This is a genomic window from Flavobacterium ardleyense (assembly GCF_033547075.1).
In the GTDB taxonomy this organism is placed as follows: domain Bacteria; phylum Bacteroidota; class Bacteroidia; order Flavobacteriales; family Flavobacteriaceae; genus Flavobacterium; species Flavobacterium ardleyense_A.
Genome location: NZ_CP137891.1, coordinates 1 through 57671 on the forward strand (window position 1 = coordinate 1; position 57671 = coordinate 57671).

At 37.2% G+C, this 57671-nt stretch carries 36 protein-coding genes, 2 tRNA genes and 3 rRNA genes (1 of these 41 running past the window's edge); 16 read left to right on the forward strand and 25 right to left on the reverse strand.

What is annotated here, in order from left to right:
• Window positions 1-100 precede the first annotated feature (100 nt).
• The 3 genes from dnaA to SBO79_RS00015 are packed head-to-tail and all read left to right on the forward strand — an operon-like array spanning window position 101 to window position 2750.
• Complete coding sequence (gene dnaA, locus SBO79_RS00005) at window positions 101-1528, forward strand: chromosomal replication initiator protein DnaA (RefSeq protein ID WP_318641005.1); 1428 nt, start codon at window positions 101-103, stop codon at window positions 1526-1528.
• Between the two features lie 23 nt (window positions 1529-1551).
• A complete protein-coding gene (locus SBO79_RS00010; RefSeq protein ID WP_318641006.1) occupies window positions 1552-2013 on the forward strand; it encodes a low molecular weight protein-tyrosine-phosphatase in 462 nt (153 codons plus the stop codon).
• Between the two features lie 14 nt (window positions 2014-2027).
• The gene (locus tag SBO79_RS00015; RefSeq protein WP_318641007.1) at window positions 2028-2750 is read left to right on the forward strand and encodes an SAM-dependent methyltransferase; all 723 of its coding nucleotides are present in this window, start codon (window positions 2028-2030) and stop codon (window positions 2748-2750) included.
• An 864-nt stretch (window positions 2751-3614) separates the two neighbouring features.
• On the opposite strand, the gene SBO79_RS00020 is transcribed toward SBO79_RS00015, so the two are convergent.
• From SBO79_RS00020 to dapF, 5 genes are all read right to left on the reverse strand, one after another.
• The gene (locus tag SBO79_RS00020; RefSeq protein ID WP_318641008.1) at window positions 3615-4259 is read right to left on the reverse strand and encodes a peptidoglycan-binding protein LysM; all 645 of its coding nucleotides are present in this window, start codon (window positions 4257-4259) and stop codon (window positions 3615-3617) included.
• Window positions 4260-4356: 97 nt separating this feature from the next.
• The gene (locus SBO79_RS00025) at window positions 4357-5265 is read right to left on the reverse strand and encodes a DUF2279 domain-containing protein (protein WP_318641009.1); all 909 of its coding nucleotides are present in this window, start codon (window positions 5263-5265) and stop codon (window positions 4357-4359) included.
• A gap of 4 nt (window positions 5266-5269) precedes the next feature.
• Window positions 5270-6310: an endolytic transglycosylase MltG gene (mltG, locus tag SBO79_RS00030; RefSeq protein WP_318641010.1), complete on the reverse strand. Its 1041-nt coding sequence runs from the start codon at window positions 6308-6310 to the stop codon at window positions 5270-5272.
• Window positions 6311-6322: 12 nt separating this feature from the next.
• A complete protein-coding gene (locus SBO79_RS00035; RefSeq protein ID WP_318641011.1) occupies window positions 6323-6850 on the reverse strand; it encodes a GNAT family N-acetyltransferase in 528 nt (175 codons plus the stop codon).
• Window positions 6850-7641: a diaminopimelate epimerase gene (gene dapF, locus SBO79_RS00040; protein ID WP_318641012.1), complete on the reverse strand. Its 792-nt coding sequence runs from the start codon at window positions 7639-7641 to the stop codon at window positions 6850-6852. Before dapF ends, SBO79_RS00035 begins: the two co-directional genes overlap by 1 nt.
• 139 nt (window positions 7642-7780) lie before the next feature.
• On the opposite strand from dapF, the gene SBO79_RS00045 reads away from it, so the two are divergent.
• The 3 genes from SBO79_RS00045 to SBO79_RS00055 all read left to right on the forward strand — a co-directional run bounded on the left by SBO79_RS00045 (window position 7781) and on the right by SBO79_RS00055 (window position 12325).
• On the forward strand, window positions 7781-9184 hold the full coding sequence (locus SBO79_RS00045) for a trypsin-like peptidase domain-containing protein (RefSeq protein WP_318641013.1): 1404 nt from the start codon (window positions 7781-7783) through the stop codon (window positions 9182-9184).
• A 150-nt stretch (window positions 9185-9334) separates the two neighbouring features.
• Complete coding sequence (locus tag SBO79_RS00050) at window positions 9335-10783, forward strand: glyceraldehyde-3-phosphate dehydrogenase (RefSeq protein ID WP_318641014.1); 1449 nt, start codon at window positions 9335-9337, stop codon at window positions 10781-10783.
• A 366-nt stretch (window positions 10784-11149) separates the two neighbouring features.
• Window positions 11150-12325, forward strand: a complete 1176-nt coding sequence (locus tag SBO79_RS00055) for a dicarboxylate/amino acid:cation symporter (RefSeq protein WP_318643523.1) — start codon at window positions 11150-11152, stop codon at window positions 12323-12325.
• Between the two features lie 169 nt (window positions 12326-12494).
• Here SBO79_RS00055 and SBO79_RS00060 read toward each other — a convergent pair whose 3' ends face one another.
• The 8 genes from SBO79_RS00060 to SBO79_RS00095 all read right to left on the reverse strand — a co-directional run bounded on the left by SBO79_RS00060 (window position 12495) and on the right by SBO79_RS00095 (window position 25177).
• Window positions 12495-13997, reverse strand: a complete 1503-nt coding sequence (locus SBO79_RS00060) for an aldehyde dehydrogenase family protein (RefSeq protein ID WP_318641015.1) — start codon at window positions 13995-13997, stop codon at window positions 12495-12497.
• Window positions 13998-14204: 207 nt separating this feature from the next.
• Entirely contained in the window at window positions 14205-15050 is an 846-nt protein-coding gene (locus SBO79_RS00065) for a helix-turn-helix domain-containing protein (RefSeq protein WP_318641016.1), read from the reverse strand.
• Window positions 15051-15308: 258 nt separating this feature from the next.
• Window positions 15309-16700 carry an alpha/beta hydrolase family protein gene (locus SBO79_RS00070; RefSeq protein WP_318641017.1) on the reverse strand — a complete coding sequence of 464 codons (1392 nt, stop codon included), beginning with the start codon at window positions 16698-16700 and terminating at the stop codon, window positions 15309-15311.
• 351 nt (window positions 16701-17051) lie between these two features.
• Window positions 17052-19313: an aconitate hydratase gene (locus SBO79_RS00075; RefSeq protein WP_318641018.1), complete on the reverse strand. Its 2262-nt coding sequence runs from the start codon at window positions 19311-19313 to the stop codon at window positions 17052-17054.
• A 646-nt stretch (window positions 19314-19959) separates the two neighbouring features.
• Entirely contained in the window at window positions 19960-20913 is a 954-nt protein-coding gene (locus SBO79_RS00080) for an AAA family ATPase (RefSeq protein ID WP_318641019.1), read from the reverse strand.
• Between the two features lie 39 nt (window positions 20914-20952).
• On the reverse strand, window positions 20953-22365 hold the full coding sequence (locus SBO79_RS00085; RefSeq protein ID WP_406600235.1) for a peptidylprolyl isomerase: 1413 nt from the start codon (window positions 22363-22365) through the stop codon (window positions 20953-20955).
• On the reverse strand, window positions 22349-23200 hold the full coding sequence (locus SBO79_RS00090) for a hypothetical protein (RefSeq protein WP_318641020.1): 852 nt from the start codon (window positions 23198-23200) through the stop codon (window positions 22349-22351). The genes SBO79_RS00085 and SBO79_RS00090 overlap by 17 nt, the downstream gene beginning before the upstream one ends.
• Window positions 23201-23206: 6 nt before the next feature.
• On the reverse strand, window positions 23207-25177 hold the full coding sequence (locus SBO79_RS00095) for a peptidylprolyl isomerase (protein ID WP_318641021.1): 1971 nt from the start codon (window positions 25175-25177) through the stop codon (window positions 23207-23209).
• A 325-nt stretch (window positions 25178-25502) separates the two neighbouring features.
• Between SBO79_RS00095 and SBO79_RS00100 the strand changes: the two genes are divergently transcribed.
• Together SBO79_RS00100 and SBO79_RS00105 are read left to right on the forward strand one after the other, a co-directional pair.
• Window positions 25503-27089 carry a peptide chain release factor 3 gene (locus SBO79_RS00100; RefSeq protein WP_318641022.1) on the forward strand — a complete coding sequence of 529 codons (1587 nt, stop codon included), beginning with the start codon at window positions 25503-25505 and terminating at the stop codon, window positions 27087-27089.
• A 604-nt stretch (window positions 27090-27693) separates the two neighbouring features.
• Entirely contained in the window at window positions 27694-27915 is a 222-nt protein-coding gene (locus SBO79_RS00105; protein ID WP_318641023.1) for an Fjoh_0651 family PID-CTERM protein, read from the forward strand.
• Window positions 27916-29173: 1258 nt separating this feature from the next.
• On the opposite strand, the gene rrf is transcribed toward SBO79_RS00105, so the two are convergent.
• The 5 genes from rrf to SBO79_RS00130 form a co-directional block, all read right to left on the reverse strand.
• A 5S ribosomal RNA gene (rrf, locus tag SBO79_RS00110) occupies window positions 29174-29283 on the reverse strand.
• Window positions 29284-29436: 153 nt separating this feature from the next.
• Window positions 29437-32324 (reverse strand): 23S ribosomal RNA (locus SBO79_RS00115).
• Window positions 32325-32509: 185 nt separating this feature from the next.
• Window positions 32510-32583 (reverse strand) — tRNA-Ala (locus tag SBO79_RS00120).
• Between the two features lie 126 nt (window positions 32584-32709).
• Window positions 32710-32783 (reverse strand) — tRNA-Ile (locus tag SBO79_RS00125).
• A gap of 104 nt (window positions 32784-32887) precedes the next feature.
• Window positions 32888-34405 (reverse strand): 16S ribosomal RNA (locus SBO79_RS00130).
• Together the 16S, 23S and 5S rRNA genes with 2 tRNA genes alongside form the textbook arrangement of a ribosomal RNA operon.
• Before the next feature lie 1941 nt (window positions 34406-36346).
• On the opposite strand from SBO79_RS00130, the gene SBO79_RS00135 reads away from it, so the two are divergent.
• The gene (locus SBO79_RS00135; protein ID WP_318641024.1) at window positions 36347-38728 is read left to right on the forward strand and encodes a TonB-dependent receptor; all 2382 of its coding nucleotides are present in this window, start codon (window positions 36347-36349) and stop codon (window positions 38726-38728) included.
• 283 nt (window positions 38729-39011) lie between these two features.
• Here the strand turns inward: SBO79_RS00135 and SBO79_RS00140 are convergent, their stop codons facing one another.
• The 3 genes from SBO79_RS00140 to SBO79_RS00150 form a co-directional block, all read right to left on the reverse strand.
• Window positions 39012-40019 (reverse strand): 3-oxoacyl-ACP synthase III family protein, encoded by a 1008-nt coding sequence (locus SBO79_RS00140; protein ID WP_318641025.1) that lies wholly within the window; start codon window positions 40017-40019, stop codon window positions 39012-39014.
• Window positions 40020-40150: 131 nt separating this feature from the next.
• On the reverse strand, window positions 40151-40846 hold the full coding sequence (locus SBO79_RS00145) for a YiaD family glycine zipper/OmpA-like lipoprotein (RefSeq protein WP_318641026.1): 696 nt from the start codon (window positions 40844-40846) through the stop codon (window positions 40151-40153).
• Between the two features lie 40 nt (window positions 40847-40886).
• Entirely contained in the window at window positions 40887-41366 is a 480-nt protein-coding gene (locus SBO79_RS00150; RefSeq protein WP_318641027.1) for a lipocalin family protein, read from the reverse strand.
• A gap of 171 nt (window positions 41367-41537) precedes the next feature.
• Between SBO79_RS00150 and htpG the strand changes: the two genes are divergently transcribed.
• From htpG to SBO79_RS00185, 7 genes are all read left to right on the forward strand, one after another.
• Window positions 41538-43439, forward strand: coding sequence for a molecular chaperone HtpG (htpG, locus tag SBO79_RS00155; RefSeq protein ID WP_318641028.1), 1902 nt, complete (start codon window positions 41538-41540; stop codon window positions 43437-43439).
• 150 nt (window positions 43440-43589) lie between these two features.
• Window positions 43590-43928: a four-helix bundle copper-binding protein gene (locus SBO79_RS00160; RefSeq protein WP_318641029.1), complete on the forward strand. Its 339-nt coding sequence runs from the start codon at window positions 43590-43592 to the stop codon at window positions 43926-43928.
• Between the two features lie 324 nt (window positions 43929-44252).
• Entirely contained in the window at window positions 44253-44672 is a 420-nt protein-coding gene (locus SBO79_RS00165) for a GreA/GreB family elongation factor (protein ID WP_318641030.1), read from the forward strand.
• 94 nt (window positions 44673-44766) lie between these two features.
• On the forward strand, window positions 44767-45672 hold the full coding sequence (locus tag SBO79_RS00170) for a DMT family transporter (RefSeq protein WP_318643371.1): 906 nt from the start codon (window positions 44767-44769) through the stop codon (window positions 45670-45672).
• Between the two features lie 57 nt (window positions 45673-45729).
• Window positions 45730-46095, forward strand: a complete 366-nt coding sequence (locus SBO79_RS00175; RefSeq protein WP_318641031.1) for a DoxX family protein — start codon at window positions 45730-45732, stop codon at window positions 46093-46095.
• Between the two features lie 182 nt (window positions 46096-46277).
• Entirely contained in the window at window positions 46278-46556 is a 279-nt protein-coding gene (locus SBO79_RS00180) for a TIGR03643 family protein (RefSeq protein ID WP_318641032.1), read from the forward strand.
• Window positions 46557-46724: 168 nt separating this feature from the next.
• Window positions 46725-47450, forward strand: a complete 726-nt coding sequence (locus SBO79_RS00185) for a DUF4369 domain-containing protein (RefSeq protein WP_318641033.1) — start codon at window positions 46725-46727, stop codon at window positions 47448-47450.
• 603 nt (window positions 47451-48053) lie between these two features.
• On the opposite strand, the gene SBO79_RS00190 is transcribed toward SBO79_RS00185, so the two are convergent.
• The 4 genes from SBO79_RS00190 to SBO79_RS00205 all read right to left on the reverse strand — a co-directional run.
• Window positions 48054-50357 carry a RemA C-terminal-like gliding motility protein gene (locus SBO79_RS00190; RefSeq protein ID WP_318641034.1) on the reverse strand — a complete coding sequence of 768 codons (2304 nt, stop codon included), beginning with the start codon at window positions 50355-50357 and terminating at the stop codon, window positions 48054-48056.
• Between the two features lie 77 nt (window positions 50358-50434).
• Window positions 50435-52120: a DUF8694 domain-containing protein gene (locus SBO79_RS00195; RefSeq protein WP_318641035.1), complete on the reverse strand. Its 1686-nt coding sequence runs from the start codon at window positions 52118-52120 to the stop codon at window positions 50435-50437.
• A 41-nt stretch (window positions 52121-52161) separates the two neighbouring features.
• On the reverse strand, window positions 52162-54960 hold the full coding sequence (locus tag SBO79_RS00200) for a RemA C-terminal-like gliding motility protein (RefSeq protein WP_318641036.1): 2799 nt from the start codon (window positions 54958-54960) through the stop codon (window positions 52162-52164).
• Between the two features lie 854 nt (window positions 54961-55814).
• A protein-coding gene (locus SBO79_RS00205; RefSeq protein ID WP_318641037.1) for an Ig-like domain-containing protein crosses the window boundary here: on the reverse strand, window positions 55815-57671 show its 3' portion. It continues 1143 nt past the right edge of the window; the window shows 1857 of its 3000 coding nt (coding positions 1144-3000); the start codon falls outside the window, past its right edge; the stop codon is at window positions 55815-55817.

The window sequence follows — 57671 nt, forward strand, 5'->3', positions numbered from 1 at the left end:
ACGATAATTGTTCACATATTTGTTCTCCCGAAAACATACAATTTTTACTCTTCGTAAAAGTATGAAATCCGCTAACAATATATAAAATTTAAACTGCTTTATGAACAAAACTGCTCAATCAGTATGGGAAAATTGTCTTGCATTTATCAAGGACAACATCCAGGATCAGGCCTATAAAACCTGGTTTGAACCGATTAAGTCAGTAGAACTAACGGATAATGCTTTGTACATTCAAGTGCCAAGTAAATTCTTTTACGAATGGCTTGAGGAGCATTATGTCAAGCTACTTAAAGTAGCTCTTACAAAAGAGCTTGGGAAAAATGCAAAGTTACTCTATAAAATTAAAATGGAGAATACTTATGGCACTAAACAACCCTTTACAGAACAACTTCCATCTGCGCAACGTGGACCAATGAAAACCCAAGAGGTTGACGCACCATTTAAGAATCTTAATCCAGAACTCCGCAACCCTTTTGTAATTCCAGGGATCAGGAACCTAAAAATAGAATCTCAACTTAATGCCAACTATAGTTTTGACAATTTCCTCGAAGGAGATTCAAATCGTCTGGCAAGATCTGCAGGAATGGCGGTTGCCAATAAACCTGGTGGAACTTCTTTTAACCCACTGCTTATTTTTGGTGGTGTTGGATTAGGTAAAACGCACCTTGCTCACGCAATCGGTGTGGAAATAAAAGATAAATATCCAGAAAAAACCGTGCTTTATATCTCTGCCGAAATATTTACGCAGCAGTATATAGAATCTGTACGTAAAAATAACCGAAATGATTTTATTCATTTCTACCAACTGATTGATGTTTTAATTATTGATGATGTTCAGTTTTTCTCAGGAAAATCGGCTACTCAAGATGTGTTTTTCCACATTTTTAATTACTTACACCAAAACGGAAAACAAGTAATCTTGTCTTCTGACAAGGCTCCGGTTGATATGCAAGACATAGAGCAACGCTTGCTTTCTCGTTTTAAATGGGGACTTTCGGCTGAATTGCAGCAACCTGATTACGAAACTAGAGTAGCGATTGTAAATAATATTCTGTATAGAGATGGAGTGCAAATGCCCGATGAAATCGTAGAGTATATTGCGAAAAATATCAAATCAAATGTTCGCGAACTTGAAGGCGCGATCATTTCATTGATTGCACAATCGTCTTTTAATAAGAAAGAAATCAATCTTGAGCTTGCGAAACACGTTGTCGAAAAGTTTGTAAAGAATGTAAAACGCGAAATTTCTATCGATTATATTCAGAAAGTTGTTTCAGAATATTTCCAAGTAGATTTAGATATTTTACAATCCAAAACAAGAAAGCGTCACATTGTTCAGGCAAGACAGCTAGCTATGTTTTTTGCAAAGAAATATACGAAAGCTTCTTTGGCAAACATCGGTTCGCAAATTGGAGATAGAGACCACGCGACAGTATTGCACGCTTGCAAAACTGTAGATAATCTTGTAGCTACTGATAAGCAATTTAAAAAATACGTTGACGATATACAGAAAAAACTGTCTGTCTAATAATCTCTAAAAGCTATTTTAAAATGTCACAGAAAATTCTGATGGTTTGTTTGGGTAATATATGCCGCTCACCGCTCGCAGAAGGCATTTTACAGTCAAAATTGCCCAAAGACAAATTTATAGTAGATTCCGCAGGAACTGGCGAATGGCATGTTGGCAAACAACCTGATTCGAGATCGATAGATATTGCAAGTAAAAAGGGACTAAACATTGCTGGTCAAAAAGGCCGACAATTTTCGCAACAGGATTTCGAAAATTTCGATTATATCTATGTTATGGATGGCAGTAATTATAAAGATGTTATGCGCCTAGCAAAGAATGAGCAACAGAAAAGTAAGGTCAAACTATTACTAAACGAACTTTTTCCTGGCGAAAATGTTGACGTTCCTGATCCTTATTTTGGCCTGCAAAATGGATTTGAGTCGGTTTATGATATGATCGATCAAGCTTGTGACGTTATTGCTGAAAAACTTCTCAAAAAATAAACTACAATATAAAGATGAGCACGACAACGAATTTGGGCAAATTATATTTAATTCCAACAACTTTGGGAGAAAGCGACCCCACAGATGTTTTGCCTCAAAAAGTGAAGCGCATCATCGAACTTTTAGATCATTATATTGTAGAGAACGAAAAAACTGCGCGGAAATCAATTAAAATCGTTGATCCAGAAAAGCAGCAATCCACCTTAAAACTCCGATTACTGAACAAGCATACCGAAGCCAGCGAGCACGCCGAAATGCTTGCTCCATGTTTGCAAGGAATTTCTGTAGGACTTCTGTCTGAAGCCGGCTGTCCAGGTGTGGCAGATCCTGGTGCTGCAATTGTAGAAATCGCACATCAGAAAGGGATTCAAGTCGTGCCTCTTGTCGGTCCTTCTTCGATTTTACTCGCTATTATGGGCTCGGGAATGAATGGACAAAGTTTTGCATTTAACGGTTATTTGCCGATTGATAAAGCCGAAAAAAAGACTGCGATCAAAAATCTTGAGAAGCTTTCTTTTGATAAAGATCAGTCGCAACTTTTTATAGAAACTCCTTACCGAAACAATAAAATCTTCGAAGATTTGCTGGCAATGCTTCAGCCAAGCACCCATCTCTGCGTTGCTTGCGACATTACTTTACCTACAGAATACATCAAAACCTACAAAGTTTCTGAGTGGAAAAAGGTCAAAGTCGACTTGCACAATCGTCCTGCGATTTTCATTATTCACAAGAAATAATTGAATTAATTTCAACCACTTTTTACGATTTTAAAATTAGGGTACTCTAGATTCATAAAAGTTGATTTCTGCTAACACATCATTTTTATTGAGTGCAATATTTACTTTTTGGAGCTTTTTCCAGCTGTTCACTTCAATCTTTTTTGCCAGACTCCGTTTTTGCAAGCCACAAAATGAGCTTCCTTCGGTCGCTATTTTGCAGCAGCAAAAAACTGTCGTCTGCCTAAAAAAGGATTTCCATTACCATCTGGGCTATTGGGATTTGAATTATTAAGAACTTGTCATTGATTTTCATAAATCCTTCAAAGATAAATCACTTCCGATATATCGCACTAAATTCGCTACTGCGACCGTTTTCAGTTGTTCCCGTAATCAAAACAAATTGCTTCTAAGAATTTCAAGATGGTTAGAAACCGATAGGACAATACTGCTTATTACTCCTAAACTTCTTCAAAGTCATCACGATATGCTCGCTAGTGCGAGGGTCCTCGCTCGTTCCCACTATCTACATATTACATTACATTGAAAAAACATTTCAGAAAGAAAACAGATTGCAGCACTTTTTAAATAGAATAATAGGAGAGTATTTTTAAATATTGATCATCCAATATTTTCAGGCTTTAGCCCAAAAATATATTACTAATTTTCTTCAGAAAATTTCTATAATTCACAAACGACATCCACCTACATCAATTGACTTGGATTTTAGCCCATTTTCCAATATTTTTCTCTGCCCATTAACCTCATCACAAATTGCCTTACCACTACCAAAACAAAATCAGCAGCCTCATCTAATAAAAAAAGCTGCAATTTCTCAATTGCAGCTTCTCTCTTTTGTACCTTACTTGGCAAATTACTTCCTTCTTAGCTTCTCATAGAAACTTTTGCATTTTTATCGGCCGCAACACTTGATGTTTCATAACCTGCAAATTTCTTCATATAACTTTCAATTGACGTCCCGTAGCTATCTTTCTTAGCAGTTCGGCCATTAGAGCGGAAATATTTTTTAACTGATCCTACTCCTCCTAAATGAGCCGCGGCAAGTATACCTGATTCAGTAATAAGAATTCCTCCTACTACTTTGCCATCATACTTCTTGATAACATCTCTAAGCTCGTATTTATTTTTGGCAAGAAGTGCAATGAAAGCTCGCTCCTGCATTTTCGGATTGTTCATAAAAGCGTGGTGATCGTAAACCCCAATTGATTGAAGCGTAGATTTTCCAAACTGGTATTTACCCATATACCCAAGTGTATTTACTTTCTTGTATTTACCTTGAGATTCCTTAAAAGCTAGAGCCTCTTTGTAAGCAATAAAGAATTTTCCGGTGAACGGAATATTGTTACTTACATAATCATCTTGATTGATTGAAGGGAAATGAAATAACATTTTGTTATTGTCCTCTGTGTGAAACCAACCTTCTTTTTCGGTCTGAAGCGGTTTGAAACTAAGTGTTATAAAAGTTACAATTCCAGCTAATGACGTGTAATAAATCCATTTCTTAATCATAAAAATAATTTCTCTTATCGCTGTCCCAACAAGAAATTTCTAGTCTGCAAAGATAAGTAAAAAATATAATTACTGATAATCAATACGTTAAACTTTACTAAAAGTAGAAAATATAGCCTTTAACTCTTCCATTATCAGAGAGTTCGAAAGTAGGCGCGGGAATTTTTATGGTATTAAAAACACTGAAAACTGTTTTCAAAAAGTGGCTTTTTGTTTCGATTTTCGTCAGGTCGAGGTCTAAACTGAGGTAAAACTGTCGTTGTCTGTAGAAGTTATTTGCATCTAGTATAACTTCAGGTTGTAGTGCCGAGGTCATTCCATTTGCACCGTAACCAAAAGCTAAATTGATAAATTTTGGAATTGACTCAGATTTGATAAACGAATAAATATTTACCGACAACCAATAGGTCTGTCCATTATAATCTTTCAAGAATTGCTCCTGCAGATTATTACCCAAAAGATTCGGTCTAACGTCAGCATATTTAGTTTTATGAAAAGAATATTTGGGAATAATTCGCTGCTCATGCCAAAGCAATTCCTGCGCAACATATAGTCCAGCACCACTTCCATTTGCAATTATATCTCCCGTGGAAGCACCCCATTCTGCCGAAAAACCATCAAAAACCTCAACTGCACTTAAAACTACAAAACCGGAAACCGCGCCAATTACCGCGCTTCTATCAGATTCCATTCCGCTCCAGCGCAATATTTCTGTGCCTACCCTCGTCAAGTGATATCCTGAATACAAATGTCCCACCTTGTCCATTTGAAGCCAATGTGAATTGTCATTTATGAAATGAAAAGAAGATTTATCATAATCCGAGTACCAAGTAGCTCCTAATCCAATAAAAGAAGCCGTTACCACCGCAGACGATGCGATTGTAACAGCTTTTAATCTTGGAGTACTTAAAGTGTCTGAAGGTGTTAAGAATTTTTCGATACTGCTTTGCGCAAAACAGCTACTATAAAATAGTATAAGGAGAATATTGCAAACAAATTTACTCAACAGATTATCGTTTTATTCCTTGCGCGTTAATCCACTTTACATATTTTTGACGATTAACCTCGTGCTGTGCGCCTGTTACCGCAAACTCGTGGTATCCGAAATTTGTTACACTAGCGCAAAAATAAATATAGTTATGAGTTTCTGGGTTTAAAACGGCATCAATTGCCGAGATATCAGGCATTGCAATCGGTCCTGGAGGAAGTGTTGCATACATATAAGTATTATATGGAGAGACCGTTTCCAAATCTTTATATAAAACACGCTTTATAATAGTGTCAAAATTATTTGTCGATTTCTTAACCGCAAAAATCACGGTCGGATCTGCTTCTAATTTCATGCCTTTTCTAAGACGATTCAAATAGACTCCCGCTACTCTTGGACGTTCATCTTGTTTCACTGTCTCTTTGTGCACAATCGCTGCAAGTGTCGAAACCTCAATTGGAGTTAGATTCTGAGCTTTGGCTTTGGCAATTCGTTCTTCTGTCCAAAATTTACGATATTCCTTAGCCATCTTTTCACGAAATTTATTTGCGCTTGTATTCCAATAAAATTCATAAGAATTTGGAATAAATAGTGCCAAAACATTTTCTTCGGTAAAACCATTATCAGCTAGAAACTTCTTATTGGTAAAAGATGCCATTAACTTGCTACTATCGGCTTCTATCTGCGACCCTATTCGACCCGCCAAATCCTCTAAACGTTCTTGATTATTAAATGCCAGTTTTACTGGAATATTCTGACGCATCGCATTGATTATCTCATTGCTATTCATCCCCTTCTTAAGCAAGAATCTACCAGCCTTTACATTTTCGGCATAGGATTTCTTTTCAGCAACTTTCTCCAAGCGGCTCATACTCTCTATAAAAGGACTCAAAGCTTCCTTTGCATCGTTAAAGTTTGAATTTGTGGGAATGTATACAAACACTTCCTTTTCAGCAAATTTGGTGTTTTTTGCGAAAATTTCTCGATACATCACGTAACCATAAACAATTAAAATTGTTACAATGACGATGGAGATAATTCCAAATAATTTTTTTGTATTCACAGTTATTTTATATTAGTGATTGATAAGTTGCATCATGATTTCGTCTCTATACTGACCTCGAACTATATTCCAGTCCTTTTTAATTCCGATTTTCTCGAAACCAAAAGTAGCAAAAAGACGTAAGCTTGCTTCATTTTTTGTATCTATGTTTGCATAAATTTGATGAAGGTTTAATTTCTGAAATGAATATTTAATCAAAAGCTCCAAAGCTTCTTTCCCGATACCTTTATTTCGATCTTCGGTATTCTTAATCAGAATTCCGATTCCAGCACGGTGATTGCGAGGATCAAATTCAAACAAATCTATCAACCCAACTGATTTTGTACTATTGAGTTCGCAGATGACAAGTCGCAATTGCTTCGCTTCATAAATATCTTGATGCGCATTTGCCAAATATTGCTTAATTAGATATTTGCTATAAGGAGTCTGCGTATTGCTAACCTCCCAGATGCGCTCGTCATTTTCGACTCCATGAATAAAATCTATATCTTCCGGCTCTAAAGCTCTTAAATATATCGCTTTTCCTGTAAGAGTAATCATTAGATATTATTAATTTTTATGCTTCCGCTAAATACAAACTCCGCGGGACCTCCTAAGTAGATGTTTTGATACTTGTCTCCGTCTCGGTCGAAGCGGACCGTTAGAGTTCCACCTTCAACTTCGATTGTGAGTTGGGTATTTTTAGTTTTTCCACTATTATGCATTGCAATTGCTACTGCAGTAGCGCCAGTGCCACATGCAAGAGTTTCATCTTCTACTCCACGCTCGTAAGTTCTAATTGAAAAAGAATCAGCCGAATTTTGTTGAACAAAATTAATATTACTTCCTTCGGCGCCGTACAAATCACTGTATCTAATTTTACTTCCTAAAGTTTTAACATCAACATCCTTAATAGTATTCACTAATTGAATATGATGCGGTGAGCCTGTATTCAAGAAAGAATAATCCTCAGTAACTTCAATTTCATCAACATCGGTCATCTGAAGTACAACAGATTCATCGGCAGAAATTGATGCTTTATGTGGTCCATCGGTAGCAATAAATGACGCTTCGGTTGTAATAATCTTTAATCTTTTGGCGAAAGCCACAATACACCTACCACCGTTGCCACACATTGAACTCTCTCGACCATCAGCGTTATAGTAGACCATCCTAAAATCGTATCCTTCGGCATCTTCCAAAAGTATTAACCCATCGGCACCTATTCCAAAACGACGGTCGCAGAGTTGCTCGATAATTTCGGAAGTGAGATTGCTGTATTCGCTACCGCGATTATCTAATAGTACGAAGTCGTTTCCCGCTCCCTGATACTTAAAAAAGTCAATAGTCATCTGTAAATAATTTGTTTGTCAAAAGTACAACTATTAATGAATAGTTAATCCTTGTTAACTGCTCGTTAAACTAATTTTAAAGGTAGCGATATTGCATTAAATTTGATAGTTGTCATAAAAAACACAATAATCTCTAAATATGAAAAACTTTTCTAGTCTTTTTATCGTGTCTCTACTAAGTGGCGCGACTACACTTGGAGCTTACAAACTGTTTGTAGATCCGGATACTACCATATTAAACGATACTAAAACCTTAATTACTACCGCATCTGACTCTTCCTACAGCCGTCCTGTGGGACTTTCGTCCTCCGTACTAGATTTCACCGAAGCTGCCGAAAAGACAGTACATTCTGTAGTACACGTAAAAAATGTCACGTATCGAACTGTAAATGATCCCGTGCTCCAATATTTTTACGGATATAAAAGTGAGCAACGTCAAACTCAGGTTGGTACCGGTTCGGGAGTGATTATCTCTGAAGATGGTTATATCGTAACTAATAATCACGTAATTAAAGATGCTTCTGACATTGAAATCACTCTCAACAATAACAAAGTTTATAAAGCAAAATTAATCGGTACCGACTCAAAAATGGACGTCGCGCTATTAAAAATCGATGCAGACGAAAAACTTTCGTACTCGGTTTTTGCCGATTCAGATCAAATTAAAGTTGGCGAATGGGTTTTGGCAGTGGGTAACCCGTACAACCTAAACTCAACGGTAACCGCAGGAATTATTTCAGCGAAAGCTAGAAACCTTGACAATAATAGTATTCAATCCTTTATTCAGACCGATGCTGCCGTAAATCCAGGTAATAGTGGTGGCGCACTTGTCAATACTAATGGAGAATTAATCGGAATTAACACTATGATTAGTTCGCAGACAGGATCGTATGTAGGATATTCTTTTGCAGTTCCATCAAATATTTGTCGAAAAATCATCGAAGATATTATGGAGTATGGAAATGTGCAGCGAGCAATTCTAGGTGTCGAAGGTGGAGAATTAAATCTTAAAGCCTCCCAAGAATTAGGAATTGCACAAAGCTCAGGATTTTATATAAATAAAGTAAATAAAAATACTGGTGCCGAAAAAGCAGGACTGCAAAAAGGAGACGTCATCACCAATATTGATAACCAAAAAATTGATTCTTACGCAGATATGGCAAGAGTTATCAATACCAAACGTCCTAATGATCCTGTAAAAGTTGGATATATTAGAGGTAATAAGCAATATGCAGTTTCTGTCATTCTCTCTAAAACCGAAGCTATGACGGCGGCTTTTAAAGGAATTTCACTGGAAAATCTCGATGCTACTGATAAGAAACGTTTTAACACTCCTTTTGGAGTTAAAATTAGCGATATCAACAATCCAAATCTCGCTCCTTATTATGACGAACTAAAAGGGAATGTCATTTTAAAAGTTGACAATCAGAAAGCAACAGATGTAGAAACAGTTTCAAGCATTTTGCAAAACAAAGCTGAAAACCAAAGTATTCGCCTGGAAATGATCAACAAATCAGGACAAATCTTGCGAATTATTATCTAATTGATAATCTAAAAATCAAAAAAATCAACCGACTTACCAAGTCGGTTTTTTTTTACCATAAACTTTGATAGAAAGTTTTAGGAAGACGTTTGAAATCAATACTTTTGCAAAACAAAAATATAACAACACTAACTAATTATTTTTTTGCAAATGAGCAGCACACATTTATACGACAAAGAACTTTCATTGCAAGCCAACAGAAGGCGTGCGGGAGTTGAACTTATCAAGATTATCAGCGATTTATGGTATGACAAAGCGATCGAAATGGTCCTTTTCCGCAACCAATTAATCGACTGCAACGTTAGCGAAATCATCAACTTGCACGAATATGCAGGCGAATTTGCATCTAAACCAATCTCTGTATTTGATTCTGTAGAAATTGCAAAAGCAATATTATCTCTTGATTTACCACCTTCTAAATTGGATATCGGTAAATTAACTTACGAATTTCACCTTGAAAACGAAGAGCATACCAATGCAAAAGCGTTCGTAATCAACAAACTTAAACTTGCAAAAAACACTCAAGAAATTCAACCAAAAGACGTCGTTCTTTACGGTTTTGGACGTATTGGTCGTTTACTAGCTCGTGAATTGATGTCAAAAACTGGTCGTGGAAGCCAGCTAAGACTTCGCGCAATTGTTACACGTGATAAAAATGATGCAGTAAGTCTTGAAAAAAGAGCGTCACTTTTACGTTACGATTCAATCCACGGAGATTTTAACGGATCTGTGGTTGCAGATTTAGAAAACCAAGCACTTATCATCAACGGAACAACTGTGCATATGATTAGCGCGGGAAGTCCAGAAGAAATAGATTACACAAAATACCAAATCGACAACGCTTTGGTAATTGACAATACAGGAGCTTTCACAACTGAGGAAGCGTTAAATCGCCACCTAAGTTCAATTGGAGCAGACAAAGTTTTGCTTACTGCGCCAGGAAAAGGAGTTCCAAACATCGTTCACGGAGTAAATCATAATGAGTATAATCCAGATGATGTGCATATTTTCTCTGCGGCATCTTGCACTACAAATGCAATTACCCCAATCTTGAAGGTTGTTGAAGACAAATTAGGAGTTGTAAAAGGCCACCTAGAAACGATTCACGCATACACGAATGACCAAAATCTTGTAGACAATATGCACAAGAAATACCGTCGTGGTCGTGCTGCTGCTTTGAATATGGTTATCACAGAAACTGGTGCTGGTACTGCTGTAGCAAAGGCTTTGCCGTCTCTTGCAGGCAAATTGACCTCAAATGCAATTCGCGTTCCTGTGCCTAACGGATCTCTTGTGGTGCTAAATCTTGAGGTTAATAAAGCGACTTCTATCGAAGAAGTGAACGAGATTATGAAAACGAGCGCTCTTGAGGGAGATCTTGTTGAGCAAATTAAATATTCACTGAATAATGAACTTGTGTCTTCGGATATTGTTGGAACTTCGGCGCCAGCAATTTTTGATAGTCACGCGACAATCGTATCTGCAGATGGGAAAAATATCGTGCTTTATGTATGGTATGACAACGAATATGGCTACAGTCACCAAGTAATTCGTCTTGCAAAATATATTTCTAAAGTAAGAAGATTCACATACTACTAGTAGTTTTTGAACTCTAATTTAATACAAATCCGCTTCATATTTTATGAGGCGGATTTTTTTTTAAAGCTATTTCCTGCTTTCTGCTGCAATCTGCAACAGCAAAATGACTTGCTCACAATGTGCCGCAAGGAGCTTCCGTTGGTCGCTCTTGCAGCCCAGTGAGCAATGTCGTTTGCAAGTTGCAGGATTTTCACGGCAATCAGGGCTAGGGCATCGTCATTCACAACAATACTATTCTTAAAATATAAAAATACCGCGTTAAAACCACAAAAATTAAACAGCTTTCACACAGAGGTAGTATCTTAGCAAACTTAAAATAATTACCCCCGAGACCTACCAAATTCTCTTTTCAATTTGCCAACTATGATCAAACGCATAACATCAAATCTGTTATTTAAAGTATTTCTTGCCATTGTCTTCGGAATCCTCTTCGGACTTTATTTGCCAGAATCCATCAACCGAATCTTTGCGACTTTCAATGCGTTTTTCGGACAGTTTCTAAATTTCGCAATTCCATTAATTATTCTAGGATTGATTATGCCTGCCATTGCCGATCTAGGCAAAGGTGCTGGAAAATTGCTGCTAATTACTGCAGCCATTGCTTACGGCTCAACTCTTTTTTCTGGCTTTTTGACCTATTTTGCAACTTCGGGAATCTTTCCTAAGCTGCTTGCTTCAAATCTTAATGATGTCGCGCAAATTGGTGATTCGACCGCGACATTATCGCCCTATTTTAGTATCATAATTCCGCCCGCACTCGATGTTATGACTTCATTAGTCTTAGCATTTGTGATCGGTTTAGGACTTTCGTATCAGGAAAATTCGACTTTAAAACTTGTTGTCAATGACTTTCAGAAAATTATTATGCAAGTAATCGAAAATATAATCGTTCCGCTACTTCCTTTATTTATTATGGGAATTTTTATTAGTATGGCTTACAGTGGAGAAGTCTTTTCTATTTTGGAAGTTTTTATTAGCATTATCGGAGTAATTTTTGCCCTTCATATTATACTATTGCTGCTTCAATATACTATTGCTGGAATTTTAACCAAACAAAATCCACTTCGACTTCTAGCCAATATGATGCCTGCTTATTTCACTGCTTTGGGCACTCAGTCTTCGGCGGCAACGATTCCGGTAACTTTGGAACAGTCGCTAAAAAATGGCGTATCAGAAAAGATCGCTGGATTCGTAATTCCGCTTTGCGCTACAATTCACTTATCTGGAAGTATAATGAAAATTACCGCCTGTGCCATGGCTTTAATGATTCTGGAAGGAATGCCTTTTGACATCACACTATTTGCGGGATTCATCTTTATGTTAGGAATAGCAATGATTGCCGCTCCGGGAGTTCCGGGAGGCGCAATCATGGCAGCCGTAGGGATTTTGCAGTCGATGCTAGGTTTTAGCGAAGAAATGATTGGATTAATGATTGCCTTATACATTGCAATGGACAGTTTTGGAACTGCGTGTAATGTTACTGGAGACGGCGCAATCGCTTTGGTAGTTGACAGAATTACCAAAGACAAAATGGTTGTATAAATACATCCAGAAAAGCTGAGATGTTTTTATTGCAAAACGTTATGTAGAGTGGCGAATGTATACATTTGCTAAATCTATTATCGCAAAGTTTCCATTTATAACTCCAAGCGGCATTAAAACAAGAAAACCTCGGCAATGCCGAGGTTTTCTATTTATATACTGGTTTCAATTAAAAGAATCCCATTGGTTTTTTGTCGTAAGAGATCAACATGTTTTTTACAACACGGTAATGATCTAATGCCATTTTATGGTTTTCACGACCAAATCCTGATTCTTTAACACCACCAAACGGAGCGTGTGCAGGATATGTATGATATTGATTTACCCAAACTCTACCAGCTTGGATAGCACGTGGAACTTGGAATAATTCGTGAGCGTCACGTGACCAAACACCAGCTCCTAATCCGTAAGGAGTATCGTTAGCGATAGCGATAGCTTCTTCAGTAGAACTAAATGTAGTTAAGGCTACTACTGGTCCAAAAATTTCTTCTTGGAAAACACGCATGTTGTTTGTTCCTTTTAAAACTGTTGGTTGGATGTAATATCCTTCAGAAATATCTCCTTCGTAGTTACCAGCGTCTCCACCAGCTAATACTAGAGCACCTTCTTCTTTACCAATTTTGATATAGTTAAGAATTTTTTCGTACTGTGGTTTAGAAACTTGTGAACCAATCATTGTTTCAGGATCTAATGGATTACCTGTTTTGATTGCTCCTAAACGTTCTTGCATTCTTGCGATAAAATCATCAGCAATATCTTCGTGAACTAATATACGAGATGGAGCTGTACAAATTTCTCCTTGATTAAGTGCAAACATTAACGCTCCTTCAATAGCTTTGCTATAGAAATCATCGTCTTGATCTGCTACAGATGGGAAGAAAATGTTTGGAGATTTTCCACCTAATTCCATTGTTACTGGAATAATGTTTTCAGCTGCATTGTGTAATACTTTACGTCCTGTTTCTGTTGAACCAGTGAATGAAAGTTTAGCAATACGCTTAGATGTTGCTAAAGCTGCACCTGCTTCTGCACCAAAACCAGTTACGATATTTAATACACCTGGAGGTAGAATATCACCTATAAGTTCCATTAACGCGATAACACTTGTTGGTGTTTGTTCTGCTGGTTTTACAACTGCAGTACAACCTGCTGCTAAAGCTGGAGCAATTTTCCAAGCTAGCATTAACATTGGGAAGTTCCAAGGAATGATTTCTCCAACTACTCCAATTGGTTCGTGCAATACGATACTTACTGTGTTTTTGTCATGCTCAGAGATACTTCCTTCGTCTGCACGGATAACTCCAGCAAAATAACGGAAGTGATCAATACAGTAAGGGATATCAGCTGCACGAGATTCACGGATTGGTTTACCGTTATCAATAGTTTCTAGTGTTGCTAAGTATTCGAAGTTGTCTTCCATTACTTGAGCTATTTTTAATAAAGCATTACTTCTCTCAGTTGCAGATGAAGTACTCCAAGATGGGAATGCTTCGTGTGCTGCGTCTAAAGCAAGATCAATATCTTCTTGTGTAGAACGAGCTGCTTGAGTAAATACTTTTCCATCAACTGGAGATACGTTATCGAAATACTGACCTTTTACAGGAGCTACGAATTTACCGCCAATAAAATTCCCGTATCTTTCTTTGAATACAGGTTTAGTTACATTTGCCATAATTATTTAGTTTATTTTTTAAATTATTTAGATGTAATCTCAAAGAATTGCTTCCTCTTAACTACACTGCAAATTTACGGCAGCGGTTCTCTTATCCTGTTATTGATTCAGTTCAATAACTTATGAAAAAAGTTCAATGTTCAGATTTAGAATTTTATATCATAAAACAGAGTATCTAAAACCTTGTAAAACAAGCGCTTAACGCATTTATTTAAATGCGCTGAGATCCGATGGACTAAAACCAAATTTGTTTTTAAATGCAATACTGAAGTTAGATAAGTTATTATAACCCATATCAAGATAGATATCAGATGCTTTTAACTCACCATATTGTAAAATTTCCTTTGCCTTTTGTAGTCTCTTATCCTGAAGCCACTTACCTGGAGCTTCATTATATTCTGCAGTGAAATTTCGTTTAAACGTTGACAAACTCATATTGCATAAGAAAGCTATTTCCTCTAGTTTCAAATTAGAATACGTATTGCTTTCAACAACATTTTTAAAAGGTGAAACTTCTTTTGAAATTAAAGATTGTAAATAATATTCAAAGTCATTTCCATACTTATTAAGGAGGTATAGCATAATTTCCTCAAATTTTAAAAACAGTAAAGCATCACTATAACTATGATTTGTGTAGGTATTTGTGGATAGCGAATCAATAAAGGAGGCGAGATAAAGATCGTTTTCAATTACGAAATATGGAATTTCTTCTTTCAATGGTTTGACATTATTGGTATATTTTGCCAGAAATTCTGTCAATTTCTTCTCAGAAAAAAAGAATAATTTGCAATAATATATGGCTTCGGTGTCCAATAATTCTGTCCACAACCAATTACCCTTCTTTAATAATAGTGATTGCTGACTATTGACTGCCATCGAAGTATTTGCAAAGTGAACCTGTTTTTTTCCTACTTGCAGAAAACTAAACATATTCATACTCAAATTGACCTTGCTTTTCACCACATCGCTTGTCATCTTAAAGTCATACACAAAAATTTCTTTTGGGCCTTTTACGTCTTTAAAATAAATTTCGGGAATATTTTCTATAGCCATTATTACACTAATCAGGGATTATAATATTTTCTAAATGTACAATTTTTTTAAGGTGGAGCTCGACATGTATTGGGAAATTTAGTTCATAACTGATGGCTCAGATTAGGTAATTTGTGATTAGATAAAGTAAAAAAGTAGAATAAAATGATTAATTGTCAACACTTCTCCAAATAGAATATTCGATGTTTATCATACGAAAAACCCCAATCATAGGATTAGGGTTTATGTGTATAAAAATAGTAAAGCCGAAGAAAACAGTTATTTCACTTGAAGTTTAATCCAAGTAGTCATGTCTTGAAGAACTTCAGGAGAGATAGTTTGTTCTATCTTGAAATATTCGTCAGGGAAACCAGTTTTTGATTCTTGAAATAAGTGGTTAAGATTTGGATATTCTTTAATAGCTACCTTCTTATTTCCGGCAGATGCCAAGGCCTTCTGGATTGCTGGAAGATTCAAATCTGCTTGGACTTGAATATCCTTTCCTCCATTAAGAGCCAAGACCGGAATTTTTACTTTGCTTAAAACTTCTGCCGGGTCATGCTTGATAAAATAACACATCCACGGCGTTGAGATTTCCTGAAGTTGCATTTCGATATATTCTCTTGTGCTCATATCCTGTGCCTCACCACCTTGAAGTGCCACTAATTTTTCTATGTAATCGCTCAAATCCCTGTCAAGATGATTGGACTCAGAAGTTGAAATGATATCAAAAAGCGCTGCTGTTGTAGAGGTTCTTTTTTTAATTTCATCATCATTTAAACCTGAGGCTTTAAAAATTGTACGTTGTTGCGAAAGCAAGATTTCAGAACCTTTAACTCCCGTTCCGGCAAGAAGCACCATAAAAGCTACATCTTTATTACGAATTGACACCATTGGTGCAATCATTCCACCTTCGCTATGTCCAATAAGCCCAATTTGAGATCGGTGAATGTCTTTTCTAGTCTTTAGATATTCGACAGCTGCTTCTACATCATTAGAAAAATCGGCAGAGTTTGCTTCATCAAAATTTCCAGTGGATTGGCCTATTCCACGATCGTCGTAGCGTAATACTGCAATTCCGTTGCGGGTGAGGTAATCGGCAATAACCCAGAATGGTTTGTGACCCATTATTTCCTCATCACGGTTTTGAGGGCCACTTCCTGTAATTAAAACTACGACTGGAAACTTGCCTTTCCCTTCTGGAAGGGTGAGCGTTCCTGCAAGCGTTACTTTATCTTTGGAATTTGTAAATTTCACATCTTCGCTACTGTATGGAAATGGTGCTTTGGGTTCTTGTGGCCTGTGAAGTTCAGCTTTTTTAACTTTAGTGCGATCTAAATTCAGCGAAAATTCTTGTCCTCCCTGACTGAATGTTCCAAAGATTTCTTTTCCCTCTAACGTACCTGTATATTTTAAGGACATTGCGTTAATTTCGAAAATTATCACATTATCGATAAAAGAAGTTTTGGTAACTGGAATTCCGTTTACACCTTGATCGGGACTATCCATAGTAGAAGAATAACCACCTTGAGCATCTTTTACAACATTAAAAACAACCTGAAGTTCATTGCCCGGCAACTTTAAAAAGCCATTCCATTGTCCTACGATTTCTTGAGCACTGCCTTCGACAGCGAAAATCAATATAAGTATTGTGAGTAAAATATTCTTCATAATGGAATAAGTGTTAATTTGTGATTATAGCTATATTCTGAAATCTATGTTAAGGTACGGAATATAAAAAAGTTGCAGTTGATATTTATCATACAATTGAAATTTTCTCTAATAATTTTTTATAATTCAAATTTAATTCCATAAAATCTCCTTTAAAACTAAGCTAAAAACTTCCCAGGAGTGCATTTAAATTTAAGCAACAGATAAAGGCGGGGCGAAGTAAAGCCTCTTTTAGAACGAAAATATCGGGAATTCGAAAACTGCTAAAGATAAATGTCAAAAAAAAGAGCTATATAAAAAAAGGAGCTTCTTTGCAGAAACTCCTTAATTGTAATTTAAAATATAATTTTATTATGATTCTGCAGCGATCAAATTCAGTGCCGAACCTGCAACATACCACCCAATTTGACCAGCATTGTAAGTATGATTCGCCATAATTGTATCTTTTGAACCGTCTTTGTGAACTAGCTCAATTGTGATTTGTTTTCCTTCTGCAAATTGTGCCAGATCTATAAAATTGAAAGTATCATCCTCTTGAATTAAGTTGTAATCTTCCTCATTGGCAAAAGTAAGCCCCAACATACCTTGCTTTTTAAGGTTTGTCTCGTGAATACGTGCGAACGACTTAACCAACACCACTTTTACACCTAAGAAACGAGGCTCCATCGCAGCGTGCTCTCTTGAAGAACCTTCACCGTAATTATGATCACCCACTACAATTGTAGGAATATTAGCCGCTTTATATGCTCTCTGAACTCCAGGAACAGTGTCGTACTCTCCAGTAATTTGATTCTTTACAGAATTCGTTTTTCCGTTAAATTCGTTTACCGCACCAATCAACATATTGTTTGAAATATTGTCAAGGTGTCCTCTAAAACGCAACCATGGTCCAGCCATAGAAATGTGGTCAGTAGTACATTTTCCTTGTGCTTTGATCAGTAATTTTACATTAAGAAGATTTTCGTTATTCCATGGCGTAAAAGGTTCCAATAATTGCAGTCTTTCTGAGGTTGGACTTACAACAACTTGCACTCCAGATCCATCTTCAGAAGGCGCTTGAAAACCTGCATCTTCTACATCAAATCCGTTTGGAGGAAGTTCGTGACCTGTTGGCTCATCAAGCATTACTTCTTCACCATCTTCATTAATAAGTGTGTCAGTTAATGGGTTAAAAGACAAATCTCCAGCGATAGCAAGGGCTGTAACTAGTTCAGGAGAACCTACAAATGCAAGCGTATTTGGGTTTCCATCTGCTCGTTTTGAGAAGTTTCTGTTGAAAGAGTGAACGATTGTGTTGCGTAGTTGCAATTCGGCATCTGCTCTATCCCACATTCCTATACACGGTCCGCAAGCATTTGCGAAGATTGTAGCACCTACTTTTTCAAAAATATCTACAAATCCGTCTCTTTCTATAGTGTATCTAATTTGCTCCGAGCCTGGATTGATTGCAATATTAGATTTAGCTTTTAATTTTTTGTCATGAACTTGTTTTGCCAACGAAGCTGCACGCGAAATATCTTCGTAAGAAGAGTTGGTACAAGATCCAATTAGTCCATATTCTATTTTTAAAGGCCAGTCATTTTTAGCTGCTTCCTCTTTCATTTTAGAAATTGGAGTTGCTAAATCGGGCGTAAAAGGTCCATTAAGATGTGGCTCAAGTGAAGAAAGATCTATTTCGATTACTTGATCGAAATATTTTTCAGGATTTGCGTACACTTCTTTATCTGCTGTAAGATACTCAGCAACTTTATCTGCTGCTTCGGCCACATCCGTTCTGCCCGTAGCGCGAAGGTATCTAGACATTGAATCATCATATCCAAAAGTAGAAGTGGTAGCCCCTACTTCTGCACCCATATTACAGATTGTTCCTTTTCCAGTACAAGACATTGCAGTTGCACCTTCTCCAAAATATTCGATAACTGCTCCAGTACCACCTTTTACAGTAAGAATACCTGCAACTTTAAGAATTACATCTTTTGGCGCAGTCCATCCTGAAAGTTTTCCAGTTAATTTCACACCAATAAGACGTGGGAATTTAAGCTCCCAAGCCATTCCTGACATAACATCTACAGCATCTGCACCACCCACTCCGATTGCAATCATACCCAATCCTCCAGCATTTACTGTGTGAGAATCTGTACCAATCATCATACCTCCTGGAAATGCATAATTTTCAAGAACTACTTGGTGGATAATTCCAGCTCCTGGTTTCCAGAAACCGATTCCGTACTTATCAGAAACAGAAGATAGGAAATCAAAAACCTCATTACTTTGAGATTTTGCATTTTTCAAATCTTTTTCTGCTCCAACTTTTGCCTGAATCAAGTGATCACAATGAACTGTTGTAGGAACTGCTACTTTTGGTTTCTTGGCATGCATAAATTGCAACAGCGCCATTTGCGCAGTCGCATCTTGACAAGCAACTCTATCTGGAGCGAAGTCTACATAGTCTTTACCGCGGTTAAGGATTTTGTTTGGAGTCTTTTCCCAAAGGTGTGCGTATAAAATCTTTTCAGTAAGTGTAAGTGGATGTCCAACAAGCTCGCGTGCTCTATCTACACGCTCTGGCATTGTCTCATACACCTTTTTTATCATCTCGATATCAAAAGCCATAATAGTATCTTTAAATTGTTGTGATGCAAATTTAAGGAATTTAGTCCGAAATTAAAAGATTTGAGGTCAAAGAGGGCTTTTACGTCATTAAATTTATCAAATACTATATTTTAGTGCGTTTATAATAGCAATTAATAATTTTACAGAAATTAATTGCTAAATAGTCAATTTTAAGGTTAAATTTTATGAAAAGTGAAATAGGCTTTCGCCAAAAGAATAAAGAACGTTTCTAAATTAAGGTTTGAAGAGCAAATGACAGTATCAGATTTAGAGAAAATTAGGGTTGCATCGTATCGTTAGACGTAGATTTCTACTTAGTTTTGTGGAGATGAAAGTTATAAAATCACTTATTGTGAGTGTTCACAAAATTAATTGGATCACAGATTTTGAAGATACCACTTAAACATCTTTCATGGGATCGCACTCCAACTAAGTGTTGTGAGAAACCTTACTCTTGAATAATAGCCCCGATGGGAACGGCATCCTTTTTCTTTTTTCGCATACTCGTTCTGGCAAATGCGAAAAAAGAAAAAGATATAGAGGACAGCGGGACAGAATATGAAAGAAAACATTATTTCTGCTCCAAAAAATTAATATTATGCTATAAAACGAAAAAACCTGAAACGAATTTCAGGTTTTAAATATCTTATAATAATGTATTGATAATTGTTTCTTCTGTGATTCCTTCGGCATCGGCTTTATAATTCTTAATGATACGGTGCCTCAAAATTCCCGGCGCTACTGCCTTGACATCTTCAATATCCGGTGAGAATTTTCCATTGAAAGCAGCGTGCGCTTTGGCCGCCAAAATTAAATTCTGAGAAGCTCTAGGTCCTGCTCCCCAATCAAGATAGTTTTTTATATAATCACTAGACATCGCGTTGTCTGGGCGAGTTTTGCTCACCACCGTAACTGCATATTCTATGACATTATCTGCAACCGGAATACGGCGAATTAAATGCTGAAAATCAATAATTTCTTGTGCTGTAAATAACGCGTTGATTGTTTTGGTGTGATCACTCGTAGTGCTTTTTACTACTTCCACTTCTTCGGAAAAAGATGGATATTGAAGTAATATCGAAAACATAAAACGGTCTAATTGTGCTTCAGGCAAAGGGTATGTTCCTTCTTGCTCAATTGGATTTTGAGTTGCTAAAACAAAGTATGGCAGATCTAATTTATAGGTATGTCCAGAAATGGTCACCGAGCGTTCTTGCATCGCCTCAAGCAATGCAGCTTGCGTTTTTGGTGGCGTTCTGTTAATCTCATCGGCAAGAATAATGTTTGAAAATAAAGGGCCTTTTATAAATTTAAACTGCCTGTTTTCGTCTAAAATCTCACTTCCCAATATATCCGAAGGCATCAAATCTGGGGTAAATTGAATTCTTTTAAAATCCAATCCTAAAGCTTGCGCAATGGTATTTACCATCAAGGTTTTGGCCAATCCCGGTACTCCGACAAGAAGTGCGTGGCCTCCCGAAAATATGCTTAGGATTATCTGATCGACAACAATATCTTGACCAATAATAATTTTGGAAACTTCCTCTTTTAAGCGTTTCCGCTTCTCAACTAGATTCTGAATTGCTGCTACGTCTGACATTATTGCTACTTTTAAAAGATCTGATTTTGAAAGATAGTACTATTTTTTTTCCCAATTATTAGTAAAGTCACAGTTTTTATAAGAACCATTAATTTTGATATAGGTTTCTTTAATCTTTGCTTCAGACCAAGTACCAATTACTTTAATCTGCTTTTCTTTTAGAGCAAGATTTTTAATCTTCACATAATCTTTTGCGTAGTCAACTTTATGCTCTTCGGTTCGGTTTGTAACTTTAATTATTTTGTACGATTTACGCTGTGAACGGTCTTCCTCCAAAATTGGATATGAGATTTCATTCTCTTTAAGAGAAGAAATTTGCGAATATAATTCTGGATCCATCTTCGTCAGTTCAAAGCGAGTGTCTTGAGTATTCGGATTGATTAATATTCCTCCATTAGCCTTTGTTTCTTTCTCGTCAGACAATGTACGTGCTGCTTCTGCAAAAGTTAATTCGCCGGCTTCGATTCGCGTCTTAATTAATTGAATCTTTGTTCTAGCCTCTGCCAAAGCTTCTGAGGTCACTTTAGGCGAAATTAAAATATGTCTTAAATCTACCTCTTGACCTCTAATTTTTTCGACTAAAATAATGTGATACCCAAAATCAGTTTCAAAAGGCATTGAAATTTCCCCTTCACCAAGTGTAAATGCAACATCTTTAAATTCTTTGATAAATGGTGTTTTTCGAGTCATTTTATAAAAACCACCACTTGATCTTGAACCTGGATCTTGCGAATACAAAACCGCTTTGGTGTAAAAACTAGACCCTGCTAGTACTTCATCACGTATTTGATTTAACTGAACAATAACTTTCTGCTTTTCTTCTTCAGAGACTTTAGGTTTAATCACAATCTGTGCAACTTCAACTTCAGCACCAAAAATTGGCAGTTCGTCTGTTGGGATACTTCTAAAGAAAGTACGAACTTCCTCTGGAGTAATTTCTACTTCATCGACTATCTTACGCTGCATTTCCTCGGTTAATGCATTGATTTTAATAACTTCAAAAAGATCCGATCTCAATTCGTCTTCACTATCCTTTTTAAAATAATGAACCACTTTGTCCATCGTTCCCAATTGCTGCACCATATAATCAATCTGACGGCCCATTCTGTCTTTTACTTGCTCATCTGTAACGACGATACTATCCTGAATTGCGTGGTGCGCATACAATTTATCTTCCATTAACTTTCCTAGAAGTTGGCATCTTGTAATATCTTTGACAGAATTTCCTTGTCCTGAAATTTCAAGGTAAGCCTTGTCTATATCAGAGTCTAGAATCATATAGTCACCCACAGTTGCTACAATTCCGTCTACTTTCTGTCTTTTGCTAAATTGAGGTCGTACGGTATCCATAACTGTCTCAGAAATCGGAATGATCTCTTGGGCATTCATAGAAATTCCTAACAATAGGAACAGCGCACCGAAAAATGTACGTGCATTATTTATAAACTTCATATTCCTTGTCTTTAATCGCGTCATCGGTGATTTCTTTTTCAATTTTCTTTATTAATTCTACTTTTCTTTTATTTACAATCACCTGCTTCAATGTAGGCTGCAAGTACTCGAACGGACTCACCTGATTTTTATTGGTAACATTCACAATTTTTACGAGATACATATCTAATGAATCGCGGTATTGAATGGATTTTCCTGCGGCAATATATGTATCTCTATTTTCTGGAGTTACAAAGGGAAGTTTTTTATAAACCTGATTCATCTCTACCCAAACTGAATCATTTAAAGCAAAATCTTTGAACTGCAATTTATAAGTCTCCCAAAACTGCCTATCCTTTTTATTATAATCAAAAAACTTTTGCTTAATAATCTCGTATTTAGGATTATCATTTTGAAGATGAATATATCTAAGTTTTAGAAGTGCTTCGCTCGTGCGAAAATTATCTTTATTAGAAGTATAATACTCTTTCAATTCCTCCACACTTACAGATGTATCAATAGTCTGCTTAACTAATTCTTCAATATAAGCTTTTGTATAAAGATCCACTTTATATTGTTCAACCAAATTATCAAATTCCATTTTATCGGAATCTCTCAAATTAAGTTCGGCCTTCGCAATCATTAATTTTTGCGATGCCCAACGGTTTATAAAACTTTCAACAATTTGGATACTGTCAGCTTTGCTACTTCCTGCCGGCACCAAGTTGATGATATCTTCAACAAATAAATACTCGTCACCAACCCGTGCTATTGCCTCTGTCTTTATCTCTTTTGTAAAATAGTTGCAAGAAGTTGCGAGAAGAATTAGAACACTTGTCAGTAGAAAATTTCTCATCTACAATTATTTCAGTTCAGATTTTACTTTTGCAAAAATGTCTTGATTTACTTTTAAAGTAAATTCCTTTCTCAAATCATCTGCCCATTTTTCTTCAAGAAATTGCTGATAATCGTTAATCACTCGTCCTTTGCTTTCTTCTAAAGTTTTAAGTCCCGCAGGCTTTACCTCGTTGACCTTTACAACATAATAATACTTCCCTTCCTGCAATACATCTGAAATTCCTTTTTTTGCTCTCAGAGATGTTGGCAACACATCGCTTCCTTTTTCAAAAACGCCTGTTTTTGACATTATATTCACCACCTCTTTGGTGTTTAATTGATCTTTGATAAATTCTGTAGTTTTATTTTTCTTCAAGAATTTTCTAGCTTTCGCAATGGCATCCTTACTCGTAGACGAATACACAACTGCATCGTATCTTTCTGCCCATTTATAATTATTTTTATGCTCATTATAAAATTTTTCCAAACCAACTGTATCCGTTTTAGATTTTTCCCAAATTTCTTTTTCCATTAAATCAAAGAGAAGAAGTCCGTCGCGATATTCACTCATTATCGCCGCAAATTCCGGAAATTCTGTTTCTAGCTGAGCATCATTATAATTTGCTAATTGCGTATTTACAAAATTTTCGTATTCGGTGTCAACCAACTTTCCAACTGGTTTGATTTCCTTGGCGCGTCTTTGCTCATTTTTAATAAAGTTTAGAAACTCAACCCCGCTAACATTTTTATCTTTGATAGTAAAAAGTGTACCTTCAAAAGGTTTTAAATTCTCAGGAAGTTTGTAATCTGCATCATATACTTTATCTGTTACTGCTTTTTTTACCAAAGCATACAATTTGTCATTTCTTTTAACTGGAAATTTTGATCGTAGGTAATCATTCATCGATTGTACAATCAATCTAGATCGATCATCTTTTCCAATTCTATTTTCAATTTCAGGCCTTAATTCTTCAAAACTCTTCATCGGAATCTTTTTGTAAAGTTTCACGATATGGTATCCGAAATCAGTTTCAAATGGTTTTGAATAATCACCCTCATTTTTAAGTCCGAAAGCAACTTCTTCAAAAAATTCTGAACTCAATTGCCCCGCTGAAAAAGTATTGAGCAATCCTCCCTTTGAAGAAGATGCTTTGTCTTCTGAAAATTGTTTAGCAAGCGTTTCAAATTCTTCTCCTTGCTGTAGTTTTTTGTATAATTCGTCAATTGTATTTTTCGCTTTCGCTAAAAGTTCGACGTTTCCATCAGAAGGTTTCGCCGTCATGATATGAGCTACAGACACTTCGCCACGATTATCACGGATATCGTCAACTTTGATGATATGATAACCAAACTGAGAACGAACAGGCTTCGAAACACTTCCCTTTGCAGTTTCGTAGGCTGCAGTTTCAAACGGATATACCATTCTAAACGCAGTGAAATACCCTAAACTTCCCTTATTTTCTTTTGCCGATGGATCTTCGGAATATTGAATGGCAAGATCTCCAAAATCTTTCCCTTTGTTAGCGAGAATATAGACATCCATTGCCCGCTTATATACTTTTAAAGTATCTGCAGGACTAGCGTCCTCTTTCACCAAAAGTAAAATATGCGATGCCTTTACTTCCTTTTGCATACGTTTGTACGCTTCGTTTACCAGCTCTTGGGTAACCTTAGAATCTGTGGTGTAGTTTTTAGCAAGTTGCGACCTATAATTTTTAAGTTCCTCTTGATACTGTTTCCCATCTTGCAACCCAAGTTGGTTTGCTTTGACAATCTTCATCTTGTAGATAGTGTACAGATCTAGGTAGTTGTTAAGATCTTTCTGAGATTCGTCTTTTACAAGATCCAGATTCTTTTTATAAACTCTGGCAAATTCGTCAGAATAAAATGGCTTGTTATCAACTGTAAATAGTACTTCTTTAGGTTTGTTTTGCGCTACGGCTGTAAGATTAGCTGCAATCAAAAATCCAAATAACAAGTGTCTTACTTTCATCATTAAAAAACTTCTAGGTTATAAAATCTGTAAAATTAAAAATGTCGTCAGCAAAAATAACAATTACCTTGCATTGTACAACTATGCGACTTACTATTAACACAATATTATTAACAAAACATTGATAATTTTTTCCTGATAATTTACTCATTATAAAGCTATGTGAAATCAACATTTCAACATTATTGAATTATGTAATAAACTTTTTGTCTAAGCAATTCTCACCTTAATATATACGATACGACTACGAGTTATGCAGCAATTAAAATTTCACCTCCATAAGTTTGATAATAAATAGTATTTTTGCAGCCTATTTTACAAAACACTTATGAGCTTTATAGAAGAAATCAATAGACGCCGAACTTTTGGAATTATTTCGCACCCCGATGCGGGAAAGACAACACTTACAGAAAAGTTACTACTTTTTGGAGGAGCGATTCAGGAGGCCGGGGCTGTAAAAAATAATAAAATAAAGAAAGGTGCTACGAGTGATTTTATGGAAATCGAACGTCAGCGTGGAATTTCTGTAGCAACTTCTGTACTAGCGTTTATTTATAAAGACAAAAAAATAAATATCCTCGACACTCCGGGACACAAGGATTTTGCCGAAGACACATTTAGAACACTTACCGCTGTTGACAGTGTAATCGTGGTTATTGATGTTGCTAAAGGTGTTGAAGAGCAAACAGAAAAATTAGTCGAAGTATGCCGAATGCGAAAAATTCCGATTATCGTTTTTATCAATAAACTTGACCGTGAAGGAAAAGATGCTTTTGACTTGATGGATGAAGTGGAGCAAAAATTGGGGCTTCGCGTAACGCCTTTAAGTTTTCCAATCGGAATGGGTTATGACTTCAAGGGTATCTACAATCTTTGGGAAAAGAATGTTAATCTCTTTAGTGGTGACAGTCGCAAAAACATAGAAGGCACCGTTGCACTTGACGATATTCAAAGCGAAGAATTAGACAAATTAGTTGGCGAAAAAGCGGCAAACACACTGAGAGAAGAACTTGAATTAATCGATGAAGTGTATCCTGTTTTTGACCGACAAGAATATCTTGACGGAGAGTTACAACCAGTGTTTTTTGGTTCAGCTTTAAACAATTTTGGAGTTCGCGAGTTGTTAGACTGTTTTATTACAATCGCACCTTCGCCAAGACCAAAAGAAAGTGAAACGAGATTAGTAGATCCTTACGAGGAGAAGATGACGGGATTCGTTTTCAAAATTCACGCCAATATGGATCCTAAACATAGAGATAGATTGGCTTTTATCAAAATTGTTTCGGGAACTTTTGAGCGTAATAAACCATATTACCACGTTAGACAAAAGAAGAATCTAAAATTCTCCAGTCCAAACGCATTTTTTGCCGAGAAAAAAGAAATAGTTGATATTTCTTATCCTGGTGATATTGTAGGATTACATGATACCGGAAATTTTAAAATTGGCGATACCCTAACTGAAGGCGAACAGATGAGCTTCAAGGGAATTCCAAGTTTCTCACCAGAGCATTTTAGGTATATTAATAATGCCGATCCTATGAAGTCTAAACAGCTCGAAAAAGGGATCGATCAGTTAATGGACGAAGGAGTTGCTCAATTATTTACATTAGAACTTAACAATCGTAAGATAATCGGTACCGTTGGAGCACTACAGTATGAGGTAATTCAGTATAGATTGGAACATGAATATGGTGCCAAGTGTAGCTACGAGAATTTCCCGGTTCACAAAGCTTGTTGGGTGCAACCAAAAGATCCAAAAAGCGCTGAATTCAAAGAGTTTTTACGAATTAAGCAAAAATATATTGCAAAGGACAAATACGGACAATTGGTTTTCCTTGCCGACTCAGACTTTACAATCCAAATGACCCAAAGTAAATATCCAAATGTGAAGTTATTTTTTACCTCGGAATTTTAGTTCGTATATGGAATTAAATATAAAATAAACAAGAACATAATAATGTGCATCTCGGCTGTTGGGTCTCCTTATATTATACACTTTTCATCCATTATAAAAAAGCTCATAACTACTCATCCATAAGCTAAAATTTAATTATTTCTGATAAAATTTTACAACAAATATTTGACGCCTCAAGCCTCCTTTGCAGAAAAAGGGAGGCTTTTTTTTGAAGATATAGATTGAGGCAACGACTTTATCGACTACATAGTTGATGACAGTATACACCTTTAAGATCATCAATGAACAATATGTAGTAAAAAACTGCAAGGACTTAAAAAACTTCCAACATACCCTCCCAAATCTTTTAGAATAGCTAATTTCTCGCGTTTCTATAACGATACTTAAATATATTGAATAGAATATTCAATTATATAGATAAATAGTATTAAAAATTAGTTCATATTTGAAAAACTTGTATATTTGTAAAAATGAAAATTGAATCAATTTATAATGTAGATTGTCGAGAAAATAATACTTTTAATCTAAAATCTTCAAAACTAGCCTTATTATATTAACTTAATGAATACCTTTGTTTTACATTAATTGAAACGCCTCAAAAACCATGAAAAAAACAATACTACAATCATTTTTACTTTTTACCTTTCTATTTTTAGACTTTGTTGCATTTGCACAGAATCCCGGTACTGACGACCAAAGTGGTGGCTTAGAAGGTGAAGATCCAGTTGCGCCGATCAATGGGAAGTTAATTTGGTTAGCATTGGTTGGAATAGCCTTCGCCTATTACACTTATAAAAACACACGAACAGTAGAAATTTCTAAATAAGAAATTTTTAAATTATACATAAAAGTCTGGCAATTTGCCGGACTTTACTTGTTGTTATATGGTTATTGTAGAAAAGCCTTTGTTCTGAATAATACATTGTACTATTTTAATAATCTTTGATTATTTGTAACAGCTACTATAAGCTGCACATCAGAAACAGTCATTTTTTCTAAAAGCAAATACGTGAGAGGAATTCCGTACTGTATTTTTAAATATTTATAAGGACAGTTTGATACCGTTTATCAAAACCAAAGATGAATTACTTACTACCGTCATTCATGTGATGCTATTAATTTAGCACTTTCAACTCCTCTTCCTCTTACGAACCTTACCTCGCTCTGCCATAATATCGCGCCTTCAAATAGATGATTTACGGTATTTCAGACATCTTAGTAACCATTATAATTCTCTAGGTTTAGATTCGTAATTTATAATTATATATTCTGTACTTTCTACATTTTAGTACAGTATCAGATTTATTTCACTGTCATAATCATTTGGGCGAGACCTTTCGCCAGAACATCCTCGGTAACATTGAAATTTTTATTTGGCTCAGGTCGGGCTATTCGTTCCCAATCTTTCTTGTAGCTTTTGCTACGCAACGCTACAAGAAAGGATTTCCACTGCTATCCCTCTCGCAAATGACTTCGTTGAAGCAGATTAATATAGTTGATAGTACTATGCTTACTTCCACTGCAGCAGAATAAAATATTTTTTTCATAACAACAGATTGTCATTTAGATGGTATTACTACAGTTTGCTGCATCAATGATGGGTAATTAAGATTTCCCATAAGCATAGAGCTTAGTATGGACGATGTTATATAGGTGAATCTCTTGCCACAAAGTTGATTGGTTTATATTCAATGTCACAATAGTACTCTATTCCAAAAATTACTTGCGAGGTCGATTGTATGCCATACGATTTTTAATTAACGTCGTATTCCAAATGTTTCGTTTTATATGGTCGTCCCGATGAGACTTCTATTTCTCATATCTCAGTACCCCGCAGTTTAAACTACGGTCCACAATCAAATCGTCTAGGATAAAACTAAACAGTTATTTCATAGCTAAATGGACGGATATAACAATTCCCAAACTAAAGATTTCTAAAAGGAGGTGCAATCCTACGGGAAACTTTTTAAATAGACCCAACGGTACAGACAAGGCATGCCTTGTCTCAACCCACCATCACTATTTTTTATAAAAAATAGATTAAAAACAAAAAACCCCGTTCGTTAGAACGGGGTTTTTCAAAAGAAAGGCGACGACATACTCTCCCACATAACTGCAGTACCATCTGCGCAGGCGGGCTTAACTACTCTGTTCGGGATGGGAAGAGGTGAGCCCCGCCGCAATAACCACCTTAAGTCGTTAGTTGCTTTGGACAACTTGCTTACATATAACAGTCAACTGTGGACTGATAGCTGTAAACTAATATTATTAACACACTGGGATAAAGAAATATACTATTTTATAGAAGAAAGTCGCCCCTTGCCTATCCGAAGACCGGCAAGGAGGAGTATACAAGCTTACGGGTTATTAGTACTACTCGACTATGACATTACTGCCTTTACATCTATAGCCTATCAACGTGGTCATCTCCCACGACCCTTAAAAGAAATCTCATCTTGTGGTGGGTTTCGCGCTTATATGCTTTCAGCGCTTATCCCTGCCAAACGTAGCTACTCTGCGGTGCCCCTGGCGGGACAACAGATACACCAGCGGTTTGTCCAACTCGGTCCTCTCGTACTAGAGTCAGATCCACTCAAATTTCTTGCGCCCGCAGTAGATAGAGACCGAACTGTCTCACGACGTTCTGAACCCAGCTCGCGTGCCACTTTAATGGGCGAACAGCCCAACCCTTGGGACCTTCTCCAGCCCCAGGATGTGACGAGCCGACATCGAGGTGCCAAACCCCCCCGTCGATATGAGCTCTTGGGGGAGATCAGCCTGTTATCCCCGGCGTACCTTTTATCCTTTGAGCGATGGCCCTTCCATGCGGAACCACCGGATCACTATGCTCTACTTTCGTACCTGATCGACCTGTATGTCTCTCAGTCAAGCTCCCTTATGCCATTGCACTCTACGCACGGTTACCAAGCGTACTGAGGGAACCTTTAGAAGCCTCCGTTACTCTTTTGGAGGCGACCACCCCAGTCAAACTACCCACCAAGCAATGTCCCCCGGATTCCGGGGTTAGATCCTAGATAAGCAAAGGGTGGTATTTCAACAATGACTAACCAACGCCTAGCGACGCTGGATCGAAGTCTCCCACCTATCCTACACATCACTTATCCAAGACCAATACTAAGCTATAGTAAAGGTGCACAGGGTCTTTTCGTCCCACTGCGGGTAAACGGCATCTTCACCGTTACTACAATTTCACCGAGCTCATGGCTGAGACAGTGTCCAGATCGTTACACCATTCGTGCAGGTCGGAACTTACCCGACAAGGAATTTCGCTACCTTAGGACCGTTATAGTTACGGCCGCCGTTTACTGGGGCTTCAATTCAATGCTTCTGAGTTACCCCATGACATCTCCTCTTAACCTTCCAGCACCGGGCAGGTGTCAGGCCCTATACTTCATCTTACGATTTTGCAGAGCCCTGTGTTTTTGATAAACAGTCGCCTGGACCTCTTCACTGCGGCCAGCATTGCTGCTGGCGACCTTTCTCCCGAAGTTACAGGTCTATTTTGCCTAATTCCTTAGCCATGAATCTCTCGAGCACCTTAGGATTCTCTCCTCGACTACCTGTGTCGGTTTACGGTACGGGTACTAATAACCTGAAGTTTAGAGGTTTTTCTTGGAAGCCCTTAGGCGCACTATCTCGTTGTCCGAAGACTCTGAGTACTATCGTATTTCCCCAAGCCGCGTGGATTTGCCTGCGCAGCTTATAGGTAGGTACTTCAACGAACTATTCCGTCAGTTCGCGGCGCTTTCATCACTCCGTCACCCCATCACAGTTATCAGTAGTACGGGAATATTAACCCGTTGGCCATCGACTGTCCCTTTCGGGTTCGCCTTAGGTCCCGACTAACCCACAGCTGATTAGCATAGCTGTGGAAACCTTAGTCTTTCGGTGAGGGGGTTTCTCGCCCCCTTTATCGTTACTTATGCCTACATTTTCTTTTCTAACCGGTCCAGCATGTCTCAAGACACACCTTCAACCCTGTTAGAATGCTCCCCTACCACTTAGAGTAAACTCTAAATCCATAGCTTCGGTAATATACTTATGCCCGATTATTATCCATGCTCGTCCGCTCGACTAGTGAGCTGTTACGCACTCTTTAAATGAATGGCTGCTTCCAAGCCAACATCCTAGCTGTCTGGGCAGACAAACCGCGTTCTTTCAACTTAGTATATATTTGGGGACCTTAGCTGATGGTCTGGGTTCTTTCCCTCTCGGACTTGGACCTTAGCACCCAAGCCCTCACTGTTAGTGAACATTATATAGCATTCGGAGTTTGTCAGGAATTGGTAGGCGGTGAAGCCCCCGCATCCAATCAGTAGCTCTACCTCTATATAACTTTATAACTAACGCTGCACCTAAATGCATTTCGGGGAGTACGAGCTATTTCCGAGTTTGATTGGCCTTTCACCCCTACCCACAGATCATCCCAAGACTTTTCAACGTCAACGGGTTCGGTCCTCCATTTAGTGTTACCTAAACTTCAACCTGTCCATGGGTAGATCACACGGTTTCGCGTCTAACACTACTGACTAAAGCGCCCTATTCAGACTCGCTTTCGCTACGGATCCGTGGCTTAACCACTTATCCTTGCCAGCAACGTTAACTCGTAGGCTCATTATGCAAAAGGCACGCCGTCACCCCACGAAAGGGCTCCGACCGCTTGTAGGCGTATGGTTTCAGGATCTATTTCACTCCGTTATTCACGGTTCTTTTCACCTTTCCCTCACGGTACTGGTTCACTATCGGTCTCTCAGGAGTATTTAGCCTTAGCGGATGGTCCCGCCAAATTCAGACAGGGTTTCACGTGCCCCGCCCTACTCAGGATACCACTATTCATTACATTTATTACCCATACGGGACTATCACCCTCTATGGTGTCACTTTCCAGTAACTTCCGGTTCTGCATGCATAAAATGTCGTGGTCCTACAACCCCAATATTGCCGTAACAACATTGGTTTGGGCTAATCCGCGTTCGCTCGCCACTACTTACGGAATCACTTTTGTTTTCTTCTCCTCCGCCTACTTAGATGTTTCAGTTCAGCGGGTTTGCTCTCCATTCGGAGTGACATGTCTTCAACATGCCGGGTTGCCCCATTCAGGTATTTACGGATCAATCGATGTGTGCTCGTCCCCGTAACTTTTCGCAGCTTATCACGCCTTTCATCGCCTCTGAGAGCCAAGGCATCCCCCATACGCCCTTATTTTGCTTGTATAATGTACATCAAGATAAATCTTGTGTACAAATAACTACAATTAACTTGTAGTATATTTTTCTTTCTACTTATTTTGTATTTCTTATCCCAATATGTCAATGAACTTTGATCCGTATGAAGATGTCTGTATTAAGTAGCAAGACTTACGTCTTAATACTTGATACTACCATCTTGATACTATCTTGTGGAGAATAACGGAGTCGAACCGTTGACCTCCTGCGTGCAAGGCAGGCGCTCTAGCCAGCTGAGCTAATTCCCCTTTTTTAGTATTTTAGTTAACAGTTTACAGTTAACAGTCTCTAAAAACGGTTAGCTTAACCTCTAAAATTTCCTTTTTTTTCTTTAAGCGTAACAGTATCTTCAATCGCGCTTGCTTTTGAAAAAGTAGTCCCGGGCAGACTCGAACTGCCGACCCCAACATTATCAGTGTTGTACTCTAACCAGCTGAGCTACGAGACTCTGTTTTATTTTTGCTTAAAAAATGTAATAATATGAACCAACAGCGAGAGTAAGTGATTAAACACTTCGATATATAAGACTTTGTGTCTTTTTGTATTCTCTAGAAAGGAGGTGTTCCAGCCGCACCTTCCGGTACGGCTACCTTGTTACGACTTAGCCCTAGTTACCAGTTTTACCCTAGGCAGCTCCTTGCGGTCACCGACTTCAGGCACCCCCAGCTTCCATGGCTTGACGGGCGGTGTGTACAAGGCCCGGGAACGTATTCACCGGATCATGGCTGATATCCGATTACTAGCGATTCCAGCTTCACGGAGTCGAGTTGCAGACTCCGATCCGAACTGTGACCGGTTTTGTAGATTCGCTCCTGGTCGCCCAGTGGCTGCTCTCTGTACCGGCCATTGTAGCACGTGTGTAGCCCAAGGCGTAAGGGCCGTGATGATTTGACGTCATCCCCACCTTCCTCACAGTTTGCACTGGCAGTCTTGTTAGAGTTCCCGACATGACTCGCTGGCAACTAACAACAGGGGTTGCGCTCGTTATAGGACTTAACCTGACACCTCACGGCACGAGCTGACGACAACCATGCAGCACCTTGTAAATTGTCTTGCGAAAAGTCTGTTTCCAAACCGGTCAATCTACATTTAAGCCTTGGTAAGGTTCCTCGCGTATCATCGAATTAAACCACATGCTCCACCGCTTGTGCGGGCCCCCGTCAATTCCTTTGAGTTTCAAACTTGCGTTCGTACTCCCCAGGTGGGATACTTATCACTTTCGCTTAGCCACTGAGTCTTGCAACCCAACAGCTAGTATCCATCGTTTACGGCGTGGACTACCAGGGTATCTAATCCTGTTCGCTACCCACGCTTTCGTCCCTCAGCGTCAATATAGTAGTAGTAACCTGCCTTCGCAATTGGTATTCCATGTAATCTCTAAGCATTTCACCGCTACACTACATATTCTAGTTACTTCCTACTAATTCAAGCCCTGCAGTATCAACGGCCATTTCCCGGTTGAGCCGGGAGATTTCACCGCTGACTTACAGGGCCGCCTACGGACCCTTTAAACCCAATGATTCCGGATAACGCTTGGATCCTCCGTATTACCGCGGCTGCTGGCACGGAGTTAGCCGATCCTTATTCTTACGGTACCGTCAGTCTGGCTCACGAGCCAGGGTTTCTTCCCGTATAAAAGCAGTTTACAATCCATAGGACCGTCATCCTGCACGCGGCATGGCTGGTTCAGACTTGCGTCCATTGACCAATATTCCTCACTGCTGCCTCCCGTAGGAGTCTGGTCCGTGTCTCAGTACCAGTGTGGGGGATCTCCCTCTCAGGACCCCTACCCATCGAAGTCTTGGTAAGCCGTTACCTTACCAACTAACTAATGGGACGCATGCTCATCTTTTACCGATAAATCTTTAATTAAATCTTGATGCCAAAACTTAATACTATAAGGTATTAATCCAAATTTCTCTGGGCTATCCCTTTGTAAAAGGTAGATTGCATACGCGTTACGCACCCGTGCGCCGGTCTCAAAAAAGCAAGCTTCTTCTACCCCTCGACTTGCATGTGTTAAGCCTGCCGCTAGCGTTCATCCTGAGCCAGGATCAAACTCTTCATCGTATAATTTTAATAACTTGTACAATAAAGACTCAAAGCTCGTTCTTATATTCTAACGTATTCTCTTCTTACTCTCTCTTAAATCACTCTGAAAATTGCTTCTCAAAATGTTGCTGTCAATTCAATATGTCTATGAACGTGTCTTCTTGTTTTTCCGCTTGTCGCTTGCGCGCTTAGCGGGGTGCAAAAGTACAACCTCTTTTCGTCTCTCGCAAGTGTTTGGTGAAAATAATTTGAAAATAAATTTTCAACGCTTTTTAAACCTCATAACTCACTCAAAATGTCTCAAAGAACTTGCGCCCTTTCGGGGTGGCAAATGTAAATCGAAATTTAGAATCTCACAACTTTATTTTTACTAAATTTCTCTAGTCATATAAAGGATAATCTTCTAATATTTCAAATAACTTACCGCTGATTGCGGGTGCAAAACTACCACTTCTTTCTAGATAAACAAGCAGAATTTTGTAATAAAATGCAATTATTTTGTAAGACCTTGATTTAAAGATTCAAAGATTTAAAAATTTAAAGATTGAAAAGTCGAAAAGAGCTAAATGAAGCGAATTTGCGGACTTTCAGACTTGGAATCATACAAAGTACGGCTGGTGAAATTTACAAACCTTCGGGAATTGGTTTGAAAATCTTCTGAATCGTTGGGATGTGGCAAAACTTGTGGTTTATAAAATCGTCCCGATGGGACTTGGATGGCATTTAATTTTTTTTAAACCCAGGGTTGAAACCCTGGGCTACAATAAAGCCGTCCCTCTGGGACTGAGGAGTGAATGTGGCTGTGAGATTTTAAGGTGGTAATTCTACTTCTTATATATAGGAAACAAAAATCATATAAATTGTCGCGATCCTACAAAACTTGTGGATCATAAATTCGTCCCGATGGGACTTGGATGTCTTTTCATCTATTATTAAACCCAGGGTTGAAACCCTGGGCTACAATAATGCCGTCCCTCTGGGACTGAGGAGTGAATGTGGTTGTGGGATTTTAGAGGCGATAATTCTAGTCCTTATATATAGGAAACAAAAATCATATAAATTGTCGCGATCCTACAAAACCTGTGGATCATAAATTCGTCCCGATGGGACTTGCTTGAACTTTTCATTTATTATCAACCCAGGGTTGAAACCCTGGGCTACAATAAAGCCGTCCCTCTGGGACTGAGGAATGAATATAGATATGGATATGGAATTTTAATAGTAATTATAGTCCTTATATATAGGAAAGAAAAATCATCTTGAATTTAGCGGCGTGGCAAATAATCCGTTTTATAAAATCTTCACTATACCCACGGTTGAAACCCTATGATACAATATTGCCATCCCGATTCCCGGGATTTAAATCATGGACTACAATAATGACATTCCGATTCCCAAGGTTGAAACCCCGGGCTATGAGATCAGTCGTCTCGATGAGACTGAGGAGTGAATATGGCTGTGAAATTTTAATATGGTAATTCTAGTCCTTATATATAGGAGATAATTTTGCACTACAAACTGTCTTGGTACCGGTGCAAGCGAAAAAATATGCAATTGCTCTACGGCTGTTATAATCGTGTGGTTAAATTTGAAAACTTAATGTTGTTGTTAGACGATTGTTTCAGCCCCGATAGGAACGGACCCGAGCGAAGCGAACTGGCGAAGCAAATCCCGGCGTGGGGATTTGCCTTTTGGTAGCAGCGGCGGGAAAGAGCGACCAACGGAAGCTCCTTGCCCGACGACTGCTACGGCAAATGCCCAGGCCGGATTGGAGAGTATAGCAGGAATAGCTGCCAAAAAAAAAATATCTTTCCTAGTATCTGCAACTGTAGTAGACTTGGAAAATACATTCTGAAAATAAATTAAAAATAAATTGTAACAATTATCAGCTTTGATTGTCTAATTAAGCAATTGCAATCGGATTAACGCGATGCAGCAAATTATAAAATCTTACAAATTATGAATTTTAAACTAGCATTACTGTTTTTGCTTGGAATTATGTTCTCTGCTTCGGCTCAAAACGGATCGGCAAATGGAAAAGTCGTTGACAAAAATCAGAACCTTGCAGTACCGTACGTTACGGTTACGGTGAAAGCTCTGGAAAAGGTAGTAACAGGTGGAATTACTGACGAAAAAGGACTTTTTGACATTAAGAATATCCCCTTTGGAACCTACACACTGGAATTGCAATTTATGGGCTACAAAACGATTAATCGCCCCTTGACTATTGGAGCAACTTCTGCAAATGTGTCTTTGGGGACTTTCAAACTGGAAGATGATTCGGTACAACTTGAGGGCGTAACGGTTGTAGCAGAATATTCTACTACCGAACAAAAAATTGATAGAAAAGTTATAAATGTAGGTCGCGATTTAACCACTGCGGGGGCAACGGCTTCTGAAATTATGTCGAATATCCCGTCTGTAAACGTGGATCAAGACGGTAAAATTTCGCTTCGTGGTAATGAAAATGTTCGAATATTGGTGGACGGAAGACCTACTACAATTGAGACTTCTCAACTACTAAAGCAAATTCCATCGACTTCTATAAAAAGTATCGAACTTATTACAAATCCAAGTGCTAAATACAATCCGGAGGGAATGTCGGGAATTATCAATGTAATTTTGCACAAGAACTCAAATAACGGATTTAATGCGTCGGTAAACGCTGGAATTACGCTCGCTGACGAGCCTAAATTTAGCAATTCGATTAATATGAATTACCGTACGGGAAAGGTTAATTTCTTTTCGACACTCGGCAGCAATTTCGGGAAACGATTAAATGAAGGTCGGACAAATAGATTGGATGAGAATTCATTGCAACTATTTGATATAATTAATGACAATAAATCTCAGCTCGTAAAAGTTGGAATGGATTATTATATTAATGATCTAAATACGATTTCGGTTTATACCAATCAAAACTTCGGGACTGGAGACGGGAATTTTGATGTTGCTTTAACTTATCCTGATGCTCTTAAAAATTTGAATCAAACCTCAATTTATAAAGCAGAAACTCAGGATGCAAGCTATAATTTAGCATTTAAACATCTTACTAAAAGAGAAGGAGAGGTTCTGGATTTTGAAATGAATTATAATAAATCAACATCGGATAGCGACTCTTTCTATAATACTATATACGCAAATCCAGCCATTGACAATAGTGGCTATACTGAAGATAAAGCCGATGATAACAAAAGTTTTACCGCAAATCTAGATTATCAAAGGCCTCTTAACGACAAAACAAAGCTGGAACTAGGTGCTGAAGCTAGAGTTTTGCGCACCGATAATGAGTACAGATCTACAACTACTTCAATTGCTGATGCAAATTATTTGTACGACCTAAACATCTATTCGGCTTATGCAACTTTTGGTCAGCGCTTCAAGAAAATTAGTTATCAGTTGGGTGCTCGAGTTGAAATGTATGATGTAGAATCGACCCTTAATGGCGAAACAGCGCACAAAAATGACTATATTACTTTGTACCCATCGGCATCTATGACCTACGCATTATCTGAAAAAGACCAATTTCAGTTGAGCTACAGTCGTCGTGTTGATCGTCCTTCTATAAATCAGACAAAACCAATTAGAGAGTTTAGCACTCCAAAAGTAACCAGTATAGGAAATCCATTGTTGGATCCGCAGTTTACAAATTCGATTGAGGTGAATTATACTCGTACATTAAAAAAAGGAACGCTCACGGCAGGAGTTTTTATTCGTGACATCAACGATGAAATCAATAGAATCATCTATCCTGATCCAGAAAATGTGGATATGCAAATCATGACCTACGATAATTTTGCAGACAATACTGCTTACGGATTTGAAATTTCGGCAAATTATAAAATAACTAAATGGTGGGACGTTCAGCCAGCAATTGATTTCTCTAGTATTTCACAAAGAGGATTAGTTTCGATACTTAATCCTAATTCTTCAGAATTTGAATTTGTAGAGAGAAATGTGGATGTGAGTGCCTTTAATGCGAGGTTGAATAGCAACTTTAAAGCTTCAAAGAATCTGCGATTTTTATTATTTGGATTTTATAGAGGTGCAGTTGATGGTATTCAATTTAATAGCAAGGAAATGTACAAGATAGATTCGGGAGTGAGCTATTCATTTTTGGATAATAAAGCGTCAATCAGCGTCCGATTTAATGATATGTTTGACACAATGAAATATGCTTTTGAATCTGATAATCCATATCCACAGTCGGGACAATTTAAATGGGAAAGTAGAACTGTTTATATTGGAATGAATTACCGTTTTGGATCTGGAAAAAACAAGTCGCTAGAGCGCAAACGTCGCGAGAATAATGTAAAAGAAAATCAAGGGGGAATGTTCTAGTGCATTCTTGGTAGACACAGAAAAATCCCGATAATTAAGTTTATCGGGATTTTTTGTTTTGTAGCTTTACAAGTAATTTTTCTAGATATCTATTTTTGCAATAATTCCCGAAAACGTATTAACGTACACTTTCTCGTTAGTATTACTAAAGGTTTATTAATCTCATACACTTAATGCTCTGTTTTGCTAAAATTTTATTTATCAAATAAATGAAAAGCAAGGTTTTACGACTCTTGATCAATTTAGTGGATGACTGTGATATTAATTAAAGACTTAATTAAAATTACCACTTAATTATAACACTTCCCCAAGTAAATCCACTTCCAAAGGCTGCTAAAACGACAGTATCACCAGATTTAATTTGTCCCGCTTGCCAAGCTTCAGTCAATGCTATTGGAATAGATGCTGCCGTGGTATTACCATATTTCTGAATATTGCTAAAAACCTGATCATCTTTTAACTTAAATTTCTGCTGTATAAATTGCGAAATTCTAAGGTTTGCTTGATGTGGAATTAACATGTCGATATCGGAAATTTCTAGATTATTTTTATGCAACCCTTCCATAATAACTTCCGAAAATCGCACTACCGCATTTTTAAAAACGAACTGTCCATTCATATATGGGAAATAGGATTCATCGTTAGGATCATTGTCTTTGAGGATATCTGAAACCCAACGACCACCCATCCCAGGCGCTTTTAAAACTAACTCTTCGGCATGCACTCCTTCTGAATGCAAATGTGTAGAGAGGATTCCTTTTGTTAAATCTTCTTCTCTAGAAAGTACGGCTGCCCCTGCTCCATCTCCAAAAATTACCGAAACACCTCTACCACGCGAAGTCATATCCAGTCCGGAAGAATGAACTTCAGATCCAATTACCAAAATGTTTTTATACATTCCGGTCTTTATATACTGATCTGCTACAGAAATTGCATAGATAAAACCCGAGCATTGATTGCGCACGTCTAGTGCTCCTACAGTGCGTAATCCTAAATCTCTCTGAACCAAAACTCCTGGCCCAGGAAAATAATAATCTGGACTTAGAGTTGCAAAAACTACAAAATCAATATCCTCAGCGGCTATCTTCGCTCGGTCCATTGCAATCTTAGCGGCTTTAACGCCCATACTTGTGGTAGTATCTTCGCCCTTTTTTATAAATCTGCGTTCTTTAATTCCTGTCCTTTCTTGAATCCACGCATCATTTGTGTCCATTACTTTTGATAAATCATCGTTCGTGACGATATTATCCGGAACATAAAACCCTAATCCCGCTATTTTTGAATTGTACATAAAGTGTCTAAATTATATTAGTATCGAAGTACAAGTTACTATATTTTTGATAAAATAAAACAGCGTATAATAAAAAAAAGCTGCTCCAATAAGGAACAGCTTTTAAATTATTGTAAAGAAATAAAGCAGAATTAGTTATTTGCTTCTTTTTCTGCGTCTTCTTTCATTTTTTGGTTTGCAGTAATTGCAAATTCAACGCGACGGTTTTCACTTCTTCCTGCCTCTGTATCATTTGATGCAATTGGATCAGCAATTCCCATTCCATCTGTAGTAAATCTAGAAGAAGAAATACCTTTAGAAACTAGATATGTTCTCACTGCTGAAGCTCTTTCGCCAGAAAGTTTCAAGTTATACTCTGGTTTACCTGTATTATCAGTATATCCGTAAATAACGATATCAGTATCTGCATACTCTTTGAAAACTGGAATTAACTTATCAAGATTTGCTTTTGCAGTTGGAGTTAAAGATGATTTGTTAGTATCAAAACGAACAGCATTTTCTTTAAGCGTCAATTTAATTCCTTCACCAAGTCTTTCAACTTCTGCACCAGGAACTGCGTTATCAATCTCTCTTGCTTGCTTGTCCATTTTGTTTCCAATAACACCACCAGCAACACCGCCGATAACTCCTCCAAGAACTGCTCCTAGAGCACCTTTTCCACCTTTACCTACGTTGTTACCCAAAACTCCACCAAGTATTGCACCACCAGCTGCACCAGCTGCTGCACCTCTTTGAGTTTGATTTGTATTTTTTATTGCTTCACAACTTGTTAATAGCATTCCGAAAAAGAACATAATAGCAAGCGAATAAACTGACATTTTTTTCATAATAATAATTTTTTAGTTATTTAATTTTTGTTTGGTATATTTAATTTTTCTGAAAGTTATAAACCACTTGTGTAGATTTACCACCGATCATAACTCTATCAATTAATTGGAATGACGTTTCAGTCATTGCGCCCATATCAAGAACATATCCGTCACGAACTTTTTTAGCTTTCATTCCTGCATCTAGAACTTTAAGTACAAATTGCCCTTCTTTATTTACAAACCATGCAATTGGAGAACTAAAAGATGGACAAGAAGCTGATACATTATTAAGCATCATCTCTCCCTTATTATTATTAGAAACAAATTTCCATGTACTTCCTTCGAAACATTTTGAATCCGCTATTTCAAAAGAGTTTACAGTCATTACATCAGATCCTGTGAAATCAACTGAAGATATTGTCCAGTTTCCTTTCATCATTCTCTCCACTTTGTTGTCTACTTTACTATTTGTCACAGATTGTGACTTGCAAGAATACAGCAATACTGTAAATACGCATAACATAATTAATTTTTTCATTGTTGGTTTTTTTAGAATTAGTAAAAGCAAATATACAAATGCCGCGCCAATTATGTTAAAATTGGTAACGTAATTAAAACAAAATTAACTATACACGTCATTTTGTCAGAATAATAAAGATTGGTCTTTAATTTGAAAGAAATGCTGTGAACCTTTTAAAACTAATCAATTATGACGACTGGAAAAATTAATGTTTCGGTAGAAAACATATTTCCCCTTATCAAGAAATTCTTATATAGCGACCACGAAATCTTTTTAAGAGAGTTGGTCTCCAATGCTACTGATGCAACATTAAAGCTTAAACACCTTACTAGTATTGGTGAAGCTAAAACAGAGTATGGGAATCCCATTATTGAAGTAAAAATTGACAAAGAAGGAAAAAAACTTCATATTATCGATCAAGGTTTAGGGATGACTGCTGACGAAGTTGAAAAATATATCAACCAAGTCGCATTCTCAGGAGCCGAAGAATTCCTTGACAAATATAAGGATTCAGCCAAAGATTCAGGTATAATCGGACATTTTGGCTTAGGTTTTTATTCTGCATTTATGGTTGCAGAAAAAGTTGAAATTATCACAAAATCCTACAAAGATGAGCCTGCTGCTCATTGGACATGCGACGGTAGTCCCGAATTTACATTGGAACCATCAGATAAAACATCGAGAGGATCTGAAATTATTTTGCATATAGCAGAAGATTCTTTAGAATTCCTTGAAGAAAATAGAATTAGCGAACTCCTTAATAAGTACAATAAATTTATGCCAGTACCAATTAAATTTGGAACTCGCACAGAGAAGATTGAACAGAAAAAGGGCGAAGAAGTTTCAGCTGAAGATAAAGATGAAGAATTTAAAACTGTAGAAGTTGATAATATCATCAACAATCCTTCACCAGCTTGGACAAAGCAACCAACAGAACTTTCTGACGAAGACTATAAAAGTTTCTATAGAGAATTGTATCCAATGCAATTTGAAGATCCATTATTTCACATTCACTTAAATGTAGATTATCCTTTTAATCTTACTGGAATTTTGTACTTCCCTAAACTAGGGGCTGATTTACAAATTCAGAAAGATAAAATTCAATTGTATCAAAATCAAGTTTATGTAACTGATAATGTTGAGGGGATTGTTCCAGAGTTTTTAACGATGCTAAAAGGAGTGATTGATTCTCCAGATATCCCATTAAATGTTTCTCGTTCATACCTTCAAGCCGACGGAGCAGTAAAGAAAATTTCAAATTATATTACTCGTAAAGTTGCGGATAAATTGAAGTCATTATTCACAGAAAACCGTGAAGACTTTGAGAAAAAATGGAACGACATCAAAATTGTTCTTGAGTATGGAATGCTATCTGAGCCTAAATTTTATGAGAAAGCGGGAGCATTTACTTTATATCCGACAGTTGACGGAGAATATTTTACGCTGGACGAACTTAAAGAAAATCTAAAAGATACTCACACCGATAAAGACGGAAAACTGACACTCCTTTATGCTGGTAATAAAGATGCGCAGCACAGTTATATTGCCGCTGCACAAGACAAAGGTTATAAAGTACTTTTATTAGATTCGCCAATTATTTCGCATTTAATGCAAAAATTAGAATCGGATAATGAAAATCTTGCATTTGTACGTGTCGATTCAGACCACATCGAAAATTTAATTAAGAAAGATGATACTACTCTTTCAAAATTATCAGATGACGAGCAAACAAAATTAAAAGAAGTGGTAGAACATTTGGTTCCAAAGACTACTTACAGCGTGCAATTGGAAGCATTGGACAGCAACGCCTCGCCATTTATCATCACGCAGCCAGAATTTATGCGTAGAATGAAAGAAATGAGTCAGAGTGGTGGCGGCGGAATGTTTGGAATGGGTAATATGCCCGAAATGTATAATCTGGTGATTAATACAAATTCTGAATTGGCCAGTGGTATTTTAAATACAGAAGACAAGACTCAGCAAGAGCATTTGGTAAAACAAGCACTTGATCTTGCTAAACTTTCTCAAAACCTTCTGAAAGGTGAAGACCTTACAGCTTTCGTGAAAAGAAGTTTTGAACTTATAAAATAAGGTTAAGTTAAATTAGATTAAAATGCCTGCAATCATAGATTGTGGGCTTTTTTTTTTGTGGATATAGTATAATTAGAACTTTGTATTTTATAAATAATTTTTACAAGTAAAATGGTAAATTTCAGTTATTAATTTTGAAAATATTCTAACATGAAAAATTATCACACTTATAAAGTTTGTATCGACGCTTGTCTCAACTGTGCGGCACTTTGCAATCATTGTGCAAATTCTTGTCTGCAAGAAGAAAACGTAAAAATGATGGCACGATGTATACAGTTAGATATGGAATGTGCGGCAATGTGTTATGCAGCAGCGCAATTAATGAGTTTGGGAAGTCCAAAAGCAGCTGAAGCTTGTGCGCTTTGTGCTGAATTTTGTGAAGCTTGTGCGGCGGAATGTGGACAGCACGATCACAAACACTGTCAAGAATGTGCCGAAGCTTGTAGTGAATGTGCAAGACAATGTCGTAATATGTCAAATGCTGCTTAAATTGTTCATAATTTCAATTCTTTTTGATGTAATTTGAAATCTTTATCTTAAATTTGTGTTTAAGCAAAAAGCTCAACTTATGCCATTTAATTTCTATGAAAAGCAGCCGCCTATCGTAATCGCAACAAGCACGCGATTATTGACTGCTTTGCTATACCCTGAAATAAAGGCATTGCAAATTTCAATTCCCTAACGATTACTTCTCAACGGGATTTGGCGAAAGCCCATCACAAAATACTTTTTATTACAAATTTCTTTAAGCAATCGTTATTGCTTAGTTTCAAATTACATCCTTTTTTCAAAAAAAATATAAAATCAACAGAATTGAATAATTTAATTATGACTATTATGAAAGACAAACCGATTCCAACCTTGACCTTGTCAGACTATACAATATTAAGAGATTTGACAAAAAGTCCACCGGACGCCAAAACTGTCAAAGAAGTTGCACAACTTTCGAAAGAGTTGGACCGTGCAATTGTAAATAAAGAGGACAAAATTGACGCAAATATAGTTCGCATACAATCTCATGTAGAAATTGAGGATATTGTAGCAAAACGCAAAATGAAAATTCAAATTGTTCTTCCAAGTCAGTCTGATATTAAAGTGCAAAAAGTTTCTGTTTTAGCACCATTAAGTATTGCACTAATCGGATTTAAAGAAGGAGACGAAGTAGATTGGGAAATGCCGGCAGGAGTTAGGTCTTTGCGTATCATTTCGGTTACAAATGCAGATAGGACGTAATTATTGTCTTAAAAAAAAACACCTTTTAGCAAGGTGTTTTTTTTGCCCTAAATTCAAAATTTTCAAACAAATTTCTATAGCAGTGAGCGAGACTATATCAAAAAATAATATTTTAAAGGGAGTATTCCTAGTTGCTTTGGGAGCAACGAGCTACGGTATGCTAGCAACATTTGTTAAGCTGGCGTATATGGAAAATTACACCACCGCCGAAGTGCTGACTTCTCAATTTACTTTAGGCCTGCTTGGTTTAATTCTCATCAATTTTTGGCAGAAGACGCAAAAGAAAACCACCGTTATCAAAGCAAATTCAAAAGATATTAAACAGTTATTGCTTGCTGGTACATCCACAGGTTTTACTGGAATCTTTTATTATATGGCGGTTAAGTTGGATATTCCAGTTTCAATATGCATTGTCTTATTGATGCAAACCGTCTGGATGGGCGTGCTATTGGAAATGATTTTAACTAAAACATTGCCTTCAAAACGAAAGATAGTATCGGTAATTATTGTTCTAGTCGGAACAGTTCTGGCTACTAATCTAATTAATGCGGATTCAAATCTAAGCATCCTAGGTTTAGGGTCGGGATTACTAGCTGCAGTCTCATTTACGGCGACAATGTATACCGCCAATAGTATCGCACTGCATATTTCATCAGCACAAAGAAGTTTATATATGCTTATAGGCGGCGCGATGATGGTGGCTATATTTGCCCTGATCACCCAAGACCGACCATTCAATTTTGAAATTTTTGTCAAGTGGGGAATTATATTGTCACTTTTCGGAACTATTATTCCTCCTTTACTACTTACTGCAGGGTTTCCAAAAACTGGAATTGGACTCGGTAGCATTGTCTCATCATTAGAATTGCCAGTATCTGTACTGATGGCGTATTTTATTTTGAATGAATCGGTGATTGCACTTCAATGGGTAGGAATCACTATGATTTTGGCTGCCATAGTAATTATGAATATGGATTTAATTAATTTTAGAAAAAAATAATATCAAATAATTTACTGCTTTTTTGATATCTTAGCTTTACGCCAAAAACCTTTTCCTATGACTATTTTACCGTGGCACTTATACTTGATGGCAGCTATGTATTTTTTGGCGGGACTAAATCATTTCCGAAATCCAAAAATGTACATTAAAATCATTCCAAAATTCTTTTCAAATCCTAGTTTACTTAATAAGATAAGTGGTGCGAGTGAAATTATATTAGCGATTGGATTGTGCATTCCGATGCTGACACATTATGCTGCTATTGGTATTATACTTTTACTGATAGCTATTTTCCCCGCAAACTTCTATATGTTATTAAATAAAAAAGCCTCTTTCGGATTGCCAAAATGGCTTCTTATGCTCAGAATTCCCTTTCAATTCATATTAATACTTTGGGCTTATTACTACACTAACTTTATTTAATAGTTGAAAAGCAAGAAAGTTTGTATTGCAATGCTTATCATTGCAGTAAAGTAAAAATGTCTAAAGTAATTCAAACATTTCCTTCAAAAAAAGGAATCTTTTTGTTTCAAAAGATCGAGAATTTTACTAATATTGAACTACTAATAACGAACCAATTTTAAAAAAGTAATAATTAGCATTTAATGAAAAAAAGTAACCGTTTGGAACTCAATTTCGAACAAACAGAACGTCTTATAACAATGGCCCTTGAAGAAAGAAAGCCATTTGAGGCCATCAAGGAGGAATTTGGTGTTGCTGAGAAGGAGGTTTTAGAAATCATGAAAAAACGTCTTCCGAAGGAGAAGTTTGAACTGTGGCGAACGAAAGCCAACGCGACCAAACCCAAGCCTAAACCGATGGTAATAGACGATTTTGACGAAGATTTGGACGGTAAGTATTATATGAAAAATAAAATTGATTAAATTTAAACTCCTGCATTCGCAGGAGTTTTTTTTTAAGTCTTTGTAAGTAAATCATTTTTTTGGGCAGAAGATGATCAAGCCATTAATCTCATTGGAAGAAGACCATATATCACGAGAAAATCGTATTAAACTCAAATTTTTTGTTTTATTTTGCCAAAAATAATTTCTATGAAAAAAGTATGTCTTGCCATCGCAACATTGCTCGTTTTGGCCAGTTGTTCAAATAAAGATCAAGCTAAAGATTTAACGCTTACTGGTACAATCAAAGGACTAAAGACTGGTACAGTTTATATTCAGAAATATCAAGACACAAGTTTAGTGGTTCTCGATAGTATAAAGATTGATGGCAATTCGTCATTTGAAAGTCAACTGGATCTTGCCGAGCCAGAGATGCTCTATATTGTATTGGATCGTGGGGTTACCAGTACCATTGATAATAGTTTGCTAGTATTTGCTGAGCCTGGAAAGATTGATGTACAAACAGATTTAAAGCATTTTTATGCCAATGCAAAAGTAACTGGCTCTAAAAATCACGAACTGTATGAAAACTATAGAAAAATGAACAGCAAATTTAATGATCAACTACATGACTTGCTGCAACTCGATATGGATAATTTTAAAGCTGGAAAAAGCACAAATACAGCTGAAATTACCGAAAAAAGAAACTTGGTATTAAAGAGAAAATATTTAGCAGCAATTAATTTTGCGGTCAATCATAAAGAATATGAGATTGCGCCTTTTATCGCGCTATCGGAAATTAGTGATGCCAATGTCAAATATCTTGATACCATCAGTAAGTCCCTTACACCAAAAGTTAGCAGTAGTAAATACGGCAAAATGCTTGGTGACTATATAGAAATGCGCAAAGAAGATCAGGCAGCAGTTACAAAATAGCTTATACAAATATAAATTTCAAAGCGGCACTATGGTGTCGCTTTTTTTATAACTGGTAATCAGTTATTGTATCGGAAGTGTCGTTAAACCTAATTGATTTGAATTGGAGAAGCACTAAAATTTAATTAGCCAAATTGACAAGATTAGTCTTAAACTATCAAATTTACAGCTATACAGCAATCAGTGATCACTTATAAATTTACATGTACAAATCGCAGTCTACTTATTATAAAAAAGCAGAGATTAGCGCTAATGAGCTTCAAACTTAATTACGGATGTGTTTAAACGATGCAGAGATAAATTAGAAAACCGAAAATTTTTGGTTTTAAAATAATCGTTAAAATATATATATTTATAACTACTCAATCGCTATTATAACAACTTCTAGTTATTTCGCTAAAATGGTATTGAAAAACTCCATTTCATTTAAAGATAATTAGTTACTCGACCACGGAAAATAGTTTTAAACCATCGTATAATTCTATTATAAGATTTAAAAACATTTTGCGGGCTAATTATCTAAGCGCCTAATGTCAAAAACTATTAAACAAAAAAAGCCTCCTTTTGCAAGGAGGCTTCATTACTATGAATGATAGCGGTGACTTAGAATTGAACTTTCTTAGTTACAACCCCATGATCTGTTGCTATTTGAACCAAGATAATTTGATTTTTGGCTCTCAAATCTGAGATGCTAGTTGAGCTAGCGTCTACATTTTCTTTGCTGTAAATCTTACGACCTTGAATATCAAAAATATCAATATTATTAATTGTGTATGTTCCTGCATTTACAGAAAGTACATTATCTTTTGAAATTACAATTACTGCATTTGCATTAGCAGCTACGTCATTGTTTGATAAATAATTCTCAACAAAAACAATTTTAAAACGAGCGTCGAAAGTTCCTGCTTCTGTTGCAAATGTATAAGATCCATTTCTTAGGTTCGTTTCAGTGTTTGTAAGCATATCAATCAAAATTGGATCAACAGCTTCTGTAAACATACCTGTTACATCATTAAGTGAAATAGTATAAGTTGCAGCAACGATAGTTTGCAATCTTAAGGCAATTTCATCAGTTTGCTCAAATGGTAGTGGTTTTCCTTGGATTACGAAAGATTGATCTTCGATCAAGTAGCTTAATCCAACATTTGGATTCCCAAGAGTAGGAGTGTCTCCCACATCTATACCATCAGAAGCCTCTTGACCTGCAGTATAGGCAAGTAAAATTTCAGATCCAAAACCTGAACCACTATTTAAGTGCAGATAAAATTTATGACGTTCTACGCCATCATCATCCGAGTTTGACCCATTTTTTAAGAATATATTTTGAAAATCATCATTTCTTTTAACGAGATTCGAGAACGTTAATGTTGTAGCAACATCATCTGATCTTTTAACTATAAAACCTTGACCTACTTTAATAATACCGTTTGATCTTGTTGATTCTACCTCTGCTTCTCCTGGCACGATTACTCCAACAGGTCCATTAAGACCAAATGCAGAATAGTAAGCTGTATATGGATCAGTAGTATTCGCATTATTTCTTCTTCTCCAAAAATAAACATCTTTACCTATACTAGGATTTTCATTTATTAAAGCAAAAACACCAATATCCGTCGGATATGGATTTCCGACCATGTTGTATCCTGGCTCTAAATCCACGGTTACATCGGCCGCATTTGGCCTACCTTTGAATTCACCAAGCCATTTTTGACCAGGTACACCTTGCATGTAAGGGACCCAAGTATTAGGGGCACGTATAAGATATCCTTCTCCAGGTACAAAAACTTTACTTCCTGGATTATCAATAGTATTAAAATTATTATCTGCACTATTGTAACTATAAAATCTAGTTGTATTAGTTGCCGGAGAGAAAGCAAGTAAATTTTGTTGCAATACTGGAGATGACCACATTGTGTAATCTAGCCTATAGATCGGGTAGCTTTCTCGGTGAACGGTTATGTCTCCAACATTAGGAGTTGTACCAATCTGAAATAAATTTGCATTAGATTCTACCACAAAATTTGCTGCAGAACCTCCATTATTAATAATGTTTTCTGTAATCATAGCAAATGTCCCAGCCGCAAGGGTAAAAGTAACATTTGGAAAAACAGTTAGAGAATTTGCCAATAACGCAGAGCCATAATCATCAGCCCCACTATTATAATTAGCTTCTATATGAACTTCAACTTCTTCTGTAGGTTGAGCCAGCCATCCTTCAAGAGTATATCTCGCAATTGTCACTGGATCATCGGTTGTAGTTACACCAATTTCATTACTCCAACCAGTATAAGGTCCCTCGCCAACTCGCGCTCTTACTCTGTACTTGTACGCAGTTAATTGAGCAAGATCGGGAATTAATTTATTTAAAGCACCTGCTGTTGTTGCTACGCCAGGATTTGTCCAATTGGTATTTGAGGCCAATGTATATTGCACTTCGTATGAAGTAGCTCCCAAGGAAGCTTGCCATCTAGCTACGAAAGATGCGTTTGAAATATCTGTAGCAGCTATAGCTACTGGAGCATTTATACCAGTAGTAGTAAATTGTACTGCAGCGCTCCAAGCACTGCTAACATTTCCTGCACACCTAGATCTAATGTAAAAGAAGTAAGTTTGAAGAGGAGTTAATTGATTATATGTTATAGAACCATTTTGAGCAGCAGGTGCACTCACAAGAACTAATCCAGTTGCCCCACTACCAGGTGCTCCAGAAGTACGAAGTTCAGTTTGGTAATCTTCCAATGTAGGAGAATCTGACAACGTCCATGTTAAGGTAGCACTTACCTGGTTTACACTTGCCACGGTTATTTCGGTGGGATGATCGCATTGTTGAGCCCATCCGCTCCCGATTGACAATAGAAAAAACAGACAGATGCTGCCTATTTTACTTAAGAAAGTAATATTGTTCATAGTTTAATATTTAAAGTTTGTAAAGCAAATATAATCTATGCTTCTCAAATAAGAAACATAGATTATGTTTTAATTAATTATCTAAGGTTTGTTTTCTTATTCAAAATGAAACCGTTAGTCGTCTTCACCTCCACAATTAGAATTTGAGAAGCAAGATTTGGTAAAGAAATAGAAGTCTCTGAAGAGTTGATGCCAGACTTATTATACAAAAGACGTCCACTTATGTCATAAATTTTAATAGTGTCAATTGCTTCGATAGTCGATCTTACATTTACGCTTTTATTCGTTCCAAATACAATAATGGAATTTTTAAGAACTTCATTATTTGTCAATCCTAGAGCGTCGTCCACCATAATTTTATAATCTTCAGTTTCTCCATTAACAGTATTTTCGCAAGGCTCTAAGGCGTCAAAGTCTGCTACAGTTGCAGTGCGAACTCTCATAAAGGTTTCGCCTAAAACAGCATTTGCTGGCACTACAACATTGGCAACCATTCCTGAAGATACATCAACACCTGATGCAATTGTACCTAAATTATAAGATTCTGAAGCAGAAAAAGTTCCATCATGATTCCAATCGATCCATGCTTTGGTAGTCATTGCGGTACTTGTTGCAGTAACTCTTGCAGAAAGTGGATATGATCCAGTTCTACTAACAGTCGCGGGACCTTGGTCGTAATAATTAGTATAGGTTGCACTACTGCTAGAAGTCGAATTGATATCGTCAAAAGTTACATTTGTAATTCCCGCTTCATCTTGTGTACTTACGGTTGGTTGGCAGTAGCATTCTGGACTTGTCACCAAAATAGCTGCTGGAAAAATCATAAGACCCAATTCGTCGCACATTACACCTCGTCTATAGTATGTTGCAAATTCTTGCGTAGTGGTAAGAGTTGGAGCAGTTGCGCCTGGGATGTTAATAAAAGTACCGACATCGGAATAGCTATATTGCCATTGGTATGATAATCCAGATGCAACAGTATCATCAATTGCTGACAATGTAAATGACTCTCCACAATAATTACTGCTTTGACTCACAACCATGCTCCCAGGAAATGGATTTGCCTCACAAGGATCTGTCATCGTTATTTGCATTGACGGTAAGTATCTACGATTTGGAAGGGTTATTGCTGTTGTTCCTTCAAGAGTACAACCATTAGCATTTGGGTTATTGCTAGCCAAACCTGTTGTTAGATATTCACCAACTAAACCTAAGTGCGCTTTAACTTCAAAACTACTTCCAGTAGTTTGATTACTTCTACAGACTTCAATGACAATATTACTAGACCCATCCCAATACATTGGAGTGTCAAGTGTAATAGTATGCCATCCAATTGAGGTTATATTTTCTACTGCAGAAGAATAGTATACAGGAAGGTTGGGTATTAACGTTGAAGATAAAACATTTTCAGTAGTAAGACCCATCTTAATTTGCACATTCTCCGGTTTCAAATTTGAAGGCAATGCTAGTTGCGAAATTTTAAAGGCAACGGTAGTAATATATCCAACAGGAGCTGATTGATTTTGTAACAAATCACCTGTATACATATATTGACTTCTCTGAACTTTATCGTTGGTAGAAAAAGGTGAAATAGCCTGAATATTAACCTGACTTGTTCCATCAAGAATTGTAAAAACCTGTTGGGCATTAGCTACAGTAGGAGTTAGAAACATCATTGCACCAACTACAGCCGTTTTAACAATCGAACTTTTAAATGAGTGGCAAATGTTTGCGAATCGATTTTGGGGGTAAAATTTATTCATAATTAAATATTTAAAAATTAATATAGGTTACTTTTTATTACTTAAAATCTGAATTTCTGCGTTTCGACAGTTCCATTTTCTAAGTGAATTTCAACTACTAGGAGTTGATTTTTTCGAGGGAGACTTGATAATGCTACCTCGGCTGAGTTGCAGTTTAATTTTCTAGTTAAAACTCTACCAGACAAATCATAGATTACTATTGTATTGATCAATTCCTGACCAGAATGCAGCTGCACTGCTTCGGCTTTATCAAAAATTACAACTTGATTTGGCTTTGCCATAGCGTCAACTAAGTTAGTATTTTTTAACTTGAAAGCAATAACAAATCGGTCATTAAATGCTCCTGCTGCAGTAGCAAAAGTATAGTCCGATTGGGATAAATTATGAACGGTATTAGTTAATTTGTCATTTATATATACCGCATATTCAGACATAAAGCCATCTTCCATAAATTTTGAAATCGTATGATTTCCCGCAGTAGCCGCCGTAAAACCAAGCGGAATAACGTCTTCGCGATTAAATGGTAGACCTTTGGCCATAATTGCCAATTGTTGCTGATCATTTGCAATGCTATAAAACGCTACATCCCCAGAGTTAATCTGCTCGGCATCGTACATTCTGTCATAATTTTCTGTGGCTCCGGCTACGTATCCAACTAGTATCCTTTGCAGTGCTCCAGAATTTGCTTTGAGTTCTAACCAAAATCGGCCAGCACTTGGTAGAACCTCTTTCACTTCTTTTGCAGGATCTGTATTCTGCATCTTATAAAATGGTGCTGGAGTACTACCTGTAGCCATTCTCATTTGATTATTCCATCCCACGGATGAACCTGCCTCGTTAATAGTCTTAATCATAAAACTCTGACCAGCTGCAACCTTATATACTGCCGGTCCATCGGTTGAACCTAAACCATTTACTGCTAAATAATCAGTATTATTATATCCGTAGTAATGAGTACCTTCAATAAGTGACGGAGCACTAATATGTCTCCATAGATAGATAGTTCCATCTAACGCGGTATTTGCTTGGACGAATTTGACTGCATCAACTTCTGATGGGTATGGATTACCAATTAGGTTGAAGTGTCCAACGGTTGGACTTACAGTGATGGCGATAGGTCCATTATTTGGTCGTCCATTAAAGTTGGCAGCAAATGGTAGTGGATTACCTGATATTTCGTAAGTCTGTGGAGCGCGAATTATATACCCTTTTCCAGCAGTCATTACGTTACTCGGCGATTCAAGTACCCAATTGTCATTAGCATAGCTAAAATATTTATCCCATAAAGTAGCAGGAGACACATCATATAAGGTAGCATCTGCAACTGGAGACGAATAGTAAGTAAAATCATACCTATTCAATAATGGCGTAGTTCTTTTGTATTCAACGTTTAAATTAGTATTCAGTTCCTCAGTATTTTGCAAAAGGGCCGAATTATTTTCAAAAACTAATTTTCCTGTATCCTCAATATCTGCTTCGACTATTGGGTTATTTAAGATTAAAGTTTTATTTGCAGGAACTTTAAAAGTCACACCTTCTGCAATAGCAATCGAACAATAACTCAGGGAGTTAGAAGACCAAATTGAATTACTCGCAGTAGGTGCTACCTTAAAATAGGCACTCTCGTTTGGACCTGGAACTTCGTCATCAATCCATTTATCAGCTAATGTAATAGGATCCTGGGCAAAGGTTTTTACCCCCTTTAAATCTGCGGTACCAGCGTCAGTACCTAAACCAGTTGTGTTTGCTCCTATGTAGGTATAGAAACGGTAGTATGATCTTTTTGCAGGTTGTTTGACTACAAGAACTGGTTGAGTTTCGTCATAAGGCAAGGGATATGATAAAAACCCTGTATCGGGAGCGTTTGAAACTTCCCATCGAAATTTTGTAAAACCGGTTGCATAAAGATTTTTGGCAACAATAGCCACAGGCTCGCCAAGACAAGGAGACCTAACTGGCTCAAAATACACAGCTTGCGAATTCTCTGCAGTAGCTTGAAAAGTAAATTTTGTAACAGGTCTGTATTTTTTATCACCAGTATTTATTGCTATTGCATTTCCCCCAGATGTACTGTATAAATTTTTCCCTAAAGTACTATCGTCCGAATAACAGCCACGAGTCATAAAAGAAGTGCTGTAGTTTTGATAAGTACTAGACATTTTGATTGGTTGACCTAGAGAAGGATTGTAATCATAACTATATGAAAAATCTACAATTAAGCTACCGCTAGTTGTAACAGTGTAAGGAGTACTAAGGGTGAATTCTATCCATCTCTCTTCAGAATCCCCTGCGTAAGGCATGTCAGGAATCGTCACTGGCCCGCTAAAAACTTCAGTTAATACGGGAGTATCGATAGCTCCAAATTGAGGTATTTGGTACTCACTAGGACTCCAATTGTACACATCGGTATTTGCTGGAGTCACCTCTGTACCAACACGAATGGTCACATTTGAAATATAGCGAGGACTGCCGAAGTTGTAATGCTGTTTTACGTGAAAGGCTATTTTGGTAATTTTATCACCGTCTTGTGCTTTGACAACCGTTCCACCTTTCAGCTCTGATGCGGTATACAGGAATTGCATTCTAGCATTTTTAGACTTATCACTAAATGGCGCTACACCTCTTAAATTGTACGAACCGTAATAAGTTGATGTAGCTATTCCATTTGGAGGAGTGTTAATAATATTACGACCGTTATATAAATTGTCTGGTTGCGCAAATGTGCTAAATGACACAAATAGCGCAAAGGCGAAGATTAAATATTTGCTAACAGCTGCATTAATTATACTGATAGCAAAATCTTCTTTCAAAAAGATGGATAGAGTAGTTTTTGCTTTCATAACGAGAAATTTAAAATTTGTTTAATTTGGTGTGTATGAAAAATGGCTTGTATTTAAGAATGGGCGCATTTAATCACAGCAACAAAGATAAACTCAGCAAGCGCTGCTTCATAATTTACACGTCAAAGTGCATATATACTCGTTATACTACTACTTTTTAGCACTTCCGCAAGTGCTATTTTGCACAGGAATAGCATTTTTTTCTAAATGTTAAAATTTTTTGGTCTTATTTAAATTAAAACACTGTGAATGAGTATATTGTAATTATATAATACTATGAGAAAATTCAATAAAATAAGTGGTGGAGTAGTTGAGAGTTGAGAGTTGAGAGTTGATAGTTTGCAGTTAACAGTTTACAGTTTACAGTTTACAGTTGACGGTTGACGGTTGACGGTTGACGGTTGACAGTTTACGGTTACTAGCTTACGGTTTACGGTTTACGGTTTACGGTTTATAGTTGACGGTTGACAGTATAATGTGGAATGTTGAAGTTTAAGTGGAAGTGGAAATGGAAATAGAGATAAAAATTTATTTTAACTAGGATCATTTAAGAACTTAGGGAATATGTTTCTCTGGTAATATCAAGAATCTGGATAAACTACAAGTTTCAATTTAGATGGATAACGAAGTTAACTGAAAGCAACTAAATGCAATTGTATGCAGTCTACGCTAATAGAATTACCAAAAACCTTACGGCTTCGGAAATGTGAAAGACCAATAAAGTCGTGTATCGAAGCACATTTGCCCGATCTACCGCGATGGTGGTCTGGGTAGCGGTCGTGTTATACTCGCAACGAATATATTTGGCGAAAGCCTACCAAAAAAAGACGATAATTATTTCAAAATTCTTATAGCTATAGCTTGACAATTTTTAAAGTTTTAGACCCGGCGGCAGTTGTAATCTTAAGTAGATAAGTAGCCGAAGAAAGTGCTGATAAATCGATATTTACGTTACTATTATTTGGTGTCAAGTGAAGCAATTTTTGTCCAATTAAATTTGATACTTCAATTTTCGAAATGTTGTGACTGTTAGCTACTGTAATCTGTGTGGCTGCTGGAATTGGATACACTTTTAAATGCTCTAAACTATTTTCAGTGACTCCTAGCTGAACAGTTACCAAGACTGCAAATGGCGATGAATAACAGTCATTTTCAAACCGGATCGCGTAGTAGGTGGTGTTGGATTGCAGCTGTGTAGTAATTGGCAATTCATTGGACAGCGACAATGCATCTTCGGCTGTAGCGAACCACAGAATATCGGGTCCGGCAGGTTGGAGATTTGCGAGGGTGGCGTCTTGCATTGCTTCGGAGGTGAGCGTTTGAATTGGCTCGGCAATGATGGGCTGTACCGGATTTACCAGCGCAACAACTTCAGTACGTTGTGGGTTTTGGCAGGAAATAGTTGCCGAAAAAACAAATAGTGGTCTGTTGCTATAATTTACAACGTTACTAGTGGTATTCGCGCATACTCCAGCTGTTTCTGTAGCCGTAAAATAGTTTGCTTTGATGGTCGAAATATATTCGGTATCATCTGCAAGCACTCCCCTATTCATCGTGGGTGATGCATTAGGATTGCCGTGGCAAAACTCGAGCACAATATTTGAAAATCCATCCCATTCAAAAGGAGTTGTAAACTGAAAAATATTTGACCCAAGCACTGGCATATAACTTGGAGACGTGAATACAGTGGCGAAATTTGAGTTTTCTATAAACTGTGACAGTTGCGCTGTGGATGTTGTGCCTATCTTGATAGTAAGACCAATCATTGGCAAGCTTCCGGGATTGGTAATCGTTAGTGCGACAGAATTTATAGGGCCGGCGATCATATCTTGATTTTTTAATTCTTGCGCTTGAATGATATGCTGCGTATGGTTATTACTCCAAATTGAAAAGAAGGGGTTTTGATATCCTTGCGAGATTTGATCACCACTACCAACTTTTACATTTTGATCTGCTTCTACAACACTCGCTTGCGCAAAATATGTAGTAGTTTCCTGTAGTTGGGGAGTGGTAAATACATTTCCTGTATAAATACTTTCTGAACTATCTTGCGATAAATACCACTTCACGTCTTGCGCAACGTCAGTTATTTGCAATGTGGCGGACTGTCCTTGGCAAACTGTATCGTTAGTGGGTTGTAATTCTAGATAATCACAGAGTGTTTTGATTCTCACCGCTACTGTCCAAGTGCTCTTATCCTGACCACTACATTGGGAAGCGATATATATTCTATAATCAGTTTCAGATTCTAGATTTTCTAAATTTAAAGTGGTGGTATCTGATGCTACAGAGCCTGTACTTGCTAGTCCAACGGGTCCACTACCTGGGTTTCCTGATGTTCTGACTTCGTAAACGTAGCCGCTTTGAGGTATTATGGTGGCAGCGTTCCATGAAATAGTTGCAGCGTTTTTATTTACGTTAGAAGCCGTTGGCAGAGTTGGTGGAATGCAAGTTGGACCGAAGTTTACAGATATTTCGCCAAGATATAAAATATTACTATTGGCATTAGAATGCGCTTGAAAACCGATACTATAATCGCCATCACTTGGAACTGTAAAATCAATATATTGCTGAGTTCCGCCCAAAGTAGTAGATGGTATAGTAAGGTCTAATAATGTTGTACTCATTGCATCGGCTGCTGGTAATTGTCCAAGTGCTACTTTGAGCTTTTCTTGATAACCAGAGACTTTATATTTGAAAGCAATTCGATA

Bases quoted from the DNA above. Each gene is read 5' to 3' on its own strand.
- dnaA (WP_318641005.1), top strand. From the start codon at position 101: ATGAACAAAACTGCTCAATCAGTATGGGAAAATTGTCTTGCATTTATC.
- SBO79_RS00010 (WP_318641006.1), top strand. From the start codon at position 1,552: ATGTCACAGAAAATTCTGATGGTTTGTTTGGGTAATATATGCCGCTCA.
- SBO79_RS00015 (WP_318641007.1), top strand. From the start codon at position 2,028: ATGAGCACGACAACGAATTTGGGCAAATTATATTTAATTCCAACAACT.
- SBO79_RS00020 (WP_318641008.1), bottom strand. From the start codon at position 4,259: ATGATTAAGAAATGGATTTATTACACGTCATTAGCTGGAATTGTAACT.
- SBO79_RS00035 (WP_318641011.1), bottom strand. From the start codon at position 6,850: ATGATTACTCTTACAGGAAAAGCGATATATTTAAGAGCTTTAGAGCCG.
- dapF (WP_318641012.1), bottom strand. From the start codon at position 7,641: ATGACTATTGACTTTTTTAAGTATCAGGGAGCGGGAAACGACTTCGTA.
- SBO79_RS00045 (WP_318641013.1), top strand. From the start codon at position 7,781: ATGAAAAACTTTTCTAGTCTTTTTATCGTGTCTCTACTAAGTGGCGCG.
- SBO79_RS00050 (WP_318641014.1), top strand. From the start codon at position 9,335: ATGAGCAGCACACATTTATACGACAAAGAACTTTCATTGCAAGCCAAC.
- SBO79_RS00060 (WP_318641015.1), bottom strand. From the start codon at position 13,997: ATGGCAAATGTAACTAAACCTGTATTCAAAGAAAGATACGGGAATTTT.
- SBO79_RS00065 (WP_318641016.1), bottom strand. From the start codon at position 15,050: ATGGCTATAGAAAATATTCCCGAAATTTATTTTAAAGACGTAAAAGGC.
- SBO79_RS00070 (WP_318641017.1), bottom strand. From the start codon at position 16,700: ATGAAGAATATTTTACTCACAATACTTATATTGATTTTCGCTGTCGAA.
- SBO79_RS00075 (WP_318641018.1), bottom strand. From the start codon at position 19,313: ATGGCTTTTGATATCGAGATGATAAAAAAGGTGTATGAGACAATGCCA.
- SBO79_RS00080 (WP_318641019.1), bottom strand. From the start codon at position 20,913: ATGTCAGACGTAGCAGCAATTCAGAATCTAGTTGAGAAGCGGAAACGC.
- SBO79_RS00085 (WP_406600235.1), bottom strand. From the start codon at position 22,365: ATGAAGTTTATAAATAATGCACGTACATTTTTCGGTGCGCTGTTCCTA.
- SBO79_RS00090 (WP_318641020.1), bottom strand. From the start codon at position 23,200: ATGAGAAATTTTCTACTGACAAGTGTTCTAATTCTTCTCGCAACTTCT.
- SBO79_RS00095 (WP_318641021.1), bottom strand. From the start codon at position 25,177: ATGATGAAAGTAAGACACTTGTTATTTGGATTTTTGATTGCAGCTAAT.
- SBO79_RS00100 (WP_318641022.1), top strand. From the start codon at position 25,503: ATGAGCTTTATAGAAGAAATCAATAGACGCCGAACTTTTGGAATTATT.
- SBO79_RS00105 (WP_318641023.1), top strand. From the start codon at position 27,694: ATGAAAAAAACAATACTACAATCATTTTTACTTTTTACCTTTCTATTT.
- SBO79_RS00135 (WP_318641024.1), top strand. From the start codon at position 36,347: ATGAATTTTAAACTAGCATTACTGTTTTTGCTTGGAATTATGTTCTCT.
- SBO79_RS00140 (WP_318641025.1), bottom strand. From the start codon at position 40,019: ATGTACAATTCAAAAATAGCGGGATTAGGGTTTTATGTTCCGGATAAT.
- SBO79_RS00145 (WP_318641026.1), bottom strand. From the start codon at position 40,846: ATGAAAAAAATGTCAGTTTATTCGCTTGCTATTATGTTCTTTTTCGGA.
- SBO79_RS00150 (WP_318641027.1), bottom strand. From the start codon at position 41,366: ATGAAAAAATTAATTATGTTATGCGTATTTACAGTATTGCTGTATTCT.
- htpG (WP_318641028.1), top strand. From the start codon at position 41,538: ATGACGACTGGAAAAATTAATGTTTCGGTAGAAAACATATTTCCCCTT.
- SBO79_RS00160 (WP_318641029.1), top strand. From the start codon at position 43,590: ATGAAAAATTATCACACTTATAAAGTTTGTATCGACGCTTGTCTCAAC.
- SBO79_RS00175 (WP_318641031.1), top strand. From the start codon at position 45,730: ATGACTATTTTACCGTGGCACTTATACTTGATGGCAGCTATGTATTTT.
- SBO79_RS00180 (WP_318641032.1), top strand. From the start codon at position 46,278: ATGAAAAAAAGTAACCGTTTGGAACTCAATTTCGAACAAACAGAACGT.
- SBO79_RS00185 (WP_318641033.1), top strand. From the start codon at position 46,725: ATGAAAAAAGTATGTCTTGCCATCGCAACATTGCTCGTTTTGGCCAGT.
- SBO79_RS00190 (WP_318641034.1), bottom strand. From the start codon at position 50,357: ATGAACAATATTACTTTCTTAAGTAAAATAGGCAGCATCTGTCTGTTT.
- SBO79_RS00195 (WP_318641035.1), bottom strand. From the start codon at position 52,120: ATGAATAAATTTTACCCCCAAAATCGATTCGCAAACATTTGCCACTCA.
- SBO79_RS00200 (WP_318641036.1), bottom strand. From the start codon at position 54,960: ATGAAAGCAAAAACTACTCTATCCATCTTTTTGAAAGAAGATTTTGCT.